The 57,671-nt window shown below is 53.0% G+C and carries 48 protein-coding genes and 1 tRNA gene; 20 read left to right on the top strand and 29 right to left on the bottom strand.

What is annotated here, in order from left to right:
• Window positions 1-646: 646 nt before the first annotated feature.
• From HW115_RS15815 to HW115_RS15805, 3 genes are read left to right on the top strand one after another with little or no spacing between them, the layout of a single operon-like run.
• The gene (locus HW115_RS15815) at window positions 647-2,725 is read left to right on the top strand and encodes a protein kinase domain-containing protein (protein WP_178933925.1); all 2,079 of its coding nucleotides are present in this window, start codon (window positions 647-649) and stop codon (window positions 2,723-2,725) included.
• 50 nt (window positions 2,726-2,775) lie between these two features.
• Window positions 2,776-3,579 carry a hypothetical protein gene (locus HW115_RS15810; RefSeq protein ID WP_178933924.1) on the top strand — a complete coding sequence of 268 codons (804 nt, stop codon included), beginning with the start codon at window positions 2,776-2,778 and terminating at the stop codon, window positions 3,577-3,579.
• A gap of 48 nt (window positions 3,580-3,627) precedes the next feature.
• On the top strand, window positions 3,628-5,955 hold the full coding sequence (locus tag HW115_RS15805; protein ID WP_178933923.1) for an ATP-binding cassette domain-containing protein: 2,328 nt from the start codon (window positions 3,628-3,630) through the stop codon (window positions 5,953-5,955).
• Between the two features lie 68 nt (window positions 5,956-6,023).
• On the opposite strand, the gene HW115_RS15800 is transcribed toward HW115_RS15805, so the two are convergent.
• On the bottom strand, window positions 6,024-6,806 hold the full coding sequence (locus tag HW115_RS15800) for a hypothetical protein (protein ID WP_178933922.1): 783 nt from the start codon (window positions 6,804-6,806) through the stop codon (window positions 6,024-6,026).
• Window positions 6,807-6,918: 112 nt separating this feature from the next.
• On the opposite strand from HW115_RS15800, the gene HW115_RS15795 reads away from it, so the two are divergent.
• Window positions 6,919-7,821, top strand: a complete 903-nt coding sequence (locus tag HW115_RS15795; RefSeq protein ID WP_178933921.1) for a phosphatidate cytidylyltransferase — start codon at window positions 6,919-6,921, stop codon at window positions 7,819-7,821.
• Window positions 7,822-7,848: 27 nt separating this feature from the next.
• Window positions 7,849-9,009 (top strand): 1-deoxy-D-xylulose-5-phosphate reductoisomerase, encoded by a 1,161-nt coding sequence (locus tag HW115_RS15790; RefSeq protein ID WP_178933920.1) that lies wholly within the window; start codon window positions 7,849-7,851, stop codon window positions 9,007-9,009.
• 242 nt (window positions 9,010-9,251) lie between these two features.
• Here the strand turns inward: HW115_RS15790 and efp are convergent, their stop codons facing one another.
• From efp to HW115_RS15775, 3 genes are read right to left on the bottom strand one after another with little or no spacing between them, the layout of a single operon-like run.
• Window positions 9,252-9,815 (bottom strand): elongation factor P, encoded by a 564-nt coding sequence (efp, locus tag HW115_RS15785; protein ID WP_178933919.1) that lies wholly within the window; start codon window positions 9,813-9,815, stop codon window positions 9,252-9,254.
• A 53-nt stretch (window positions 9,816-9,868) separates the two neighbouring features.
• On the bottom strand, window positions 9,869-10,498 hold the full coding sequence (locus tag HW115_RS15780) for a hypothetical protein (RefSeq protein ID WP_178933918.1): 630 nt from the start codon (window positions 10,496-10,498) through the stop codon (window positions 9,869-9,871).
• Between the two features lie 11 nt (window positions 10,499-10,509).
• The gene (locus tag HW115_RS15775; protein ID WP_319609384.1) at window positions 10,510-11,490 is read right to left on the bottom strand and encodes a KpsF/GutQ family sugar-phosphate isomerase; all 981 of its coding nucleotides are present in this window, start codon (window positions 11,488-11,490) and stop codon (window positions 10,510-10,512) included.
• Between the two features lie 186 nt (window positions 11,491-11,676).
• Between HW115_RS15775 and HW115_RS15770 the strand changes: the two genes are divergently transcribed.
• The 3 genes from HW115_RS15770 (at window position 11,677) to mnmM (ending at window position 13,904) form a co-directional block, all read left to right on the top strand.
• Window positions 11,677-11,751, top strand: a tRNA-Glu gene (locus HW115_RS15770).
• 512 nt (window positions 11,752-12,263) lie between these two features.
• Entirely contained in the window at window positions 12,264-13,292 is a 1,029-nt protein-coding gene (locus HW115_RS15765; protein ID WP_178933917.1) for an NAD(P)/FAD-dependent oxidoreductase, read from the top strand.
• Between the two features lie 24 nt (window positions 13,293-13,316).
• Entirely contained in the window at window positions 13,317-13,904 is a 588-nt protein-coding gene (gene mnmM / locus HW115_RS15760; RefSeq protein WP_178933916.1) for a tRNA 5-(aminomethyl)-2-thiouridylate-methyltransferase MnmM, read from the top strand.
• A 98-nt stretch (window positions 13,905-14,002) separates the two neighbouring features.
• Here mnmM and HW115_RS15755 read toward each other — a convergent pair whose 3' ends face one another.
• The 3 genes from HW115_RS15755 to HW115_RS15745 all read right to left on the bottom strand — a co-directional run bounded on the left by HW115_RS15755 (window position 14,003) and on the right by HW115_RS15745 (window position 14,602).
• Complete coding sequence (locus tag HW115_RS15755) at window positions 14,003-14,191, bottom strand: hypothetical protein (RefSeq protein ID WP_227021581.1); 189 nt, start codon at window positions 14,189-14,191, stop codon at window positions 14,003-14,005.
• A gap of 24 nt (window positions 14,192-14,215) precedes the next feature.
• Entirely contained in the window at window positions 14,216-14,356 is a 141-nt protein-coding gene (locus HW115_RS15750; RefSeq protein WP_178933914.1) for a hypothetical protein, read from the bottom strand.
• Window positions 14,357-14,443: 87 nt separating this feature from the next.
• Window positions 14,444-14,602: a hypothetical protein gene (locus HW115_RS15745; RefSeq protein ID WP_178933913.1), complete on the bottom strand. Its 159-nt coding sequence runs from the start codon at window positions 14,600-14,602 to the stop codon at window positions 14,444-14,446.
• A 191-nt stretch (window positions 14,603-14,793) separates the two neighbouring features.
• On the opposite strand from HW115_RS15745, the gene HW115_RS15740 reads away from it, so the two are divergent.
• Window positions 14,794-16,026, top strand: a complete 1,233-nt coding sequence (locus HW115_RS15740; RefSeq protein ID WP_227021598.1) for a type II toxin-antitoxin system HipA family toxin — start codon at window positions 14,794-14,796, stop codon at window positions 16,024-16,026.
• A gap of 26 nt (window positions 16,027-16,052) precedes the next feature.
• Here the strand turns inward: HW115_RS15740 and HW115_RS15735 are convergent, their stop codons facing one another.
• The 6 genes from HW115_RS15735 to HW115_RS15710 form a co-directional block, all read right to left on the bottom strand.
• Entirely contained in the window at window positions 16,053-17,057 is a 1,005-nt protein-coding gene (locus HW115_RS15735) for a glycosyltransferase family 2 protein (protein WP_319609411.1), read from the bottom strand.
• A gap of 41 nt (window positions 17,058-17,098) precedes the next feature.
• On the bottom strand, window positions 17,099-18,844 hold the full coding sequence (locus HW115_RS15730; RefSeq protein WP_178933910.1) for a sialidase family protein: 1,746 nt from the start codon (window positions 18,842-18,844) through the stop codon (window positions 17,099-17,101).
• 134 nt (window positions 18,845-18,978) lie between these two features.
• Complete coding sequence (gene sufT / locus HW115_RS15725; protein WP_178933909.1) at window positions 18,979-19,521, bottom strand: putative Fe-S cluster assembly protein SufT; 543 nt, start codon at window positions 19,519-19,521, stop codon at window positions 18,979-18,981.
• A gap of 205 nt (window positions 19,522-19,726) precedes the next feature.
• On the bottom strand, window positions 19,727-20,125 hold the full coding sequence (locus HW115_RS15720) for a hypothetical protein (protein WP_178933908.1): 399 nt from the start codon (window positions 20,123-20,125) through the stop codon (window positions 19,727-19,729).
• An 18-nt stretch (window positions 20,126-20,143) separates the two neighbouring features.
• Window positions 20,144-20,680 (bottom strand): NADPH-dependent FMN reductase, encoded by a 537-nt coding sequence (locus HW115_RS15715; protein WP_178933907.1) that lies wholly within the window; start codon window positions 20,678-20,680, stop codon window positions 20,144-20,146.
• 2 nt (window positions 20,681-20,682) lie between these two features.
• Window positions 20,683-21,492 (bottom strand): pirin family protein, encoded by an 810-nt coding sequence (locus tag HW115_RS15710; protein WP_227021580.1) that lies wholly within the window; start codon window positions 21,490-21,492, stop codon window positions 20,683-20,685.
• Window positions 21,493-21,558: 66 nt separating this feature from the next.
• Here HW115_RS15710 and HW115_RS15705 point away from each other — a divergent pair, with 66 nt between their 5' ends.
• A complete protein-coding gene (locus HW115_RS15705) occupies window positions 21,559-22,428 on the top strand; it encodes a LysR family transcriptional regulator (protein WP_319609382.1) in 870 nt (289 codons plus the stop codon).
• Between the two features lie 31 nt (window positions 22,429-22,459).
• Here HW115_RS15705 and pbpC read toward each other — a convergent pair whose 3' ends face one another.
• Both pbpC and HW115_RS15695 read right to left on the bottom strand, forming a co-directional pair.
• On the bottom strand, window positions 22,460-24,763 hold the full coding sequence (pbpC, locus tag HW115_RS15700; RefSeq protein WP_178933905.1) for a penicillin-binding protein 1C: 2,304 nt from the start codon (window positions 24,761-24,763) through the stop codon (window positions 22,460-22,462).
• 24 nt (window positions 24,764-24,787) lie between these two features.
• The gene (locus HW115_RS15695) at window positions 24,788-30,541 is read right to left on the bottom strand and encodes an alpha-2-macroglobulin family protein (protein WP_178933904.1); all 5,754 of its coding nucleotides are present in this window, start codon (window positions 30,539-30,541) and stop codon (window positions 24,788-24,790) included.
• 348 nt (window positions 30,542-30,889) lie between these two features.
• Here HW115_RS15695 and HW115_RS15690 point away from each other — a divergent pair, with 348 nt between their 5' ends.
• Together HW115_RS15690 and HW115_RS15685 are read left to right on the top strand one after the other, a co-directional pair.
• Entirely contained in the window at window positions 30,890-32,500 is a 1,611-nt protein-coding gene (locus HW115_RS15690) for a glycoside hydrolase family 71/99 protein (protein WP_178933903.1), read from the top strand.
• 69 nt (window positions 32,501-32,569) lie between these two features.
• Entirely contained in the window at window positions 32,570-33,352 is a 783-nt protein-coding gene (locus HW115_RS15685) for a thiazole synthase (RefSeq protein ID WP_178933902.1), read from the top strand.
• Here HW115_RS15685 and HW115_RS15680 read toward each other — a convergent pair whose 3' ends face one another.
• The 13 genes from HW115_RS15680 to gnd all read right to left on the bottom strand — a co-directional run bounded on the left by HW115_RS15680 (window position 33,353) and on the right by gnd (window position 48,802).
• Window positions 33,353-34,255: a Yip1 family protein gene (locus HW115_RS15680; protein WP_178933901.1), complete on the bottom strand. Its 903-nt coding sequence runs from the start codon at window positions 34,253-34,255 to the stop codon at window positions 33,353-33,355. It abuts the gene before it with no gap.
• 31 nt (window positions 34,256-34,286) lie between these two features.
• Complete coding sequence (locus HW115_RS15675; RefSeq protein WP_178933900.1) at window positions 34,287-34,991, bottom strand: hypothetical protein; 705 nt, start codon at window positions 34,989-34,991, stop codon at window positions 34,287-34,289.
• 228 nt (window positions 34,992-35,219) lie between these two features.
• Window positions 35,220-35,546, bottom strand: coding sequence for a hypothetical protein (locus HW115_RS15670; RefSeq protein ID WP_178933899.1), 327 nt, complete (start codon window positions 35,544-35,546; stop codon window positions 35,220-35,222).
• A gap of 273 nt (window positions 35,547-35,819) precedes the next feature.
• Complete coding sequence (locus HW115_RS15665; RefSeq protein ID WP_178933898.1) at window positions 35,820-36,743, bottom strand: NAD-dependent epimerase/dehydratase family protein; 924 nt, start codon at window positions 36,741-36,743, stop codon at window positions 35,820-35,822.
• Between the two features lie 133 nt (window positions 36,744-36,876).
• A complete protein-coding gene (gene ilvN, locus HW115_RS15660) occupies window positions 36,877-37,413 on the bottom strand; it encodes an acetolactate synthase small subunit (RefSeq protein ID WP_178933897.1) in 537 nt (178 codons plus the stop codon).
• An 81-nt stretch (window positions 37,414-37,494) separates the two neighbouring features.
• Window positions 37,495-39,222: a biosynthetic-type acetolactate synthase large subunit gene (ilvB, locus tag HW115_RS15655; protein ID WP_178933896.1), complete on the bottom strand. Its 1,728-nt coding sequence runs from the start codon at window positions 39,220-39,222 to the stop codon at window positions 37,495-37,497.
• Between the two features lie 434 nt (window positions 39,223-39,656).
• Window positions 39,657-41,651: an alpha amylase C-terminal domain-containing protein gene (locus HW115_RS15650; protein WP_178933895.1), complete on the bottom strand. Its 1,995-nt coding sequence runs from the start codon at window positions 41,649-41,651 to the stop codon at window positions 39,657-39,659.
• 74 nt (window positions 41,652-41,725) lie between these two features.
• Window positions 41,726-42,385 (bottom strand): phosphoribosylanthranilate isomerase, encoded by a 660-nt coding sequence (locus tag HW115_RS15645; RefSeq protein WP_178933894.1) that lies wholly within the window; start codon window positions 42,383-42,385, stop codon window positions 41,726-41,728.
• A 33-nt stretch (window positions 42,386-42,418) separates the two neighbouring features.
• Window positions 42,419-43,378 carry a YicC/YloC family endoribonuclease gene (locus HW115_RS15640; protein WP_227021578.1) on the bottom strand — a complete coding sequence of 320 codons (960 nt, stop codon included), beginning with the start codon at window positions 43,376-43,378 and terminating at the stop codon, window positions 42,419-42,421.
• Window positions 43,359-44,969 carry a twin-arginine translocase subunit TatC gene (tatC, locus tag HW115_RS15635; RefSeq protein ID WP_178933892.1) on the bottom strand — a complete coding sequence of 537 codons (1,611 nt, stop codon included), beginning with the start codon at window positions 44,967-44,969 and terminating at the stop codon, window positions 43,359-43,361. The genes HW115_RS15640 and tatC overlap by 20 nt, the downstream gene beginning before the upstream one ends.
• 185 nt (window positions 44,970-45,154) lie before the next feature.
• Window positions 45,155-46,444: a voltage-gated chloride channel family protein gene (locus HW115_RS15630; RefSeq protein ID WP_178933891.1), complete on the bottom strand. Its 1,290-nt coding sequence runs from the start codon at window positions 46,442-46,444 to the stop codon at window positions 45,155-45,157.
• Between the two features lie 373 nt (window positions 46,445-46,817).
• Window positions 46,818-47,111, bottom strand: coding sequence for a hypothetical protein (locus tag HW115_RS15625; protein ID WP_178933890.1), 294 nt, complete (start codon window positions 47,109-47,111; stop codon window positions 46,818-46,820).
• 257 nt (window positions 47,112-47,368) lie between these two features.
• Window positions 47,369-48,802, bottom strand: a complete 1,434-nt coding sequence (gene gnd / locus HW115_RS15620) for a decarboxylating NADP(+)-dependent phosphogluconate dehydrogenase (protein ID WP_178933889.1) — start codon at window positions 48,800-48,802, stop codon at window positions 47,369-47,371.
• A gap of 150 nt (window positions 48,803-48,952) precedes the next feature.
• On the opposite strand from gnd, the gene pgsA reads away from it, so the two are divergent.
• The 5 genes from pgsA (at window position 48,953) to HW115_RS15595 (ending at window position 53,383) form a co-directional block, all read left to right on the top strand.
• The gene (gene pgsA, locus HW115_RS15615; RefSeq protein ID WP_178933888.1) at window positions 48,953-49,543 is read left to right on the top strand and encodes a CDP-diacylglycerol--glycerol-3-phosphate 3-phosphatidyltransferase; all 591 of its coding nucleotides are present in this window, start codon (window positions 48,953-48,955) and stop codon (window positions 49,541-49,543) included.
• Between the two features lie 30 nt (window positions 49,544-49,573).
• Window positions 49,574-50,713 (top strand): N-acetylglucosamine-6-phosphate deacetylase, encoded by a 1,140-nt coding sequence (nagA, locus tag HW115_RS15610; RefSeq protein ID WP_178933887.1) that lies wholly within the window; start codon window positions 49,574-49,576, stop codon window positions 50,711-50,713.
• Between the two features lie 354 nt (window positions 50,714-51,067).
• On the top strand, window positions 51,068-51,772 hold the full coding sequence (locus HW115_RS15605) for a PEP-CTERM sorting domain-containing protein (RefSeq protein WP_178933886.1): 705 nt from the start codon (window positions 51,068-51,070) through the stop codon (window positions 51,770-51,772).
• A gap of 122 nt (window positions 51,773-51,894) precedes the next feature.
• Window positions 51,895-52,314, top strand: coding sequence for a hypothetical protein (locus HW115_RS15600; protein ID WP_178933885.1), 420 nt, complete (start codon window positions 51,895-51,897; stop codon window positions 52,312-52,314).
• Between the two features lie 145 nt (window positions 52,315-52,459).
• The gene (locus tag HW115_RS15595; RefSeq protein ID WP_227021577.1) at window positions 52,460-53,383 is read left to right on the top strand and encodes a metallophosphoesterase family protein; all 924 of its coding nucleotides are present in this window, start codon (window positions 52,460-52,462) and stop codon (window positions 53,381-53,383) included.
• An 85-nt stretch (window positions 53,384-53,468) separates the two neighbouring features.
• Here the strand turns inward: HW115_RS15595 and HW115_RS15590 are convergent, their stop codons facing one another.
• Entirely contained in the window at window positions 53,469-54,671 is a 1,203-nt protein-coding gene (locus tag HW115_RS15590; protein ID WP_178933883.1) for a phospholipase D-like domain-containing protein, read from the bottom strand.
• A 142-nt stretch (window positions 54,672-54,813) separates the two neighbouring features.
• Between HW115_RS15590 and HW115_RS15585 the strand changes: the two genes are divergently transcribed.
• The 3 genes from HW115_RS15585 to HW115_RS19835 all read left to right on the top strand — a co-directional run.
• Window positions 54,814-56,457, top strand: coding sequence for a putative Na+/H+ antiporter (locus HW115_RS15585; RefSeq protein ID WP_178933882.1), 1,644 nt, complete (start codon window positions 54,814-54,816; stop codon window positions 56,455-56,457).
• A gap of 20 nt (window positions 56,458-56,477) precedes the next feature.
• Window positions 56,478-57,071, top strand: a complete 594-nt coding sequence (locus HW115_RS15580) for a riboflavin synthase (protein WP_178933881.1) — start codon at window positions 56,478-56,480, stop codon at window positions 57,069-57,071.
• A 155-nt stretch (window positions 57,072-57,226) separates the two neighbouring features.
• Window positions 57,227-57,671 (top strand): hypothetical protein (locus HW115_RS19835; protein ID WP_227021576.1); only part of this gene is annotated, 445 nt, incomplete at its 3' end.

The following is a 57,671-nucleotide window of genomic DNA, read 5'->3' as shown; positions in this document are numbered from 1 at the left end:
GATGTGCGCAGAGGTGCACGGCTTTTGGCTTGCTGATGTGTGTAGGGTTGCTCTGTCGTGTGACGTGAGTCGAGGAAGAGAGTAGGACCGATTTCTAATCGGTCGGCTGGTAGGGGATGTGCGCTTGGGATGTGTTCTCCCAAAGCTTGCCGACAGGTTGGGAAACCTGTCCTACTGTGGGTGTGCGCAGAGGTGCACGGCTTTTGGCTTGCTGATGTGTGTAGGGGTGCTCTGTCGTGTGACGTGAGTAGAGGAAGAGAGTAGGACCGATTTCTAATCGGTCGGCTGGTAGGGGATGTGCGCTTGGGATGTGTTCTTCCAAAGCTTGCCGACAGGTTGGGAAACCTGTCCTACTGTGGGTGTGCGTAGAGGTGCACGGCTTTTGGCTTGCTGATGTGTGTAGGGTTGCTCTGTCGTGTGACGTGAGTCGAGGAAGAGAGTGGGACCGATTTCTAATCGGTCGGCTGGTAGGGGAGGCGCGCTTGGGATGTGTTCTTCCAACGCTTGCCGACAGGTTGGGAAACCTGTCCTACTGCAGGTGTGCGCAGAGGTGTGCGACTCGAGGGGCTGATGTTTGTTCTCCCTGATCCGAGGTGACGGGATTGCTTCTTGACACTGGCAAGGGGGCTCTGCCACGGTCTGTCTGATGGTGACTGAGCAAAATGCGCTGTGTCTTGAAGTAGGAGTCCAGCTTGAAGAATACCGGATCGACGGGGTGTTAGGTAAGGGCGGCTTCGCCATTACTTATTCCGGCGAAGACCAGCGTTTGCAAAAGCGTGTGGCCATTAAAGAGCTACTGCCCGATGGAATCGCTACACGTGTCGACGGCAACACGGTGATGGCTCAAACGGAGTCATTGCGGGATGATTATGAATGGGCCATTGATTCGTTTATCAAGGAGGCTCGGACGATTGCTGGATTTGAGCATCCAAATATTGTGCGGGTGCTCAGGTTTTTTCGTCAAAATGGAACGGCTTACATGGTGATGCCCTTTATTGAAGGAGAGGACCTTCGGCATGTGATGCGAAAAAGAGGATCGTATGCTTATCAGGATTTGGTTCCCATTTTACTCCCATTGCTGGATGGCTTGAGAGTGGTTCATCTGGCGGGAGTTTTGCACCGCGATATCAAACCTGAGAATATTTATATCACGCAACATGGAACACCGATCTTAATCGATTTTGGGGCTGCCCGACAGCAGGTCGGTGGAAAGAGTCTGGATGTTACGAGTATCATTACCCCCGGGTATGCACCGATCGAGCAATACTCAACGGATGCAAAGTATCAAGGGGCGTGGAGCGATATTTACAGTATGGCGGCATGTGTTTATCACATGATTACCGGTAAAAAACCGGCTCCCGCAAGTGAGCGGAATGATGCGTTTCGCAATCAGCAACCCGACCCGCTGGTTCCATTGTGCCAATTGCAACCAGCTGGGTTTCCTCCGGCATTTTTGAGTGGTATTGATCAGGCTTTGCAGATGGGTGAAGCCCAACGTCCGCAGTCGGTAGATGCCTGGTTGAGTATGTTAGCTTTATCTGATTCTCCGAGTCATATACACACTTCGCGGCCGACAGCAATTCCGCCGATGCCCCAGCCTGCATCCTCTGGGGGAAGTAAGAAGCTAGTGTTCTTGGCGGTTGCGATGTTGCTGCTTGCGATGACCGTTGCCGGAGGGACGTTCTGGTACTTGAACCGTGATGGGGGCCTCGCTCAAGGAGAGAAGGAAGCGGATAAAGGCTCCAAGGGGGAGACCGTTAAAAAAGAACAGCCGGTGTTTGATGATGGTCAGGATCAGCTAACGGATCTCGAGGTGGCGATCAAGCTCGGGGAGTATGATCAGGCGGAAAAAATGATCCGGGGATTGGACCGAAAGAATTTACCTCATCAACAGCGCTTGAAGTTGGCTGATCTTCGAGAGTTGCGTGAACGTGAGATGCGCTCGTGCCCCGCCATGGTGATGTTTCAATCTACTCCATCGTCGGTAACAGTGTATGTGGATGGTGAAAAGCTGAGCCCGAAAGGTGGACGGTATGCACTCAAGGGTGTCGGGAGGCATAGCCTTCGGATTACATCCCCGGGACGAGAAAGTGAAGAACGGGTGGTGACGGTCAAGAGCAAGGGGCAGGTAATTGATCTTGGCGTGATTCGCTTGTCAGAGGATGACGCAACACGGCAAGCTCGAATCAATAAGGACAAGGCAGATGCCGACCAAATGCGTAGGGATCAAGAGGCAAGAGACCGGCAGATTGCCAGACAGCGGGAAGCCGACGCGAAAAAGCAAGCTGAGTTGGAGGAAAACAACAGGGAAGCTAACCTGAAAAAGGAGCTGGTTTCCTTTGTGAATGATTATTACCGCCGTCTTTCCAGTAATGATGTCAATGTGGTGGTGGGACTATACGATAACTATGTCAACTTTGAATACATCAAAGGTCGAAAGGCCTCGAAGCGTGAGGTGATGCAAAGTTTTTCAGCTAACATGAAACGCTGGCCTAACCGGTCATATAAGTCTCACGGGAAGACCAGTTATGAATCCTTGAACCCATCCAATACCCGGGTGAAGCTATACTTTGGATACGATTATAGCTATTCGAACTACAGTGGTAAGCGGGCCAAAGGTAAAGCCTATGACACGGTGACGATTGAAAAAAAATCTGGCGATTGGAAGATTACGAGTTGGGAGCAGGGGGTGAAGCGGACCCGAAATGATTTGAAAGGATTGTAAGTATGGAAAAATGGAAAAAATATAGATCGTTGGCTTGTGTATGTTTCGTTGTGATCGCCAGTGCTGGAGTGCATGCTGATCCAGCAAAGGATATACCTCAACGTGAGCGAATGGGGGCCCAAATCGTTAAGCCGAATTTCAATCAGCTGGTGCTCCAAGGGATTCGTAAAATGCCCAAAGGAGGGGGGTACGAGACGAGTCGTCGTGCTGCGATGGGGATTCGGTATTCCATGGTTTACCGCGATAATCAGTTGGTGGTGAATGCACGGCATGCGGTTCCAAGCTATTGCTCGGGTGCGACATATCTGGCCTTTCTTTATGCCGTGAAAGAGGCCGAGCGGAAGGGGTATTTGAAATTGTCCCAGTCGGACGCCATTGCGTTGCTTGCTAGAGGTCAGCAAGATGGTGTCGGAGTCTGGGGGAGGTGGAATGCCAACGGACCGGGCACGGCGGTGTTTTTTCATGAAACCGGGATCGGCAAAAACTTTGAATCGTATCAGGGGGCAAAGCCGGGTGATTTTATGAAGATTTTTTGGACGGATGAAATTGGCAAAAAGGAATTTGGCCATTCGGTGATTTATCTCGGAAGCTTTCGTAAAGATGGAGCTCACTGGGTAAAATTCTGGTCGAGCAACCAGAAGCAAGGGTATGGAGAAAAATCGGTGCCTGCGAGTAAGATCAAGTGGGCGATCTTTAGCCGGATCACCGACATCAGGAAGGTTGGAAATGTGGATCGCATTAGTAAAAAGAATACCTTCCTCGCGGATATGCTTACCAAGTCGTATTCTCAAAAGGATGTCAGAAAAAAAGCCGGTATGAAATCTGGCACCCGGCGGACGTTTCTCGGTCTATGACCTGGATGCATTTGTTTCTTAGTTGTATCCCTTACCCCCTAAATCCTCGTGAACCGTTCCTTTGTTATTGGCAGGTCTCCTACTTGCGATCTGGTGATCAATAATTATTTTATTTCCCGGCGGCATGCGGAGTTATTGATGCTTCCCTCCGGAGGTTTGGGGATCCGTGACTTGGGTAGTTCGAATGGTACCGGGATCGGAAGCATGGAGCACGTTATTCATGAAGCGCCGCTGCATGAGATGGACTTGGTGTATTTCTCGGAGGACTTTCCGGTTCCCGGCGGGGTCCTGATCCGGCATTTCGAAGAGTGGCGGTCGAGTGGCTTTCAATTGCGGGCATCCTTGACCCTGGGGGGAGTGAAAGTGTTTGCCCCTGGTGCGATTCGGATCGGGAGTTCACCTATGGCGGATGTTTGTTTGCCTGTGCTGGGTATCGCTCCCGAGCATTTGCTGGTTGTTTATGAAAATGGCTGGGTCGTCAGGGACATGGTTGGAGGCGCTACCATCCGGGGGCAAGCGATTGGGGCTTCAGGGGTGTATCCATCATCGGGAGATGTCATTGAGCTGGAGTCGGAGTCGGTGTCACTGACGTTTTCACCCCAACAGATGATGATTGGCCGGCAGCGCAAGGGGTTTACCATCCAATCCGAATCCTTGTTTTTTACGGTCAAAGACCGGACAACAGGTGAACCCCGGCACTTGTTACAAGATATTTCGGTGTCGATGATGCCTGGTGAGTTGGTAGCCTTGATGGGGCCATCAGGGAGTGGAAAGACAACCTTTCTCAATGTCCTGGCCGGGATTACTTCAGCCAGCCGGGGGAGTGTAAAATATGACGGGGTGGAGATCCGTGCCGGAGATGTTGCTTCGGCCAGCCATTCGGGGTATGTGCCTCAGGATGACTTGCTATACGGCGAGTTGACGGTTGCGGAGTCGTTGTACTATTCGACCCGTTTCCGGGTGCCGAACTCTGTGTCGGACTCCCAGATTAGGCATAAAATTGTCGAGGTTTGCAATGTGTTGGGGTTGGATGCGCGGATACGGGACACCTTGATTGGATCACCAGCGAAAAAGACCTTGTCGGGTGGCCAGCGTAAACGGGTGAACCTCGCCATGGAGTTGGTGACGGATCCTCTGGTCTTGTTTCTTGATGAGCCGACGTCGGGTTTATCCAGTCGCGACACACGTGTGGTGGTGGATGCACTGAGAGATCTGGCATCGAGTATGTGTATCGCCGTGATTGTGACGATTCATCAACCATCGCTGCGGGTTTACCGGACCTTTGACAAAGTGATATACCTCAAGGATGGGCGTCTGGTGTATTACGGGAATGCCTTTCCCGAGGGAGTGAGCTATTTCATAACCAATGAGCCGCCTGAAGTTGCGGGGGCGGATGCGGTTATGGAGGCGTTAGAGGATCAGGATGCCGCGGCATCCTCGGATGCTTACTTGCGCTCGGATGCTTGCCAAAAATTTGTTCGCGAACGTTCCTCCTTGTTATCTGAAATTTTTGCTTATGCCGCAGGCTTGCCCGGGGCTCGTGCCGTGGAAGCATGGGTAAGTCAGGTGTTTCATGCTTCTACCCGTTATGCGAAGTGCCGGATTCGCGATTGGCAAGCCTTGTTGATTCAGGTGATGCAGGGGCCTTTGGTCGGTTTGTTGTTGGGGCTCGGCTTAGGTGGAGTCCGTTTGAATACTCCCTTGTTTTTGTTTGTCTTTGTGTCGATTTGGTTTGGGACCAATAACACGGCGCGGGAGTTGGTCGGGGAGAGGAATCTGTTTCGCAGGGAAAAGCGTAGCGGCGCGGCAGTGGGGGCCATGCTTTTGTCAAAGCTATCGATGAACAGTCTGGTGACCTTGCTTCAGTGTGTGCTCCTGATTGTGGTGAGTCGTCTATTTTTGGATTTGGACTTGAGTTATGGTGTCGCCATTCTCGTTTGTTGGCTGGCTTCGCTGGTTGGGATCTCGGTGGGCTTACTGATCAGCGCCTGTGCAAAAACCGATGTTGCGGCCATTGTGATCACGCCATTGGTTCTCATCCCCTTTATCCTGTTTGGTGGCTTGTTGGCTCCAATGGATAGTTTTGAAAAAACGCCGGATTCGGAAGAAAAAACAGGGGCCAAGCTGCTGACCCAAATCATGCCGTCCCGCTGGGCGTATGAGGCCATGGTACATGCTGAAAAGAAAGAGCAGACCGGTGAGCCGTCCGTTGTGATGGATCCGGCGATGGTCTTTCTTGAATTTAGGTCCGGTGACGCGGGGATGGAGGAAGATGATCGACAAAAGCGGATATTCCTTTGTTTGTCGGTGCTACTTGGACAGTTTGTTTTGTTTTTCTCCTGTGTCTGGGGGCGAGTGAAGATGAAGTCCTATTGAAACTTACATTTGGCGTTGCGGGTTCGAGGCATTGCAAGTGTTCAGGCGGAATCGAATTGGGGGGGGGCTTACCATGTGCCGATGATCGCCGAGAGGGTGAGCAGGGTTTCCTCTCCTGCTTTGACAAAGGATTTTCCCACTTCGGTTTTAGGTAGGGTGGCTCCCAGATAGGGGCAACGGCTAAAACTGCCAGTCTCGGTATGGATACGGCCCTCCCGGACGAATCCACCGTAGGGGTCGACGTAACGGATCCGAAACGAAGTGGCTCCTTGGGGAAGGCTTTTGGGAATCTCCGTGATCACGACAAAATGGGCTCGGATCGGCCACCAGGATTTTTGGCCGACCTCTTTGTTGTAGCGGTAGGCATAACGTCGGATGCTGACAATTGGAGGCAAGCCGCGGGTCATGGATTTGGCGATGGTGCTGTGGCAGCGCTTGATGAAGCGGGTCTTTGACTCCATCGGGTTTTGGTCGAGCACCTTGTATTTGATTTTGGGGACAAAATGGGAGGCCCGCATTTCGTTGGCCATGTCCGTGAGATCGAGCAGGTTGATCCCTTGTTTGGCATTCCAGCGATTGGTGCCCTTGATGTGTTTGGACGGTTTGTTTCCCCAAGCGGCAACGACGTAGCGAATTTTTGATTTGCTGTTATCTCCCGGGACGGCATGGAAGATTTTTTGCCATTTTTCGTTGCCGTATTGGAAGGCGTTGAGCAGGGAGGCTGGCCCGCAGGCATTGCCGTAGGCCCGACGTTGGTTGATGGGGGAGGCTTTGGCGTTGGGTGCCTTGAGGGTCTCCTGGGAGTAGCCCCATCCAGGTAGGAGCATGATGGCGATCAAAAGCATACGCATGGACCGACCCTAAGCAAAGATAGGTGTGTGATAAAGGGAAAAGCGGGAGGGTTGAATTTATCGCAAATCTCATTGCCAGTCTTCGATCAAACCGCTTGGATAGGCCCTGTTCATGACTGATTTCCCACCCGAGAAAAAATCCAAGGCCCAGGTGTTTGCCTCCAGATTGTTCAGCACCTTGTTATTATGGGCGATAGTGACGGTGGTCTTTGTCAGTGGTAATGTTTGGGCGTTTGTCGGGTTGATGATGCTGGCCTCATTGCTCGGGGTAAAAGAATTTTTTGGAATGACCCGCGATGGAGGGATGCCATCGCAGCCTAAATGGGGGCTGTTGCTGAGTGGGGTATATTTAGCCGTGATTGGTTGGATGCTCGGTCAGCATGGGAGAGACAGTCTCGACAGCTTGATGCAGGTGGATGCCGGCTTCGTGATTTTGGCGGTGATGGGCGGTTTTTTATGGCAGTTGCGTCGAGCCGTGGATGGCAAGAATACGGTGACCGAAGTGGCGATCACGGTTCTTGGTTTTGTCTATGTGGCCGTGATGTTCAGTTACATCGCCCGATTGTTATTTGTGCCAGATCTTGATCTGGCTGTTCCCGGCGCTTGGTTGGTGATCTGGCTGGTGGCCGTTACCAAGTTTACGGACATGGGGGCTTATGCGGTGGGATCGATGATCGGGAAGCACAAGATGATCCCACACATCAGCCCAGGCAAGACCTGGCAAGGACTGGCTGGAGGCATTGGCTTTGCTTTGTTAGCGGGATGTGGATTATTTGCTTTGTTGCCCGAGGCGCTTGCGGTTCTGGGAAGCTGGCCAATGGTGATTCTTTTGAGTTTGATCTTGGCGGCTTTGGCCGTGGTTGGCGATCTTGCTGAATCCGTGCTCAAGCGAAGCATCGGAGTGAAGGATTCAGGTTCCACCTTACCTGGTATCGGGGGGATTCTCGACCTGATCGATAGCCTTTGTTTTACCGCCCCCGCATTGTATTTTTTACTCAAACTTTTTCCTGCGTAAATGAGCGCTTGAATGAACTATCACGATATGGCCAAACGAAAAGTTGTTTTACTGGGCTCCACCGGATCGATTGGAACCAGCACCTTGAAGGTTGCTGAGGATCTTCCGGAGCAGCTTGAGATCGTGGCTTTGGCTGCGCATTCCAGTGTGGATCTACTGGCTCAGCAGGCAAAACAAACCGGGGTGAAGCACGTGGCGTTGTATGACTCCAGTAAGGAGTCCGACTTGAGGGCCGCACTGCCTGAGGATGTCAACATCCACTTGGGGTCGGAAGGTTTGCTCGAGGTCTCCACTTTGGCTGATGCCGATATGGTCTTGGTGGCCATTGTTGGGACTGCCGGGCTTGAGCCTGCACTGGCGGCCATCGATGCCGGTAAGGATCTTGCGGTTGCGAGTAAGGAGATTCTGGTCATGGCTGGTGAGTTGGTGATGCAGGCAGCCGCGGACAAGGGGGTGAACATTTTACCTGTGGATAGCGAACACAATGCGATATTCCAGTGTTTGCATGGCCACGGTGGCGGCGAGCGCGAGGTGTCTCGTCTGATTTTAACCGCATCCGGTGGGCCATTTCGTCAAACGCCGGCAGAGGCATTGAAATCGGTCACTGTCGAACAGGCGCTGAAACACCCGACATGGGAAATGGGGCGCAAAATCACCATCGATTCGTCCACCTTGTTCAACAAGGGGCTGGAAATGATCGAGGCTCGCTGGCTGTTTGGTATCGGTATGGAAAAAATCGATGTGATTGTACATCCTCAGAGCATTGTTCATTCCATGGTGGAGTTTGTCGATGGATCGGTTTTGGCTCAGATGAGTCATACGGACATGTGTTTTCCGATTCAGTATGCGGTGACATGGCCGGACAGGGTGAGGGGCGGTTTGAAACCGTTGGACTTTGCCGCATTAGCCAAGTTGGAATTTGAAGCGCCGCGCTATGATGATTTTCCGGCTTTGAACCTAGCTCGCCGGGCTGGAACGGTGGGCGGTTCCATGCCTGCCGTTTATAATGCAGCCAACGAAGTGGCTGTGGATGCTTTCTGTGATGGCAAAATCGCTTACCCGGAGATCTGGGGCGTTGTCGAAAAAACAATGGATGAACACCAAACCGTGGCTTCGACCGATCTTGCGGCCTTGATTCAGGCCGATGCCGAGGCTCGGGAAAAGGCTCGTGAACTCTGCCAGTCGTAAGTTGGCGAGAGGATGGGCCTTTCACTCTTCGATAGCTGGAACGGTAGGGAGGATTGGCCTCAATCCTCCGGGGGGAAGTCGAACGCAAGAATGACCAGCGGCTGATTGAGGCCAATCAGCCCTACCGAGCATGGTGGCCAGTGGCCGATTGAGGCCAATCAGTCCTACCGAGCATGGTGGCCAGCGCACAAAAAAAGCCGGACGGTCGATGTGACCATCCGGCTGATTGAAAAATGCATCAATTACGCACGTCCGGAGTAGCTTCCGTCGGTGGTGTTGATTTTGAGTTTGTCGCCAGGTTTGACGAACAGGGGCACTTGGATGATTTTTCCAGTCTCCATGGTGGCCGGTTTTGTCGGGTTGTTGGCGGTGTCTCCTTTGATTCCCTCCGATGACTCGGTGACGGTGAGCTCGACTACGGTCGGAACTTCAACGGTGACCGGGTTGCCTTCGATGAAAAGGATTTCTGTCATCATACCTTCGACGAGGTAGTCTTTGTTGTCAGCGATGAGGTCATCACCGATGGTGACGGTCTCATACGTGTTCATGTCCATGAAGTGGTAGCCGGTTGGATCCGAGTATGAGAACTCGAGCTTTTGACGGTCGGTTTCCACGATTTCCACCTTGTCACTGGAAGCGAACCGGATGGTTTTGGTTTTATTGGTCTGGAATGAGCGGATGGTGGCAGCGATCAGGGCGTTGCCTTTGCCCGGGGTCCGGTGTTCAAGATTGAGGACGATGCCGGTTTCTCCCTGGTACTTGATGCACTGGCCTTTTTTGACGTTGGTTGCGACGACGGATGGCATGATATATTGGTTGTATGATTGGTGAAATTGGGGCGATGGCTGCGGATCGTCAGCTATCGTTGAGGGAGTGGTGTAGCGTCCGGAGCCGGGGAGGTCAATGGATATTCCCCGGTATCTGGTGCTGCAGCTTCGTCGGGGGCCTCTATCGGCGGCCCCTGTGGCCATGGGATGGTGAGAGGCTGGGCTTCGACGGTGCTGCGCAGCTCATCGTAACGTGAGGGGGCGTGGAAACGGACCCGTAGGGTGATGGGGTCTCCCTTTTCTCTGAGTTCGGGCATAACGGGGACGGTGTAAACCCGGCTGAATTTGCCTTTCGGAATCTCCATGGTGCGCGGACTGGCCAGGGTCAGGCCTTCCAATGGACGTTTGCCCAAGAACAGGGGGTCTCCATTTTTATCGTTCAGATTAACTTGGATGAGTTCGTCTTTTCCCGAATAAATGGACTCAAATGCCAGCGTGGCACCCGCTTTGTTGATGAGCGTGTATTTAAAATCGAGTTGATAATGGTTGGGGTCGATCATCTTGAGCTTGGCCTTACTGATTTTCAGACTGACCTTGGATAAATCGATTTTTGCGTTGGGAGGGGTCGTGATGACCTGGGCTTGGCTGGATGGCCCATTGCAGGAACTCAAGCCAAAAGCCGTCAGGGAAAGAAGCAGGGCTGTGATGATGGGGGGATTCATAATCGTTGGGGTCAGATGAGTTTGAGGCGGGCGAAGTCCTGGGTGTCGACCAAGCCAACCGGCTTGCCCTCGGTGTCGAGTACAACGATGTCATCAATTCGGTGAGAGCTGATGGTATTGACCGCTTCGGCTGCCAGTGAATCGGAGTGCAAAGTGACGGGATTTGCCGTCATGAGATGTTTGACGGCCTGGGTTCCGATGTCCGGGTTTTCCTGGAAGGATCGTGCAAAGTCACCGTGGGTAAAAATTCCCGCGAGGGTCCCGTCGTCGGATTGAATCACACAAGCACCGCTGCGTGCTTGGCTCATCGCCGATAGGGCGTCGTGGACGGTGTCTTCCGGAGAGATGGTGGCCATTTGTTCTTCGCTGCGCATGATGTCCGAAACTTTGGTAAGCAGCGCTCGGCCCAAGGCTCCACCTGGGTGGAAGCGGGAAAAATCTTTTTCAGTGAACCCCCGGGCTTCAAGTAGAACCATGGCGAGTGCATCTCCCATTACCAGCATGGCCGTGGAAGAGGATGTGGGCGCCAAATTCAGCGGGCAGGCTTCCCGTTGGATTTCGGTGAGCAGGGTGGCATCGCTGTGGGTTTCCAGCGTCGATTGGGCTTTGCCGGTAATACCAATGATGCTGACATGGGATCGTTTGATGAATGGGAGCAGATCCAGGAGTTCCGTGGTTTCGCCAGAGTAAGAAAGGGCGATGACGGCATCTCCGTCTGAGAGGATACCCAGATCACCGTGCAGGGCGTTTTGGGAGTTAAGCACAACAGCCGTGGAGCCTGTTGAATTCAGGGTTGCGGCAATTTTATGGCCGATGTTTCCTGATTTTCCGATGCCCACGACCACGATTTTTCCTTTTGCTTCCAAGGTCTTCTTGAGCAGTTCAACGGCGTGGTGAAAGGAATCATTGAGACTGTCAGCTACGCGCTCAAGCTCTTTGATTTCCATATTGAAGATGCGGCGTCCCCGTTCGACATATTGCTGTGTGTTCACGCCGTGAGATCTAGACAATCAGGGGTGGAGTATAAAGGGGAAAAACGTGAAAATCACGCTTCTTCAATGACTTGAAGCAGCTTGTAAACCTGAGTCAGAAAAAAAATCGTTTTTTTGTTCAAAAGTTCTTGCCAAAATGAAAAAAATAAGTAGTTTGTCGCCGCGCCCAGCGCACCACAAGAAAGCGACCTGTTCGTCTAGTGGTTAGGACTCCGCCCTTTCACGGCGGCAACACGGGTTCGAGTCCCGTACAGGTTGCCATTTCACCCCAGCTCTCCATCCTGAGAGTTGGGGTGAATTGCTTTATAGGGGGAGCTCAAAGTAGGGACGAGAACCCGTAGGGGCGAACGCCAGCCGCACTAGCCCGAAGGGAGTATGCGGCGAATTGATCTACTCCATCTGCGGAGGAGCAGATGGGATACCGCATGGACGGAGCGGAGCGCAGTCAATCCCGTACAGGTTGCCATTTCACCCCAGCTCTCCATCCTGAGAGTTGGGGTGAATTGCTTTATAGGGGGAGCTCAAAGTAGGGACGAGAACCCGTAGGGGGCGAACGCCAGCCGCACTAACCCGAAGGGAGTATGCGGCGAATTGATCTACTCCATCTGCGGAAGAGCAGATGGGATACCGCATGGACGGAGCGGAGCGTCGTTAATCCCCTACAGGTTGCCATTTCACCTCAATTTTCATCATCGAGAGTTGAGGCGAAATGCTTTCTGGGCTGAGGAGTAATTGAAGCGTGTTCAACTTCCTGTTTTATGATAGTCGTAGGTATGGCGCAGGTTGATTATTTGGTGATGGGACAAGGTCTCGCTGGAAGTTGCTTGGCGATGCATCTGCTCGACCGAGGGAAGTCGGTCATGGTTGTAGACCGGAAGGACAAGGGAGCCTCATCCAGAGTCGCTGCCGGATTGGTCACTCCCTTGACAGGTAAAGGCTTGAATCCTGCTTGGCGGCAGGACGCTTGTTTGCATTATGCCGAAGAGTTTTATCATCGGCTGGAAATCAGATCCGGGCGGAAATTTTATCATTCCCAGCCCGTGGTTCGGATTTTAGGTGATGAAAAACAACGGGGGAAGTGGTTGGCGAAGGATGACGAGGTTCGACGGTGGGGGGAGATGACGGATCGTGCGACGGTGGAAGCTCCGTGGGGAGCTCTTCGCATGGAATCCGGAGCGTGGTTGGATACCAAGGTCTTTTTGCGGGTGGCCATGGAGCGCTTGATTCGGCACGAGGCGTGGATGGAGGGGGAGTTTTCACAGGAGGACGTAAGTTTTGAGAGTGGATGGGTGCAGTGGCAGGGGGTGGAAGCCCGACGATTGATTTTGTGTCTTGGCGCGTATGGCCTTGGTGGGGATGGTTGGTTTGGCGATCTTCCTCACCGGAGTGCGAAAGGGGAGGTGTTGACACTTTGGCTTGATGGTATGGATGAATCTTCACGGTATCACGCCGACGGCTGGATTGCCCCTCGTGGCGGGGGTGTTTGGAAGGGCGGAGCAAATTATAACTGGGACCAGCTTGATTCCATTCCGAGTGAAGAGGGGAAGGAGGAAGTCCTGACGAAGTTGAAGCGTTGGGTTCCGGTGCCTTTTGAGGTCATTGACCATGAGGCGGGGGTTCGCCCGATTATTCGCAACAGTCAGCCGGTGGTGGGGATGCACCCGGATTTGGAATCCGTTGGATTTTTCAACGGGTTGGGGTCGAAGGGGTCGTTGATGGCTCCCTATGTGGCTCGCCATTTTGCCGAATATTTATGTGGAGAGCATCAGCTTGATCCTGATCTGGATCTGGCAGCATTGTAATTGGCTTAACATCATTGACTGCACATGAAGGAGCTGACGGTTGAGGGGAGTCTGATCCATTGGGGGCATGCTTTTTTGCAAGAGCGTGTGACCCCGGGGAGTTCTGTGGTGGATGCAACTCTGGGTAATGGTCACGACGCCTTGTTTTTAGCTGGTCTGGTGGGGGCAGGTGGCCGCCTTTTTGGTTTTGATATTCAAACGGCCGCCATTGGGAAAAGTCGGCAGCGACTTGAAGATGGCGGCATTTCTGCGGCATCGTATCAATTGTTTTGTTGCGGGCATGAACGGATGTTGGATCAGATCGGAGAACGCTTTTTGGGAAAGATTCAAGCTGTGATGTTCAATCTTGGCTACTTACCGGGTGCAGACAAGCAGGTGATTACCCATGGGGATTCAAGCTTGATGGCCATGGATCAAGCGTTGCGTTTGCTTGGGTCGGGTGGGGTGCTTTCCGTGATGTGTTATCCTGGGCATTCCGGTGGGGATACCGAAGCGGCACAGGTGTTATCCTGGGTGCTGGAGAGGGAGGCGTCCTTTGTCGAATGCTGTTGTATCCGACGGGCCAAAGCGAGTAAACGTTCTCCCTTTTTGTTGTTGATTGTGATGCCATAAGCTTTCGTGTGGCTCGAAGCTCTTGGTTCGGGGGCATAAAAAACGGTCGTTGTCTATGGGACAACGACCGCTCGGATGGTTACCAACGGGGGTGTTTGTTAGCTTGTTGCCGGGCTGGCTTCGAAGGGGGAACCTTCGAGCTGTTTGGCTTCTTTGATTTTGAGTTTGAAGGGTTTGAGCGCGGCGGCGATCTTTTTTTGATCGTAGCCGTCTTTGGTTTCGAGATGCAAGCTGATGCCGTTATTGACGTAGGCAGCTTGAATACCATCAATTTTTTCCAAGGCCACACGGACCTTTTCGTTTGTTTCCGCTCATCCGGTGCCGGCCACCATCAATTGGTAGGTTGCGGCGGGGACGGGGGTTTCGGTTTTCTCGAATGATTTGACCGGGAGCCCTTTGGCTTTGAATGCCTTGGTTGTTTTCTCCTTATCGAGTTCTTTGCCTTCGTCCATGACCACGGTGGCACGGAGTCCGGAAAGGAGGATGGTTTGGATGCCTTCCTGTGTTTTCAGAGCCAGACCGGCTCTGCGGGCGACGCCTCATCCTCCGCCACTGTATTGGATGACGTAGGTGGAGATGGTTTCGGCAGCTTGGGCTTCGGCGGTCGTTTCGGGACTGGCTTCTCCATCCGTCGCATAGAGCGGGGAAAGAGCAAGACCGAGAGCCGCCATGGCTGTAGTCAGTAGGGTTGTTTTCATAAATAATATGATATGGTGTCAGATGATAACCGATAGCATCCTACGCGATGAACAAAAGAGTGCAAGTGACGGATTTGACATCCCTGTGACATGCTTCTGTTGACCTCGTCTGTAGGCCTAGTCTGTAGGCCTCGCCTGATCGGGAGTTGCCAAGAGGTGGTGTGCGGGTATGATCACTGGCAATGGATGTGATGAAGGTAGAAGTGCGATATATGGGGGGATCCGAGCGCAGTGTTATCGGATATTTGACAGAGTCTGAAGCCGGTGGGATTCACTTTGAATACTTCCCCGGGTGGACGGCCCGCGGAATTGAGCTTTCGCCAATCTATTTGCCTACTCATCTGGAAGGGCCGGTTCAAACGCCTTCACCTTCGTATGGTCCTTTGTTCGGTTTGTTTGCCGATAGTTTACCAGATTGGTGGGGGGAGCAGATGATGATGTGTTATTTCGAGGATAAAGGGATTCCCTGGGAAAAGGTGACACCATTGCAAAAATTGGCTTGTACCGGTGAGCATGCCATGGGTGCGATGGCTTATAGTCCATCGGTGAGTGCGGGGAGTTTTCGTGAGGAACTGACGGTTGAGGTTGCAGACCTGGTAAAAAATGCGCATGCCCTGCTTCAGGGGGATACCGAGTCGATGTTGCCGGGCTTGATGCGCTCCGGTTTGTCATCCGGTGGTGCCCAGCCGAAGGTCTTGCTCGGGTTTAATCATGATTTTTCCAAAGCCTGTGCCGGTGGTGGCCGCTTACCCTCGGGCTTCGACCGTTGGTTGTTGAAGTTCGACCTGGATCCGGAATATGAGCAAGGAAAGGAAGAATACGCTTATTCCTTGATGGCTAAAGCGGCGGGGATTCTTATGGCCGAGACCGGCTTGTTGTGTGGTAGTCACGGTGCTTGTCATTTTATTTCCAAGCGCTTTGACCGGCCTGGGGAGTCCAAGCGGCATGTGCACACTTACTCAGGTTTGACCCATACCTTGATTAGGGAGGGCATGGATTATGAAGATCTATTGGAACAGACCCGACGACTCACTCGGAATGAAGCCGAGGTTCAGAAGGTGTTCAGGCGAGCTTGCTTCAATGTCCTTGCGGGAAATGATGATGATCACGCAAAGAACCATGCTTTTTTGATGACTCCCGACGGCGAGTGGCAGTTGTCCCCGGCGTATGATTTGACGAGATCGTCCAACCCCTTGGTTTCGGATGTTCGGGCCGCGAGGGTGAATGGAAAACATGCGCACGTGAGTGTGGCTGATCTTTTGCAGATGGGAAAAAACATGAGGGTCGATGGCTGCCATCAGCTATTGGAGGAGGTATTGACCGCGATCAACCACTGGCCTGATTGGGCCGCTGAGGCCGGCATGGGTGAATTCCGGATGGATCAAGTTCGTGATGAGATGCCTGGCACAGGCCTGCAGCTTTGATGTCGCTCTGGGGCGATGGTCCGGCATTAAGCCGCGATCCAAAAATCGATACCTTCCCTTCGCCCCGCTGACAGCAGGCATTCCCGGATATTTTGGTGCGCACCTCTGGTCCCAACGTAACTGACGATAACCGCCTGTTCCGGAGGCGGGAGGTCGTTTGGTGAGACCACGGGGCGACCGTGAAGTTGGCGGCCGATTTTTGCAGGGTCGATATCGATGAAGCCGGAGGCTTGCTTCCAGACATGCTCAAGTGGGCGTGCCGATTTTCGCGATGGACGGCCAGCGCCCCAGATCCAGAGATCCCGGGTGTCGGTACCGTTCTTTTGGAGGGCTTTGAGGAGGTAGGGGGCTTTACACTGGTGGAAGGCGCTCATGTGGTAGCGGGTGTCATTGCGTGACAGGCGGCTTGGCGGGTCATACCAATCGAAGAGGATGTCCTCGGTTTTGCCGATGCTGACACCTTGTGAAATCCAGCGCAGAATGAGTTCGTAGTCTTCCGGAAAATCGCCGTGGCGGTAGTGGCCGTGTTGCTCAATGATCTCCCTGCGGTAGAGCAGGGTGGGATGAGGGACGGGAAGGTCGATGAAGCGGTTTCGTTCGATGCTCGCGGCGTCCCGGCAGCTATTGGTCCAGTGAACGTGGTGGGCGTAGCCACCGGCCAGAGACGAATCTCCGGCGAAGTGAACCTGGCATGACACAGCTCCCAGGTCACGATGTGCATGCAGGTATTCAAGTTGGCATTCCAAGCGGCGGGGACGCGAAACGTCATCGGCATCCATGCGGGCGATCGTGGCGCCCCTCGCGTGTTCGAAGCCATGGTTGGATGCCGCAACGACTCCCTGGTGCGGTTGCCGGATCAGGCAGACACGCTGATCTTGTCTGACGTGGTTGAGAATTTCGTCGATGCTGTGGTCACTGCTGCCATCATCGACGACGATGAGTTCCCAGTCCTTGAATGTTTGTGTGCGGATGCTGTTGATAGCCCGGCCCACGCTGTTACCTGCCTGGTAACAGGGCATAATGACGGAAATCGTTGGAGGTCGCCGGTTGATGCCTCAGATCATGGACGGGATCATTGCTTTTTCAAGAACTCAAAATATTCTACGCTCAGGGTAAAGGCGGTGGTGCTGTAGCGTTCGTTTTTTCCTTTGCCGCTTGGTTTGAGAGGGATGAATTGATAGGTTTTTGTGTGGATGGGCTCGCTTTCTCCGAGGATAAAAATGGCATCTTTTCCCATGGACTGGTGGGCCGGATGGGCCGCATTCAGATAGGTGATGTCACAGTATCCCCAACCGATGTCTTTCATGACGGTCACCTCATCGAACAGCTTGGATGGGATGCTGCTGTTTTTGTTCAGAGGCATCCTGGAGAGCCCGAGTCGAATATGGTTCCTCGACCCTGACCCTTGCGTGGCGAGTAGAATTTTTCCTTTGTGCTGCCCCTCCGCAATTTTACGGATGCCAAAGTGGCAGCGTCTGGCCTGGATATTTTTGAGCTCCTGATTGTAGATTTTTTTGACCTTCATTCCGAGCTTTCCGGAGCGGAAGTGTCTGGATACGAGGTACTCGTTTTTGTATCCTTTGAAAGATTGTCTGCGCCAGACCATGTAGATGTCACCTTCAGGATTGTCCAGAGTGCACCATGCGAGTTCGTTTTCAATTTGGACCGGGTGTTGATAACCATTGTTTTTGGCGTCGGCATAGCTGCGGTGATCGGCGACCATCCTCCATGACTTGCCTCCGTCGATCGATGCCCAGATGTAGCCGTGGGCGTAGGTTGAGAAGAGCAATCCATGCCCCTCAGGTGCTTTGTTGCCATCAAGTGTCATCCTGGGAACAACAAGGATATTGCAGTTAGGTGAAGCGCCCGAGGGAATGGGTTTGGACGGTTCAATCCCGATGAGGGCGGAAAGTTGGTCGTGACGTTTTCTTTGGCTCCATGTTTTTCCTTCATCTTGGCTGGTATAATAGTAAATCCCCCGGATTTTACGGTTGGCATCCTGGTGCCCCGGATGACCGGCTACCGCGTAGCAGTAAAGGGTGCTGTCGACTTCGACGAGGGCTGAGTACCCCCAGACGTCGTTGGCGTCTTGATCAAGCAGGAGTTCATGAGTCCAGCTGGAACCTTGGTCGGTGCTCCGCTTGACGACGATGCCCTGTCCCGCAGGTGCATCATTTTTGCCAATGCGCCTCGCTTGGATCGCAGCGATCAAGGTGCCTTTTTTCGTTTGGAAGATCCTTGGCTCGGTGGTTTCGAAGAATCCTTTGGTTAGCTGCTCGGAAGAGGAGTCTCCCCGGGAAATATCTTTCGGTAGATAGGCCATGCCCTTTTCTGGTTTGCGGATGTCATGGATGTCTCCTCGACGAATGTTGCTGCACGCCTCTTTTGATAGTAGGTCTGCATTGCCACCCAGGACCTGGCGCGAAGCAAAGTGGCAAAAGGGCTTGTCGGTTAAATGTGTAACTTCACCAGTGCGTTTGTTGGTGATGGTGACCTTGACAACATTCTGACCATACCAATCGGCCTTGAAGAAGTTGGTGTTGCTTCCTTGAGGTTTCTGGAAGGCTTGCATTCCCCTCATGTGATCGAATCCAAAGTGGCAGGTGAAATCACTGATTGCTTGGCTGCTGTTGGTGCTGGTGACCTTGTAGTGCACTTCGGACCCTTGAACAATCAGACCTTTGGGGATCTCGATTTTTGGCGAAGACGTAAGTACAGTTCCCGGTTTGTTAATGATGGCCCGGGAAAGTTTGAATGGTGCAGTGAGTGCTGCCTGGTTCGCCAGCAGCAAGAGGGTGATCGACGCGAGGAGCTTCATAAGATACCCATACTATGATCGTATGGGAGCTCATCCTGCAAGGTGATCAAAGTGGCTTGGTTTTCAGGCCACTTTAGTCGGCAGTGGAGTGGTGCCGATTGTTCCTCCTGTCTGGAGGGTGGAGTGGAGCCGGGTTAGATCATTCCCAGTTTCATTTTTCCTTCTTCGGAAATCATGTCCTGATTCCAAGCTGGATCCCAGACGAGGTCGACGTGGGCATCGACGATGCCATCGAGTGACATGACCCGGGCCTGGGCGTCTGCAGCGATGACGGGACCCATGCCGCAACCGGGAGCTGTCAGGGTCATTTTGATGTGAACCGTGGTTTTTCCGTCTTCTTCATCAAGCACGCAGTCATAGACGAGGCCGAGGTTGACGATGTCGACTGGAATTTCAGGGTCGAAAACTTGTTTGAGTTGGTTCCAGACTCTGTCTTCCAAGGAGGCATCTTCCGGAAGGTCATCGTTGCCGCTTGGTTTGGTTTCATTGGGGTCGATTCCGAGCGCGTCAGCGTCTTCAGAAGAAATGCGGGCCAAGCCGGATTGCGTGGCAACGGTGAAAGAGCCACCCAAGGTTTGAGTAATAATCACAGCCGTTCCAGCTGGCAGGTTGAACGGGTCCCCGCTGGGGATTTGTACGGCCTTTACTTCGCGGTTGGTGATGATCTCAGTCTGCATGACGGATTGATCCCACGGGGATGGGGATTTGTCAATGCAAGCTCATGGAGAAATACGACATCCAAAGCCTTGCCCTCTTTCCCTGCCGAGTGCAGGGGATGTCTCGTGGAGGCAAGGGCTCGGGGCAAGGGCTTGGGATGTGGTGGCGCAATCAGGGGGCAGGGGCAGAGGGGCGACAGATCGCTAGTCTACTTCCTAGGGTGGATTACTTGCTCGAGGCATTGACTAAGCCGCCAAAGGCCTCGCGACCATGCCACAGCAGGTAGGCTGAGAGCAGGGAGACCGCGATCACGGGTGCTTGGAATACGGCTGAGCCTCCGGCAATGAGGATGTTGAATGCCAGAATGTTGACAACAATCGGACCGAGAACCAGGAGTCCAAGATTTCGTGTTTTGGGAATGCTGACGAGAATGCCACCCAGAATTTCACAGATTTTGACAAAGGTGAGGAATCCTGTGGGGACGATGGCCGCAAAGAACAGGGCCGGAGGTGACCCCTCTGGTGGTCCTCCCCCCATGGGGATGAAATGCAGAAAGTGATTTAAACCAAAGGTGATGAAGGCGAGTCCGAGCAGAGCTCCGGCGATGGTGGGTATGTTTTTCATAATGAATGGAGTTGTTGGTTACGATGTGGTGACAGATTGAATAAGCTCGTTGACGGCTTGGTTGAGTTGGGATGCGAGGTCGTTGTTCGTAATGCCATCCTCGCCGAAATTTTCATAAAAACTGGGTAAGCTCATCGTTGCGACGATGTTGGCTCCCAGGTGGGGGAAGCTTGCTGTTGCCGCCGCCAAAACCGACGACCCTCCGCGTGCTCCGGGAGAGGTGCTTAGCAGGAGCATGGGTTTTTCCGACCATAAGGTTTGGTTGATACGTGAGGTCCAATCGAGCAGGTTTTTGAATGCGGCTGTGTACGATCCATTGTGCTCTGCTAGTGAGAGAATGACGGCGTCATGGGCGTGGATGGTATCGAGAAATTGTTGCGCTTCTTGCGGAATGCCATGTTGTGATTCCTCATCTTCACTGTAGATGGGCATCTGAATTCCCCGGAGAGGATAGCTGCTACGCTTGGCATGTTCTATTGTGGATGCTGCGTAGTCTGCGAATTGTTGGTTGATGGATTTGGAGCTGCTTGAAGCTCCGATGGATAGGATGTTCATGCTTATTTTTGTGGTTGGTTTGTTGATGAGAGATTGAAATAAAGGAACTCGGCATCTTCGTTGGCGACGATACCAGGGGTAGCTCCATGGATCATGGCTGCATCCCCCTGATGAAGCGTGTGTCCGGCGAGGTCGAGTTGGCCTTTGATCAGGTGAAGGTAGTGTTGGTCAAATGGTGATTGCGGTGGGACGAACGGTTTTGCTCCACTCTCGAGATGGCCAAAAAAGATTTCGGCATTCTGTCGCATGGTTTGGGATCCGTTTCTGCCATCTCGAGAGGCAAAGAGACTCAGGCTGTTTTTCTTTTTCAGGGCGTTGGTATCCATGTCGGCATAGAGAGGGGGCCCACCAGATTGGTTTGGTGTGATCCAGATTTGAAGCAAGTGAACGCTTTGTTCTGTCGAGGGATTGGATTCGGAGTGCATGACTCCATCGCCTGCGGACATATATTGGAACTCGCCGGCTTTGATGATTCGGCCATTTCCCATGGAGTCCCGGTGTTCCAGTTCTCCTGAAATGATGTAAGTAAATATTTCCATGGCCGAATGGGGATGCATATCAAAGCCTTTGCCCGGAGCAATACGGTCGTCATTGATGACCCGCAGACTTCCAAAGCCCATGTGGTCCGGGTCGTAGTAATTGCCGAAGGAAAAGCTATGGCGGGCATCGAGCCAGCCGTGGTTGATATGTCCGCGATCATCGGAACGCCGAATCCTGATGGAGTCAGGCAATGGAATCTTTTCTGGGGTTCGCTGTGTGCTTGAAGTCATACTTGGAATATGTCCCGAATGGCTGGTTTTGGCTAATTCCATGATGTTATGCTTAGTATAACTAAATCTGATGCTTGAATATCAGATTATTTGATTCTAGGATCAGGCATGAACATGGAGCATCTCAGGCATTTTGTGGAGGTTTGTCATGATATGAATATTTCAGCGGCAGCAAAGCGGCTCAGACTGACCCAACCAGCCTTGAGCCGACAAATGGCGGTGTTTGAAAACGACACCGGGTGGAGTTTATTTGATCGCGGGCCGAAATCGATTCAACTGACTCGCGCGGGTGAGGTGGTTAAGCGTTTGGGTGAGGAGATGTTGGCTCAGGTGGATCGGATTGAGTTGCAAATGCAACGCGAGGTGGATGGTGAGGAAATACGAGTGGGCTATGCTCCTTCATTGGGAGGAGCGTTGTTACAGCAGGCGATGGGGCGTTTTGCCCAGATGCATGCGCGTGTCCGAATCACGATTGCGGACAGCACCAGTGAGGAAATGATTTCGGGATTGCGTGACGGCCGGTTTGATTTGGTTATCGGGGTATCAAGCGGCGAGGTGGATATCGATTGGACAACCTTGAGACGGGAGTCGTTTGCTCTTGCGGTTCCCCGTGAACATGCATTGTCACGCAAGCGAGTGGTCAAGGCCAGTGAGCTGGATCAGACGCGTCTGCTATTGTTGTCGCGTGTGGATTATCCGGGATATTGGCAGGAGGTTTCCACCTATTTCAAGCAGCAGGGAATCAATGCCAAGGTGGCAGGTGAGTTCGATGGGGTTGCGAGTTTGAGGTTGGGGGTGGAAGCCGGGTTGGGAGTCGCATTAGTCGCTGAGAGCGCCCGTATGGGAAAGGAGGTTCGGATTAAAAAGGTGGAGCCCAAACCGGATCCGATTTGTGTGGGTGTTGGGTGTTTGTTAGGCCGGGCGCTGGAGCCCTGGGTGGAAGCCTTTGTCGAAGAACTGAAATGGGCGGCTCGATGATCGAACGCCCGGATTCGATCGATGATACTGGTTAGAGCTCTTCGACTTCGATTGAGCGTGAGGTCTGGCGGCCGGAGTGATCTCTGAGGTGAATGAGATGGACCCCTGGAGTTAGAATAGCGGTGCTTTCGCCGTTCTTGGTAGAAATTTCCAGCGTGGGGGAACTCCAGATGGCCCTGCCGGGGAAATCAGTGCGCAGCGCTAGTTTCTTGCCATTTCCGGGGAGATCGGGGTCGAGGAGATACTTTGCCTCGCGTGAAGGAGAGAGGATTCGCAGCGGGTGATGGTGGAAGGCGGGTGGGTTGAGGTCCGAGGATAAGGTATAACGTGCGCGATCACCTTCGGAGGTGAGCCACGCGGAATAACGTTGATCGAGGATGACTTTTCCATGTGTATCGAAGTCTCCTCGTTGGCTCATCAGTGGGAGGGTGTCTGCCGGCAGCAGCATTTCGATGGTGTGCTCGTTGGCTTCCGGAAACTGTTTACCTGTCGAGGTGTGGATATGGCAACGGATCATGCCCGATGGTTGGTCGAACCATGCCGGTGGGTGGTTGTTGTGGAGCCGGAGCATCGTTGCATGAAAAATCGGTCCGGCACCAGTGACTCCGGAAATGCCTCGCATCGGGGTGTTGTCCAGATTGCCAACCCAGACACCGACAGTGAAGTCGGCGGTAAACCCGAGGCACCAGTTGTCCCGGAAGTCGGTCGAGGTTCCGGTTTTTACAGCGCATGGAAAGGGGAGTCGGAGTTGGGAGTTCGGTCCGAAAGCCGCTGTTCGTGCGGCGTTGTTGCTCAGGGTGTTGGCCAGCATCCAGTAGGATGGTTTGCTGGCGATGCTGAGGGGTTGGCTTTGACTGGAGGAGAAAAAGCGCATCGGAATATGTTTCCCCATGCGGGCGAGGCAGGCGTAGGCGTTGGTGAGTTCCATCAGGGTGATCTCACCGCTGCCGAGGGTGAGTCCCAACCCATAGTGTCTGGGGTCTTCCTTGAGGCTGGTGACTCCGAATTGTTGCAGTTGTTTGATCATCGGCGCTGGCCCGCCTGCGGCATTGAGCGCTCTGACTGCGGGAATATTCAGGGAGCTGGCCAGTGCGTGGTGGATGGTGACGGGCCCACGGTAGAGTCGGTTGTAATTGACGAATGATTTCTCTCCGCGGACGTCGGCAAAGCTGGTGGGGATGTCCGGGATGATGGTGGCGGGGGTCATCCCCGCTTGTTCAAAGGCGAGGAGGTAAGTGAAGGGTTTGAGGGCAGATCCCGGCGAGCGCGCAATCCGGGTGGCATCGATTTGACCAGCATTCGAGAGATGGAAATTCGGCGTTCCTACATGGGCGAGAACGTTTCCGGTCTGATTGTGTAAGACGACGATCGCAGCATGTTGGATGTGCTTGTCACGTAGGACCTGAATTTGTTGTCGGGCGATGGCGGTGAGATCCCGCTGCAGTTCGGCGGACAGGGTGGTGTGCAAATCCTGGCGTTTGCTGTTGCGGCGTAAAAGGCCTGCTAGATGCGGAGCTCGATTGGTCGGGCCTCGTTGTTGGAGTTGCAGGGGCTCGGCTTTGGCTCGTTCGATACGGTCTTCGGGTAGCTTATAGACGATGCGCATACGATCGAGGATCCAGTTGCGGCGTTTGACTGCAGCTTCCGGGTTGCGCCGTGGGTTGAGTCGGCTCGGAGCTTGCGGGAGGCCGGCGAGCAAGGCGCACTCGGCGAGGGAAAGCTGGCTCAGCGGTTTGCCGAAGTAATGCCGGGCCGCTTGTAACGGCCCTTGGGAGCGGTTGCCGTAATCGAGGTGGTTGAAATATGCGGAAAGGATTTCTCCCTTGCCATGGGTCATTTCGACATGTCTGGCCGTTAGGCATTCCCGGATTTTTGTTGGGATGGTTCGGCTCGCTCGTTGCGAGCAAATTTTGACCGTCTGCTGTGTAATGGTGGAAGCTCCGGAAACAAAACGTTTTTGGTCAATGGAGTCGCGGATCGCTCGGGCCGTGGCCCGGAAATCCATCCCGCCGTGTTGGTAGAAACGCTTATCTTCGGCGGCAAGGGTGGCTTGGATCAAATCCTCAGGGACGAGATCCAGGTCGATGGTTCGATGTCGGTAGTAATCGGGCCGAACCCAATGCGCAAGTTCCTTGCCATTGTGGTCTAACAGCAAGACGGAGTCTCCAGGGCCAGAGGCTATTTTTTCAGGGATGGGGAAGGCAAAGGGCAGGAGGTAGTAGCTTGAAAAAGCCAGGGAGAGTGCGATCCCTCCAGCCCAAAGGCACTTGCGGCGCAAGTGCTTGGGTTTGGTTCGCAGCCATTGGGGGAGGCGTATGGCGGAGGGGCGTTGCATGAAACCTCGGAATGGGAGGATGGCTTATTGGTCGGCCATGCTTCCTTTTTTCAGGGTGGTGAGGGTTTGGCTTTTGCTGAGTGCCAGCTGTTCGGGATCATACATGGCTTCCACCTTGGCGCTCGGGGCTACCGCGGTTCCGGCGGAAGTCACCCGGGCCAGGTAGGAGAGCGTGCGTTTGCTTCCTCCCCATGAACGGTCAAAGAAGAAGACGGCACGATCCGAGCGAAGTTCCTTGTGGGTGATTTTCCACGAATGGTCGGTATTGGTGCTGAAACGCGAACGTTGGCTTTCGAACTGATTGTTGACGGCCTCAAAGAGCGCAGGGATACGGTCTTCGATGACGACGTAGTCGAGGGCAGATGAGAAGGTGATGTCGAGGTTGACTTGAATCAAATCACCGACCCGGGGTTGGGTCATTGGCTCGAGGGTTCCATCGGGAAGCAGGCGATTATAGCGGCGGGTGATCGACAAACCATCATGTGCCCATGGACCGGAGGGGGCGATTTCCGGTTTGGAGCTAAGCCGGATCCTGGCGTAACTTCTGTTATTTGAGGACGCGATGATTTGCAGCCCTTCCTGGAGTGGCACCGAGATGAATTCCGTGGGGGACTTTTGGTCCAGTGTGATGTGTTTGGTTTCTTTCCCGACGATCAACTGCAAGGTGCTTGGAGCTTGGTTTTTTTCCACATTTCTGGCGTAGCTTGCCATCGCCTGCAGTGCCCAGGAGTTGCACCAAGTGGTGCGCCAGTGCCCTCGAGGGTTGCGTTGGTCGATGAGCTTACGCATCGCTTGGTGGGTGTTCTCATTCGTAGGGTCGATTTCCGACCATGCGAGTACCGCCATGGCGTCGTCGGAGTGGTAGCGCATCCAGTGGCGTGTCACCTTGCGGGGGGGGAGGTTTTGGATTAATGCCAATGCTTGGTCGCGGGCACCGCCGGAGTGATGGATGGCGAGAGCGAGGAAGCATCGGGCACTCGGGTTGAGATGCTCTGCTTGATCGATCATTTTATTTTGGAGTGCGGCTTCTGTCTTGCCGGCGAGTGCCAGAACGTAGAGGGCGCGAGCCCGGGTTTCCATGTCCCAGGTTTTTCTCCACCGGTGGTCGGCTTTTTTGTCCGGGCCTTCTTTGAGCGAAGCACTGATCCAATCGGTGAGTTGTTCAATGGCGCTTGGCGGAACCATGGCGCCATGCTCACGAGCGAGCAACAAGGCCATGCCTCCGTAGGCGCTGGCCCATTTGGTGGGTTCGTCACCACCCGGCCAGTAGGCGAGGCCTCCATTCGGGGTCTGCATGGTGAGGAGTCGGTCGGCTCCCGCTTGAATGGCTTGGGCAATGTCGGTTTCATTTTTATCCTTAAATCCGGGGACGATGCCTTTGAGGTCCCGAACCGCAAACCAAGGCATCAAGGATGATGATGTTTGCTCGACACATCCGTAAGGGTAGTGGAGTAAGAAATCGACGGCTCCTCCGGCTTCGAGAAGAAGTGAGTTTGAGAGCTCGAGTTCGATTTTTCCACGCCCCTTGAGGAGTTCTTGATCCAGATCCTTGAGGAGGTCGTTTTGGTTTCCGTTGTTCAAGCTGACAAAGCGCATTTGACGCATCAGAGGAACGGGATAGGTGATTTCAAAGCGAGTCTCCGCGCGGTCGGATAGGTCGGTGGCCAGAGCTGGCTCGAGGGTGTCTTTACCTGCGATTTGGACGGGGGATGCCGTCCATGTCCAGCGGGCTTTACCGGTTTCAACAAAGTGCACGTCAAAATAGACGGTGCCGGCACCACCAGGTTGCAGGGTGATGGTTTTGCTTAGCGGCGCATTGCCATGGCTTTGTGTGAGGCTGGATGTTTCCAGGGAAACTTTCCAGGTTCCCTCGAACTTGGAGTTATTTTGAACCAGCACCTTGGGTTGAAGCCTGTCACCTTCACTTGCGTAGCGGGGTGCGGCGGGTTCGAGCATGAGAGGCTTGTCGACTGTGTAATCACTGGATGCCGAACCAAATTTATTATCACCATGCAGGGCTACGGCAATGACGCGGTAGCGGGTCAGGGTGTCCGGGTTGGTGTAGGTTGCGGAGAATTTGCCCTGGCCGTCGGTCCGGAGTGAAGGTTGCCAAACGGCACAAGGATTGAAGTCGGTCCGGGTTTTTAGTTTGACTCCGCCTCCGGCGCCAAAGGCGTCGCCACCACCACCGATGGTAAAGCCCTTGTTTCCGAAATAGCGGTCGTCCGGGTTCTCGGCGATGAAGGTCGAGAAGGAGGAGCCACACTGGACCAGAAGTGGACGAGGTGCATGGAAATTGCTCATGGGGTCGGGGTTGCGGTACCCCATCACCGCGAGTGTGCCTTCATCTTCTGCGTAGAGGGTGACTTCGGCATTGGCTGCGGGGGATCCGTCGGCAAAGGTCACGGAACCTTGAAGCGTGGTGGACTCACCGGGTCGATGCTGGCTGCCTGCGACCTCAAGGTTCACCGCCAGACGATCTTTGACATTTTTGACATTCAGTGTGCAGTAACCAAGTTTGAGAACCGGTTCTTTGTGTTTTCTCGGGCTGGCGTCCGCTCCGCGAATGACCATAACCGAGACATAGGCGTTGGGGGCATCCATGTCGCTGAGTGGGATTTCAATGACCGGGGCATCCGCTTTCAGCTCACGACGGTATTCGCGGATCACATTAGATCGTTCCACGGTGACCAGAGCGGTTCCTTCGATCGGGGTCATGACCAAAATACGAGCTGTGTCATTTGGTTGGTATTGTTGTTTTTCCGGGACCAGTTTGATTTTCATTCCGTCCTCGGATGCCCATGGATACTCTTTGGCTCCGTAGACGTAGAGTTTGCTTGCCGTGGCATAGGCATGTCCTTCGTTATCGGTGCCCTTCAGGGTAATGATATGGCGACCGGCTTTTTCCGGAGTAAAGGGGAGAATGAGCGCTTGGTTGGCGGGGATCGTCAGTTGCTGCTCACTTACTTGTTCGGTGTGTTTGGTGTTTTTAACACTAGCCCGGCCATCTGCCGAACGCACTTTGACGGGTTCGTAGTATTCTCTTTCGATGATCGCCGTGATGCTAATATCCTCGGTGCGTTGTTCTCCCTGGGTATCCACGGCAATGAGCTCCAGGTTTGGGTTTTGCCCCACCCGAACCAAGCGGTCGACCCGGGAGATACCAACGTAAGTGTTAGCGGGGTGCACGGTGGTGCGGCTGGATTTGCTGAGTGTCTGATCGCGTGCATCCGTGACTTCAGCGTGGATGTCGACAGCGAGCGCGGTAGGGAAAGTGAGTTCGGGTAGTTCAAAACTGAGCTTTGACTTACCGTGGGTGTCGAGTTTGGCTTCGCCGTTGTGGTTGGTTCTTTGGCGTCGTCCGTAGCCGTTGCCATATCCGAAGTAGTGGCTCCAGTAGTAGGGGTCGTAGCTGCGGTGGTCCCCAAAGTAAAAGTCACGGAACTTGTTTGGATAGAATCCGCTTTGGGTTGCGCTGAGCGACCATTCCACGAGGCCTTCTTTCACTGGTTGCCCTTGGTAGTAATGGGCTTCCAGATTCATTTCGATATTGCGGGCTCCGGGGGCTGCAGGCGGGATGTTGGATGTGACTTCGAAGGCATTGCGCCGAAATTCCTGCACCTGGAAGTTGTGGTTGAATATCCGGTATTGGTTGACGATCCAGCTGTCTTCATCCGCCTGGGATGGGTCTTCGGGGAAGGTGAGCGTGGCTCGGAATCTGCCGACTGTTTCGGCGGGCAGTTTGAGTGTGAAGTCGAAGCTCCCCTGGTCTGAGAAGGTGATTTCTTGGTCCATGAGCACCCGGCGCTTGCTGTCGGTGATCACCAGTTGGGCCGTCTTGTCTGCCGACTTTTTGATTTGGTTATCGAGGAACTGTCGAACGATTCCCTTGAGCTGAACGGTTTCACCGGGGCGGTAGAGGTTTCGGTCGGTGAACATCATCACGTTTCGTTTCCAGCCGGAGAGGTGGTTCCATTCGATATCAACCGGGAACCGCCAGAGGGACACCGTGTCGAGGGTGTTGTCAAAGGGGACGATGTAACTGTCGTTTCCGAGACTTGCCCGGAGGTGGCGGGCGGCATCCTGGCGAGGTAGACGCGCAATCCCGTGTTTGTCCGTTTTTGTAGAGCCTGCGGCTTCGGCGTCTTCGTTGAAGACCTGGAGTTGGACGTTGGGCAATGGTTTGCCTGTCTTGCAGGAAAAGGCATACATCATCGCTTGTTGCTCATTGATTTTCCAACAAAGTCCGATGTCTGTTAGCTGAATGAACGATTGGGCGATACGATTGCCACCTCGGGAGTGTTCTTTGGCCGTTCCTTCGACGGAAATGAAAAAGGTGCTGGTCAGGGTGTTTTGTGGCAGGATGGCGTTCCAGTCCAGAGTGACATCTTTGGAAGTGTCCAGAGGGTTGTCGAGATGGATGGTTCGGTCATAGACCGTTTTTCCGTCGACAAGGGAGTAGGGCATCGGGTGGGTAGGTGAAATATCGTGGTTGTTATGGCCGCTGCCTTTGTAGTGGCGGTATCCTTGCATGGTGCGCACTGCTTTGTCTGCTTCGAGCAGCTTTACCCGGACCCGGAGGGATTCCAGATTGACGGTTTCGATTCCGTAGAGGCGGCTACCGTGTGCATATTGGGCGGAATCGAATGCCGGTAGAGCAAGCCCGGTTGCGACGGGCAGGAATTTGAGTTTATGACTGGTGGCTTTGTTGATCATCAAGCCATTCATGGCCAGCATGGCCGGGTTGACGCTGACGTTCCAATTGTTGGATTTTCTGAGTTTTCCTTCAACGATGACCATGTCGCCCTTAACCGTGTACTTAGCTTCCTCGAGTTTGGGTTTGACCGAGATCAAGCTGGCGAGTTGCTCCTGGGTAAGATTTTTATTTGGTGGGGTGTTGAAGCTGAGGTGGATTTGGCGTGATTTGTTGGCTTCGACGAATGCCTTTGCGTTTTCCAGTTCAAAAGGTTCGATGTCACCAATCCAGACATTGTGGCCTCCAAGATGAACGGCGTTGTTGGCTTCGTTGGTGAGTTGTTCGGACAGGTTCAGCCTCCAGTCATCTCCGGGAGGGAGAGGTTTGACAGGTGAAATCATCAGAGCGTTGGGAATAGGGGCGTCCGCTTCTTCGGAATAGACGGTTTTGAGGCCGGAGACGGCCTCACGGAAGCGGTTGTTCCAGGTGGACCCACGCCGGTAGCTGGATTCGATATCGCCCCAGGTGGCACGCCTCACTTTCGATCCGATGGTCACGCCTTCCTTGTTGATAAATTTGATCAAGGCCGGAGATTTTGCCGGGTCAATGGCATCATTGAAATAGACATAGTAAGAGAGCTCACGAGTGAGTGATTTTGATTCCGATCGAAGGGACGATCCGGAAACTTTGAATGGCTCGGACTTTACGGTCTGGATTTTTCCAGAGGGAAGTTTTTTACCATCGAGGAACTGTTGGCCTTTCAGCACGCTGAAGGTGTATTCCGTGCCCATGAGGGGGGCTTGGCTAGGGACGAACCTGGCAATGTTAGCCGCTTTCCATACGATGTTTCCTGGCAGCTTTGGCTTGATTCCGATGAGTGCGTTGTTGCTCGATTGTTGGAGTTGAGGTTCGCCAACGACGGCACGGTCGAAAATGATTTCAATTTCGGATTCCGGATTGAGTTGGGTGGTTGACAGCCGGAGGCTGGTGGCCGCTTTGGCGACTGGCAGGCAAGCAAAGCTTGTAGCGAGTGCGGCGAGAAGGACGCCCAAGCGTCGGGGTGGTGTGGTGTGGGATTTCATGGTGATGGTCGTGGTTGGGGGCTGGGAAGTTTGTAGGACAGTAGGATCTGAATCGGGGGGCGAATTGACGTGAGGCTTTTGAATAGAGATGAAGGCAGAGCGCTTATTTCGGAACTATATTCGTATTCATTAATCAATACGACGTATAAATTAAAAAATGTTTCAATGAAAAGTCAATTTTGTTGCAGAAGAATCACTTGGCGCCGGAAGATGTCTGAAAGTCTTTGAGCTGATGGGGCGTATACGAGAATTGCGATGTGTCGGATCAAATCTTGGACGATTGTTTTTTTTGCGTGGTTTTGTTTGATTCCAGCATTGTTTGGAGAGGGTGTTTTGGATGTTCGGCCTTTGCTTGAAGAGACGGAGCTTGAAAAAGAACGCAGGTTGTCAGCGCCCCTTGCCGATCAGAAGCGTGTGATCGCCCATTACATGACTGGTATGCTGTATCATCGAGGGATGCCGAGGAAATCTGCAAACTTGCGCAGTGAGATGTATGACCCTTGCGGGCCTTCTGCCAAGGTGGGGGGATTGGTGCAGTATCGATCGATGTTGGCCGCTTACGGGGAAGGCCTGAGTATCGATGAGAGTGCGGCGATGGAAATCCGGGCTGCAAAAAAGTTGGGCTTGGACGGTTTTCAATTTTTTTACCCATTGGGGGATAGCGAGGACATGATGGCATATTACAATCAGGTGGTTTCTGCATTTTTCCGAGTTGTCATCAAGGAGGAAATCGATTTCAAACTGACGCTTTGTTTGTGCAACCCACGGCAGCATGAGAAGTCAGAACGTGATAAAATTGCCCATTGGAAAAAGTGGATTCAGCCGTTGATCTCAGAATTTGGTTCGAGCGATGCCTGGCTCAAAACACCCGGCGAAAGATTTGTTTTTTTTACATGGTGCCCTGACGCTCTATCAGACGCGGTGGATCAGCATTGGATGATTGGACGCCAGCCCGAATTGATCCGTCACTCGGCTGGGGCCTATCAGCGGTTGGCTCAGAATTTGGGCGTTGATATAGCTTATGTGTATCACCTTCGATTTCAGGACAGGCCGGAAGTGGTGGAAGCCGCGTTGGATCATTTTCCTGCGATTTGGGGGTGGACGGATTCTTATGCTGAAGATGACCCTTGGGAAGGGATAGCGAAGCGTTGCCGGGTAAGGAATCGATCCTACACTCAAACGGTGTACCCGGATCATTATGGATCAAAAGTCTACCCTAGGAAAAAGGGCTCGAGGATGTTGTTTTATCTCAAGGATGTCTTGGCCTTGGGTGTGGATGGGGTGGAAAGGAAAATTCAGGTCTGTGGGTTGTCCGAGGTGTACAGAAAATTATTGGAGAGGGCGGTCAAGGTGGATGCCTGCATGATCAACTATGCGACCTGGAATGACTATCCGGAAGGTCATCATTTGGCCCCCGAGGTGAATCATAACTATGCTTTTGCCTTGTTGTTGAAGCATTATAAACGTCTATGGTTAGGGGAGTCGCCAGAGCCTGGGGAGTTTGCTTGTGTGTTTTTTAAGAAATACGCACACGATGTCAAAGCCTCCCATTTTCATTATCAAATCAAAGTGACTAAAGCACTCGCTTCGGCGGATGTAGAAGATGGCATCGAGGTGGTGTGCTATTTAAAAAATCCGGCGGAGTTGTTGGTCAACGGGGTCAGCAGGGGGCAAGTAGCTGGTGGTTTGCAGCGCAGGAAATTTGCGATGGAACGAGGACAGGTGCGCGTGCAATTGAGGCGGGCTGGTGTGGATGTGATTGATTTTACGACTCCCGAGGGGATGACAGACCAACCTTACCGGACGGATCGGCTGACGTATGCGTATTCCAGTGAGTTTGACCGGCTGCATCAGGAGGTTTTTCAGGGGCGTTTTCGGCCCTTGGTTTCGGATGAATACGCCTTGGATTCAGATGGGCAGGCCAATTGGCGTAGTCGATATAAACTGCAAGAGCCGTAGGTGAATTTCTCGGGCTGCGGTCGATCACTGGGCTTGCATGGAAGAGGCATCGGGTTAAGGTCTGTGCCTGTGAAAAATTTACCTTTGAAGATCGCCGACCGCTCCTTTGATTCTCGCTTGATGACAGGAACCGGAAAATTTGCTTCCAATGAGTTGATGCGGGATAGTTTGGTTTCATCTGGAACTGAGATTGTTACGGTTGCCTTGAGACGCGCGGATCTCAGTGGCGGGGATGATCCGCAGGCTGATATTCTTAAGTTTATCGATCCTGCGAAATACCTATTACTGCCAAACACCAGTGGGGCAATGAATGCCGAAGAAGCGATTCGTCTGGCCCGCCTGGCGGAAGCTGCCGGATTACCAAAGTGGATCAAACTGGAGATCCACCCCGACCCGACGTATTTGTTGCCGGATCCGATCGAAACCTTGAAGGCTGCGGAGGTACTGGTGGCTGAAGGGTTCACTGTGCTGCCTTATATTAATGCGGATCCCGTGCTTGCGAAACGGCTGCAGGAGGTGGGAACGGCTGCGGTGATGCCCTTGGGCGCTCCGATTGGTTCGAACCAAGGCGTGGTTACCCGTGATCAGATAAGGATTATCATTGATCAGGCCATTGTGCCTGTGGTCGTGGATGCGGGCCTTGGAGCTCCAAGTCATGCTGCTGAGGCGATGGAGTTGGGCGCGGACGCGGTTCTGGTGAATACGGCGATGGCAATTGCTTCTGACCCGGTGCGCATGGGCGAGGCATTTAAACTTGCGGTGCAGGCTGGTAGGGCTGCCTACGAGATGGGGCTGCCCGAACGTGATCTGCAGGCGTCCGCTACCAGCCCCCTGACGGCCTTTCTTGATTGATCATTGGGAGCTACGACCGCGAGTTGGCTTCTCGGAGTCTGTCTTTCTTTCATCGTTCGATGACTCGTATGGATCGACGTATTTGTCGCTCTCGCTGCTTTCGTCGTTCATGACCTCAAACCAGTAGCGCAGGAAGAAGCGTTTTTCTTCGAAGTTCAGGAAATGTTCGGAGGTTCCGATGATCGGGCGTAGGGTGGTGGTCATTTGTAGGGTGACCATGATGAAAATGATGGCCCAGATATTCAGGTGGCCTCCTTTTCCTCCTCCCATGCTCCGGCTGGATCGACTGATTACCCGCAGACCAAAAATAAGGCAGACCAGCCAGATGCCGAGGCTGAGAAATCCGAAGAAGACCAGAGAGTTACTCGAAGTGGAAAATAGCCAGACGACGGGCGCAAAGCCAACCAACAGGAGGGACGTGATTGCCAGAAAGGTGAGCATCACACCGACAACGTGTTGGATTTTTGCGTCCATGCCTCCGAGTGCTCCGAAAATATAGAGACTGGGCAGGCAGATCAGGGCACTGAAAAAGATCCCTCCGATGACTTTGAGCGGGGCTGCCCAGAGTTGGTCTCCCGAACTAAACATACCGAGAACCAGACCAAAGATGGTGAGCGAGGCCAGACTGATGATGATCAATGCCTTCAGTGGTTTGTTGTTTCCCTGATTCACTTCATAAATCACGCTCAGAGGTTTTTTGAGTAGGTGGTTCAGGATATTGGAAAAACCTTCCTGCTCCATCGGTGTGTAGTCCGGATCCGGGCCAAGTGAGGCTTTTTGAACCGAACCGTAGTTTCCGGCTTGCGAAGGTGAGCGCAATGTCTCGGGTTGTCCCGGGATGACCGGTGGAGGGCTGGATGGCGAGGGTGTATTTGTCTGGGGTGGTGTGGGTTCTTCAGTCATGGTTGTGGTTATTTGGTTTGTTTGATCGTTTTTAGCTGCCGAGTAGGGACATTGCCGTGCGCCAGACGGTTTCGTAGAAGTTGCCGTTCATCGGGTTGTCTCGGAAGAATTGGACTTCGAGTCCCGGGGATCCGAAGAAGGGGCGCATGACCCAGGATATTTGAGCGCCGGCGAACAGATTGCCTGCGAGCCACGCGAAAAACGTGCGCGTCCCATGGGACGGAGTGGTAGCGTGTCTCCGAACATGGCTCAATAGTGAGCGGTGGGAAATCACTCCCGCATAAGCAATGAGTAGGGTGTGGCTGAGAAGTGTGACGCTATGCCATTGCTTGGCTCCGATATCCTCAGGGGCCGGAGCATGTAGCGCCATCATAAAGGTGATTGGGCTGAGCGAGCCAAGGATGATCGCCATCAGGGCAAATCCTGCGAGCAGGAACTGGATACTTTGGCGGAAGCCAATGCCGCTACTCAGGGCCATGGCCAGCATGCCATTGAGCATGCCGTTGAGCATCAGGGTGGCAAAAATCAAGAGGGGCAGTTTGATCCCGACGTAGCTTGCCATTTCCCAGCCTTGCCAGAGCCCCATGGTGAACCCATAGCAACTGCAACCGATGAGGATCGCCGGAATACAGAAGCGCAGGGATGTGAGCGGTGGGGCTTCGATCCATGATTGCAACAAATGAGCATCTCCTCGGCACAGGGCCGGGATGTTGTTTCCGATGGAAGGATTACTCATAAAGTCAGGATGAATGGAGGGGGGATCGTGAAACTTGCCCGAAGAATGATGACGGCTCAATGTCTATCGGGGTTTCATGAAGTGATGATGAAGCGTGTGTGAAGATTTAAAGAAAAAATGCCGGGGGCTGGTTTTTTTGTCTCTTTAGCCTCCCCGGATGCGGGCACAAAAAAACCGTGCCCTTCGTAGAAAAGGCACGGTGCGTAAAGATTGATTACGATGGAAGGGTTAGTCCTGACCCAGTGATTCCTCGGCTGCCAGCCAGTCGCCGGTTTCATCGCCGTGAATGCCTTGCTCAACACGACTCTTGTAGTTGAGGTAGGCAGCTTGGCTGATTTCCTCTTCCGTAGGAGCTGGAGTCGGTGGAGTGACTTTTTTGGCACTCGCTTTTTTAGGGCTTTTCTTCGCTGCTTTTTTCACCACTTTTTTAGCTGGTGCCTTTTTAGCTGCTTTTTTTGCCGGTGCTTTTTTAGCGGCTTTCTTGGCTACCTTTTTGGTTGGAGCTTTTTTTGCTGCCTTTTTAGCTGTCTTCTTGCTTGTTTTTTTTGCTGCCATGGTAATGGGATGGTTTGTTTGTGATTGTGGGGGTCTTGTCCCCGATGTTAGCGGGGGAGGTTTCGTTCTTTTTTAGGTTGATGTTGGTGGGGGCTTGTCTTGTTGCTGTGCTGGATTTTGTAGCACGGCTTGTGCCAGATGCACCCAAAATGCTCATCTGTCAATCCTGTATCAAGGGGAAATGATTGACGTTTCCGCCATGAGTCGGGAAAAAGCAAAACCCCTGCCGGAATACATCCGGTCAGGGGCTAACAAATGGAGTTGATAGACTTATCAGCTATGCTTGTTTTTGAAGAACTCGAAGGTGGCTTCGAGACCCTCCTCAAGCGTGTGCTGAGGTTTCCATCCTGCGGCCCGTAGTTTGTCGGATGAAGCACGGGAGTGTTTGACATCTCCAGCTCGTTCCGGGCCATGCAGCAACTGCGAGGACGTTCCGGCACTTTCGAGGATGTTGTTGGCGAGGTCGTTGATGGTGATCTGACCACCGTATCCGGCGTTGAAGGTTCCGTGCACGCCATCGGTGGTGACGGCAAAGACGAGCGCTCCGACGATGTCTTTGACGTAGATAAAGTCGCGGGTCTGTTCGCCGTCTCCAAAGACGGTGATGTCCTCACTCTTGACGGCTTTTTCAATGAAGATCGGCACGGCTGCGGCATAGGCTCCTTTGGGGTCCTGACGAGGTCCGAAGACATTGAAGAAACGGATGGATGCGGTTTCGAGTTTGCCTTCCGAGCGGAACATTTCGAGGTAGTATTCGCCGTCGAGTTTGGTGATGGCATACGGGCTCTTGGGCTCCGGATACATGGTTTCGACCTTGGGGACTGTCGGGTTGTCTCCGTAGTTCGCAGCAGAGGAGGCGAAGACGAGTTTTTTCACTCCGGCTTCCGAAGCTTCTTCGAGCACATTGATCAGGCCATTGACGTTGATGTCAACACATTCTGAAATCTTGGACATCGACTCAGGCACGGAGACCATGGCTGCGAGGTGGAAGACATAATCGATGCCCTGCATGGCTTGTTTGACCAAGGCACGGTCGGTGATGGAGCCTTCGATAAACTCGCAATCGAAGCCATCGAGGTTATGCCGATAGCCGGTGCGGAGGTTGTCGAGCACCCGGATGGTGTCGGCTTTTCCTTGGAAGTGTTCGACGATGTGGGAACCGATGAATCCGGCTCCGCCAGTAATAAGGATATTCATATTGTGTGTGGATTAGAGGTGGTGGTGAATAGGTAGTGGGAATGGATGAATGGGAGCTGTTTGGGGCGCTTAGGGTGGGGGTGGGCAACGGTTTGGAGGGGGCTTGTTTGCCGTCACCCAAGCTCTTCCATGTTTAGGTGGCTTGCTCTCCCCGGGCCATTACGATCTTACCGGTCCGGATGGTTTCGATGATTTCAAACTGGGAGAACATCGAGAGGGCGGCATCGATCTTGGTCGACTCTCCGTTGATCATGGCGATCATGGAGGTCGGTGTGAGGTCGATGGTTTTGCCGCCGTAGTGGTCGATGATCTGCAGGGCCTCGGTGCGTTCCTGTTTGCTGGCCAGGAATTTGACCAGAAGCAGTTCTTTGACGACGGAGTTCGATTTGGTGTGCTCGATGCAGTGAAGGACATCGATCAGTTTGGAAACCTGGAGGATGATTTGCTCAAGACCTGCCGGGTCACCGCTGATGCCAATCGTCATTCGTGAAAAATGGCGGTCACGGCCGCGGGAAACGACGAGGGAGTCGATATTATAGCCGCGTCGGGCAAAGACCTGGGAGATCCGCATCAGGACCCCCGCCTTGTTATTGACCAAAACGGAGATGGTGTGGATAGGCGGGCGCTGGATGGGGGCCGGTGTTTCGTTGCTTGTGGTTACAAGGGACATTGAATTATGAATGTTGAATGTTAAAGGTTGAGCTGGAGGAATGACAGGATCACTCAATGACTCATGGGCTGAATGGTGGGCCTAGGTTGAACCGGTGGGTTTTTCCATTTTGGTTTTCGGTGGCTCGGTGAGCATGTCTTCGAGTGCGGCACCCGCTGGGATCATCGGGAATACGTTGTCGGTTTTCAGACACTCGGCGTGGATCAGCACGGGGCCGTCCTTGACCTCGAAGGCTTTTTTCAAAACCCGACGGACATCGGCCGGACGTTTGATGTTAAAGCCGGGAATGCCGTAGGAGGCTGCCAGTTTGACGAAATCCGGGTTGCCTTCCAGATCCACACCGGACTTCCGGTCTTCATAGAACAGCTCCTGCCATTGACGAACCATACCGAGGTAGTTGTTATTCAATACCACGATTTTGATTGGAAGCTTGTGAAGAGCCGCTGTAGCCAACTCAAACAAGGTCATTTGGAATCCTCCGTCACCAGAGATCGAGATAATGGTCTGGTCGGGGCAGGCAAAGGCCGCGCCAATAGCCGCTGGGAATCCGAAGCCCATGGTTCCGGCTCCTCCTGAGGAAAGCCATTTGTAGGGAGAGTTGGTTTTATAGAATTGGGCGGCCCACATCTGGTGCTGGCCGACGTCGGTTGCCACGATCGCATCACCGCCGGCGATTTGATAGAGTTCATCGATGACCTGTTGCATTCTCAGGCCGCCTTGCTTGCGGTAGCTGAGTGGGTATTTCTTTTTCCAGCCTTCGATTTCTTCGAGCCATGGTGCGGTATCGAGTCCGGAGATCCGCTTATTGATTTCGACCAAGGCCGTCTTGGCATCTCCCACGATACTGATGTCCGGACGGATCATTTTTCCAATTTCGGATGGATCGATATCGATGTGGATAATCTTGGCGTCTTTGCAGAACTTGTCGGCTTGACCGATGATGCGGTCGTCAAAGCGTGAGCCCACATTGATCAACAAATCGCAGCCGACAATCGCCTTGTTGGCGTAGGCTGTGCCGTGCATGCCGAGCATGCCGAGTGAGAGCGGGTGCTCTTCCGGTAGAATTCCTTTGCCGAGCAGGGTCGTGGTTACCGGGCAGCGTAGGGTTTCAGCCAGTTGTTTGATCTGGTTTTCAGCATGGGAAATCATGGCTCCCTGACCTGCGAGAATAACCGGGCGTTGAGCCTTGTGGATGAGTTGCAGTGCCTGATCGATATCGGAGGATTCGATTTCAAACCCTGATTGAGGTTGGTATCCCGGGAGGTCGAGCTCCGGGTCCATGTCTCCGGCGAAGGGCGCCTGAGTGACGTTTTTTGGCAGGTCAATCAGGACCGGGCCAGGGCGACCCGTCGTAGAAATATGATAAGCCTCACGCATGACACGCGGGATGTCATCGGTCTTTTTGACCAGGTAGTTGTGTTTGACCACAGGCATCGTGATGCCAAAGATATCGGCCTCCTGAAAGGCGTCTTTACCGAGCATCCACGTCACTTGTTGACCACAAAGAATGATCATTGGGACGGAGTCCATCTGTGCCGTCATGATACCGGTGATGGTATTGCCTGCACCAGGGCCTGAGGTAACCAGAACAACTGCAGGTTTTCCGGTGGCGCGCGCATAGCCATCTGCCATGTGGCAGCAGCCTTGCTCGTGGCGGGCAAGAACAAACTTGAGGTTGCTCTTAACGGTGACCAGGGCGTCAAAAATCGGGATCGCAGCTCCTCCGGAATAGCCGAAGATATACTCAATTCCCAGATCGTCCAAAGTTTTGATCAGAGCTTGTGCTCCGTCGAGTGACTGTGTGCTCATAATAAAATTGTCGGTTCGCGAGGGCAATTACCCGCGAATTGGCAATTTGTAAAATGAAAACTCGCTAAAAATCGACAAATTGGAAAAAATTTATCGGTTTCTATGGTGAAAATACGCATATTGTGCGTCGTTTGCTTAAATTGTTGCAGTTTTTAGGTGCTATTTCTAAGTTTAGGTTTCATTTTGCCCTCTTGTTTTCTAACCGAATATGTGGACTTGCTTGTTCTTGGCTGGCTTGAGTTGATTTTGGCTTTGTTTATTGCAACTCGAGCAGGTGATTATCAGAGTAAAAACAACAACGGTAGAGAATGGGGCCGGTTTCATTGAAGATCATATTTATTGATGACGGATCGGAATGCTTTTGTTGCACGCCATACATCCGTCGGAGGATTGAGGCCAATCCTCCCTACCGTATACAGTCTCTATGGATGGTTCTACTCCCATTTTTTGAGAACCAGACAGCATCGGCTTGGGATATACAGCGGGAGTTGGGTCTCGGCGTTGGTTTGGGGAATGATCGACGGGTCAATTCTGCGGTGGCCACCGTGGGCGGCGGAGTCGGAGTTGAGGACGATTTTGTAAGGCCCTTCGTCATCCACCGGGATCAGGTAATCGGGAAACGATTGGTGCGGGTTGAAATTGAACACGAAGATCAGGCCTGCCCGTTCGGCTGCGAGAATCTGGTCGTCATTGTGAACGTAGAGAAGCTTGGCAGGAGGGCTTTGCAGGAGTTGATATTTCTCCGTCAGATTCATCATCGATCCATCGAAGGCGTTGAGGTATTGGTAGCGGAGTTCCGGGTTGTCGACCAGTGACCATTGGCGGCGGCAGTAGTGGTAGGACCAATCGTTGCCTTCACGGGGGAAATCCAACCACTCGGGATGGCCGAATTCATTGCCCATGAAGTTGAGCCAACCTTCGCCCCCGGAGACCAGCGTGAAGAGTCGGATCAATTTATGCAGGGCGATTCCACGTTCGATGCCACCGTGCTGGTCATCGATGCTCATGTGCCAGTACATGTCCTGATCCATCAGGCGGAAGGCGATGGTTTTATCCCCGACGAGTGCCTGGTCGTGACTTTCGGCGTAGGCGATATTGGCTTCGCCGTATCGGCGGTTGGTCATCACGCCCCACATCTCCTCAGGTTTCCAGTCTTCGTCCTGTTTGTGTTTGAGCAGCTTGATCCAGTAATCGGGGATGCCCATGGCGAGTCGATGGGTGAAGCCGACGCCACCTTCCTTGGCTGGTCGGCAGAGGCCCGGCATGCCGGACATGTCCTCGGCGATGAGCAGGGCTCCGGGTTGGATCTGTTTGGCGAGAGTGGTGGCGAGCCCGAGGTAAAGGATGGCGTCCTCGTCCGGGCCATCCAGGAAATATTTGTCGTAGTGGTCGAAGGCGACGGTGCCGTGGTGATGGTAAAGCATCGAAGTGATGCCATCGAAGCGGAATCCGTCGAAATGGAATTCTTCGAGCCAGTATCTGACATTGGAGAGCAGGAATTGTTGGACTTCAGATTTGCCGTAATCGAAGCATTTGGAATCCCATTGGGGTTGGTTTCCCCGGTCGCCGGCGTGGAAATACTGGTTGCCGGACCCATCGAAATCATTGAGTCCTTCGGCGATGTTTTTGACGGCGTGGGAGTGGACAATGTCGAGCAGCACGGCGATGCCGAGGCCGTGGGCGGTATCGATCAGGTATTTTAATTCATCCGGGGTGCCGAAGCGGGAGCAGGGGGCAAAGAATGAGGAGACGTGGTAGCCGAAGGATCCGTAATACGGGTGCTCCTGAACAGCCATGAGTTGGATGGTGTTATACCCAAGTTCGGCGATGCGGGGGAGAACCTGCTCCGCAAATTCGCGGTAGCTATGGAGGCGGGGAGCTTCTCCAGCCATACCGACGTGGGCTTCATAGATGGTAGGGGCTTTGATCGTTGCCGGGTCAAAGCTGTGTTTCCACGTGTAGGCCGTCTCGGGGCTCCAAACCTGTCCTGAATAATCGTGGGTTTTGGAGTCTTGAACACAGCGCAGGATGGTGGCCGGGATACGATCGCGCACGCTGCCATCAGCTCCGACGATGTGGAGTTTGATAAGCTCTTTGTGTTTGATGAGTTTCTTGGGAAGTTCGGTCTGCCAGCCCCCTTGCTGGTCGCGGCTCAGCGGGGTGGCTTCCGGGTTCCACTGGTTGAAGTCTCCCACTAGGGATACCGAGTGGGCAGCGGGAGCCCACTCACGGATGATCCAGGCCGATTGGTCCCCATTCAGGTGGATCCCGTGGTTCAGGTGCCGTGAGGCATAGTTTTCCAGAGATCCAGCTTGTTGTTGAATCGATTGCAGTCGCTCGTCGAGTTGTTGCATTCGCCACCGGATATGGTCGGTGTAGGGTTCTAACCATGGGTCGTTGGCCACCAGAGTGGGGATGCTTTTACTCATAGCTGAACACTAACTGAAGAACGTGCTGATGGCACGCTCAATTTTTGTCAGTCTCAGTCAGGGGCGGGGGGCGTTTATGCCGACAAGGCCTTTTGGAGGCGGCTTACTTTATCGAGGTCTTTGATACCCGGTGCGCTTTCTGCACCTGAGGCAACATCGATGACGGCAGGGTGGAGCGTGCGCACTGCTTCGGATGCATTCTCCGGCGTGATCCCTCCGGCGAGAATGACTGGCAGCCCGGGGTGTTCCAGCATAAAGGATTTGGCATGATTCCAATCGAAGGCCTCACCAGTACCTCCGTAAACCCCCGGTGCCGGAGTGTCGAGCAGGACGGCGTCCGACTGGTAAGCCAGAATGTGATCCAGAGATGCCGCATTTTTTACCCCGATGGCTTTGATGAATGGCAAGCCTTGGTCGAGGAAAGGCTGAACGTATTCGGGAGTCTCATCACCGTGGAATTGAGCCAGATCGATGGCCCCTTGTTCGAGCAGTTGGAGCGGCAGTGCAGGATCGGCATTGACGAAGACGCCCACGCGGACAGTTCTTCCGCTAAGATCCGGTAAAAAGGTGCGGGCCGCATCGGGTGCGAGGTAGCGCTTAGAATGCGGCCAGAAGTTGATGCCAATGGCGTCGACTCCCATGTCGGCAAGTTGCTTTGCCTGCTCCGGCTGGGTGATCCCGCAAATTTTCAGTGAGGTGCTGCTCTGGTCGAGAAAGGATTCGATGCTGGCCATGAGAGATTGGGGGGGCTGAAATTGTGTGGGCGCTTACTCGATGTTCTGGACTTGCTCCCGGATTTTTTCGAGTTCGGTTTTGGCGTTGACGACGAGTTGGGCCAGGGTGGCATCGTTGGCCTTGGAACCGATGGTGTTGAACTCACGGTTGAGTTCCTGGCAGAGGAAATCGAGTGGGCGACCAACGGGCTCGTTGGAATTCAGATATTGGCGAAATTTTTCAAAATGCGATTGGAGTCGCGTGATTTCTTCACTGATGTCGCAGCGGTCGGCAAAGAGTCCGATCTCTTTGAGGATGCGCTCGTCATTGAGGTCGAATTCGAGTTCCGTTTCGGCAAGCCGGCGGTGGAGGTTTTCTTTGTATTTTTTTATGACCGCTGGCGCGTGAATGGTGATCTCGGAGCTGAGATTTTCCAGAATGCAGATCCGCTGTTCGATATCGGTCATCAGGTGGCGACCTTCGTCAGCCCGCATCGCAATGAGTTGATCAAGCGCTTCTTCGACGGCGGGTGAGATGGCGGCCCATGCCTCTTCAGGGTCGATGGGTTGATCGTCAAAATCGAAAATATCCGGGGCTTTGATGAAATCACTGGCGTCTGGTTGAATGGGACGATCCAAGATGTCGGAGAGTTCGGTGAAGGCTGCTTCCAGAGCCTTGGCGCGGGAGCTGTTGATTTGGATGGCTCCGCTGGCCGTTTCAGGGGCTTCGACCTGAATATTGAGTGTGACCCGCCCACGCGAAAGTTTGTTGAGCGCCAGTTTGCGGATTGAGGCTTCGAGCTCGGCATAGATCCGGGGCATTTGCACGACGATTTCGCCTTGCTTACGGTTGACGGATGCGGCTTCGACGCGGGCGGCTAGTTTGGTGGTGGCGTATTCGGCTCTGCCGAATCCTGTCATGGAGTGCATGGAGGTGGATGGGTTGAGGGTGTTGCGGGGGGGGCGGGAATGTGGAGTGAATGAAGAGCTGGCCTTATTGGGGCTCTTTGTCATCACTGGGCGTATCCCCGTTTGATTTTTCTTTGTCGGGGTGAGCCTCATCCGTTTCTTTGTCGGACTCTTCCTCGGGTTCATGATTGTCTTCCTGGTCGGTGAAGTCGATGTCTGAGAGATCCTTGGTTCCGGCTTCATCCAAGTTGTCGTAATAGGGATGATACTCGTCGGTCAGCTCGTGGTGATCGAGTGGCGGGTCTTCGTGGGAGACGTCTTCATTCTCTTCCGGGAAATCGTAGGTGCCGGTGTCTTCTTCATTACCTTCGTCATCGCCGTGGATTTCGTATGGATCCTCGTCACTGTAGTGGTAGTGGTCATCGGAGAATTCATCGTCGTAGCTGTTGTATGCGTCGGAACCTTCCGAGCCATCGGGATCATCCTCAGGGTCCTCAGGATCATCGTCGCCATCGCGGCTTGTTGCGAGGGCAGGGGCACTGGCTAGCTTACGCTTGAGTTCTTCTTGTTCGGCTCGTTCTTTTTCCCGTTCTTTTTTGCCGTGGAAGAAGGCGAGCCAGATACATATTTCGTAGAGGACGATCATCGGTCCAGCTAAAAGCAGTAGGGTGAAGGCATCCGGGGTGGGGGTAATCAGGGCGGCAATGATGACGATGGCCAGAATCGCGTAGGACCGCGTATTGCGCATCATGTCATAGTTGAGGATCCCCAACTTGACCAGGGTCATCACGACGACCGGAAGTTCAAAGCTGAGGCCAAAGATCAGGGTGAACTGGGTAGCGAAGGAGATGTAGTATCCGATCCTCCATTCGTTGGTGACGCCCATTTCCTGACTCCAGTTGTAGAAGAAATCGAGGACTTTCGGCAGGACAAAGAAGTAGGAGAAGAGCACTCCACCGGTGAACAGCCCGAAGCCGATCAGCAGGGCTGGCCAGAGGGCCTTCTTTTCATTTTGCTTCAGGCCGGGAAGAATGAACTGCAAAATGAAGTAGAGCAGCAGAGGGAAGGAAACGATGATGCCGGCAAACAGTGCGAGCTTCATGGAAAGCATAAACCCTTCGGTTGGGTTGAGAGCCTGCATCAGGACGAGTTTGCCTCGGGAGTCGACCGCGGCGTCCGGACGTTTTTCTTCATCAAGCAGGGCGGTGACCTGCTTGCGGGTGTCTTCATCGATATCGGGTAGGTCTTTAATGAATCCGACCCCATTCTGGGTCGTGTTCTCCATATCGATCGCCGCTTGGTAATAAATGACGCAGCCGGAGTGGAACTCGAGCTTCAGGGAGCCATCCGGGTCCTGGTATTTGAAGTAATGGTTTTTTTGGGGTTCGGAAAAGCGGGCGGTATCTCGGGCTGCGCGTTTGGCTTTTTCCCAAGTCTCGAGCTCGAGGGCAACCGGGGCATCCTCCGGCCCGGGCATTTTGCTTTTCTGGCTGGTATGCCAGGTTTGTTCGACCGGTTTACGAATGATCTCCATGAGCTCATTGCGGAAAATAAAGCAAACGAGCATCGAGAGGGTGAGGGTGAGCACCACACGGGTGATGACGATTCGCAGATCCTCAAGGTGGTCGAGGAAAGGTTTTTCGTCGCTTTCGTGGGTTTTATCCCTCAGTTCGAATAGTTTTTTGAGAACAAACATGCTGTGGCGGCCCCGTCTTTAGCTTACCCGGATCGTATTCAAAAGGCTGAAAATGGGAAAGTGGTTGAGCTTGCTGGGAGCTTACGGGATGAGGGACCGGGATTATTCAAGCAAGCCGTAAAAAATCGAGATCTGTCCACAGATGGGATCTCGCTTTGGGGTATTCCTCCCTCAAAGCAAGCTCGCTAATGTTTTGCATCTTTGAGGTGCAGCCCTTTGAATTTCTTATAGAAGCGATGTTTGGGGGCTCCGATGATTTGGGAGGAGTAAATGCCGGTGTGGCCCGAGAAAAGATAGGCGACAACGCAGGCGATCGCGACGTAGACACCGCAATCGGCGCCGAAGAGCTCGATCCCCATCAGGGTGCAGGCAATCGGGGTGTTGGTGGCTCCCGCAAACACGGCAACAAACCCCATGCCTGCCAGCAGCGGCATCGGCAGGGGGATCAGCCAAACCATGGCATTTCCCAGGGTCGCTCCGATGAAAAAAAGCGGGGTGACCTCACCTCCCTTGAACCCGGCTCCAATCGTGAAGGCGGTGAAGGCAATTTTGATCAGGAAATCGTAGGAGTTCATGGAATCGACAAAGCTGGCTTCAATGGTGGGGATGCCGAGGCCGATGTATTTGGTGGTGCCGATGAAATAGATAATGATGGCGAGAACCGCTCCTCCAATCAGGGGGCGGGCCGGAGCGTAGCCAATGTGCTTTTTAAACAGAGACCCAAAACCATGGGTGGACTTGGAGAAGAGCATGGCGGCAAGCCCAAAGAGGATGCCCGCCGCTGCCGTCCAGGCCAGTCGGGTGGGGGTGAGCTCGGGAACAAAGGGAATGTGATAGTGAGAGTGGTCAATCGGCCAGAGGTTGCAGACGTAGTTGCCGATGACGGCCGCGATGAAACTAGGGAGGATGGCTTCGTAGCGGATTTTTCCGAGAACCAGCACCTCCAAGGCAAAGATGGCTCCGGCTAGCGGGGTTCCGAAGACCGAGGCAAAGCCGGCGCTGATGCCCATCACGATAATGATTTTACGGTCGTGGGCATTGAGCTTGAACCATTTCCCGAATTGATCCGACAAAGCACCACCCATTTGCACTGCGGTTCCTTCGCGGCCTGCGGAGCCCCCAAACAAATGAGTGATGATGGTTCCGATCAGGACCAGCGGAGCCATGCGAAGCGGAATGGTTTGCTCTGCGTGATGGTATTCTTCCAGCAGTAGGTTATTTCCTTTTTCGGACCGTTGCCCAAAATGATAGTAAAGGAGCCCGGAAATCAGCCCACCTATTGGTAACAGGGCAATGATCCAGAGGTTGTTTTCTCGGAAATCCGTCGCTTGATCCAGAGAGATTAACAAGATGGCGGATGCCGAGCCCGCCAAAGCTCCAACAATGGAACCAAGAAACAACCATTTGCAGAGGAAGAGGAGGTTGATGCATTGCTCAATCTCAAACAGTCGGGTTCTGCGTAGTTTTCTAATCATCGGCTACAGGGTGGAGCGCGAGGATTTGCTATTCAAGCAAACCTCCGTCTGCCATCCAGAGTTCACGTGCGGATGGAATTGTCAATGCCCGTCTTGCTGGCAGTGAGCCAGGGCGAATACACTAGGGGCTAACAGCCTGCGGCGCTGACAGGATTCACATGATTGAAGAGGGTTTACAGGGATTTTTAAGAAGTAATCGATAGATTTTGGGCAAATCTTGATCTTTGAAAATGAAAGGGCACCTCTAAGCATCCTGTAAAAACTTGAAAAAATCCTGACAATCCTGTCAGCGCAGCAGGCATCACCAAGATAATCTCCCTAATGTAGGAGCCCTGGGCCGTGAGCTGCGACTACTGTGGCTGTGAACCTACCCTTAGGTGGGCGTTTTTTCTGATAGCCAGGATTTGAATGCTTCCTGACGTTCCGGCAGTGGCCATTGGCTTGCTTCGGTCACTTCGTTGAGGAAGCGATGGTAGAGCTGACGTTGTTTGGCGTCACTGTCGGGTTTGCTGTTGTTTTGTTGTTTTTGATAGTGCATGAGTAGCGTGGCGTTCTCTGCTATTTTTTCATGGGCCCGCATGGCTCTCCAGCCGATAACTAACCAGAGAATGGTGACGATGAGGCTGAAGGTGCCCGCAATGAATGTAAGGATGCTGAATGTGGTCATGGGGTGGTTGATGTTTGTTTGGATGTTTGCGTTAGGGTGTGACGCTTTGAGGTTAGATTAATACGCCGACGATGCGATGGGAAAATGGGTATTCCTTTGTAAGGGACGCCAGGAGCGGGTGAGCGTCAAGGGTGCGGAAGTTCATGGATCGGAGTGGGGATGCTTGCGGGCAAGATAAAAAGAAACAAAACGGGGCGCCACCATGCAAATCGGTAGCGCCCCGTGAAAGGGAGTCGGAATGTGGCCTGCGGCGACGTTTAATCGATCAGTTCAGGCCAGTCCTCGGTATGGAAAAACTCACCCTCGGGCTTGTCCAGTCGCTCGTAGGTGTGGGCACCAAAAAAGTCGCGTTGTGCCTGGAGCAGGTTGGCTGGCAGGCGCTCTGCCCGGTAGGAGTCGTAGTAGCTCAGTGAACCGCTGAAAGAAGGAACCGGGATCCCGTTGACAGCAGCCAAGGCGACTACCTCGCGCCAGTCTTGTTGACCGCTGTTGAGAATCTCTGTGAAGAAAGGAGCCAGCATCAGGTTGTTAAGCGTGGGGTTGGCTTCGTAGGCTTCTGTGATGCGGTTGAGGAATTTTGCACGGATGATGCAGCCGCCGCGCCAGATCCGGGCGATGGCTCCGAGGTCGAGATCCCAGCCGTTGTCTTTGCCTGCCTTGACGATGAGGTCGAGCCCTTGAGCATAGGAGACAATCTTGGAGGCATACAGGGCGTTGCGGACTTTTTCCACCAGTTCCTCTTTGCTCATGCCTGCGAGTTCAAACGATTGGTTGGACGGGCCCTCGAGAATCGATGACGCGGTTTTTCGTTGGTCGCGCAGGGACGACAGAATCCGTGCTTCAACAGACGCCCCGATGCAGGACAGAGGCACGGCCTGTTCGACAGCACTCATCATGGTCCAGCGACCGGTTCCTTTTTGGCCGGCCTTGTCTACGATGAGGTCGATGATGGCGGTGCCGGTTTCGGGGTCTTTCTGGTTGAAGATATTGGCGGTGATTTCGATTAAGAAGCTTTCCAGATCTCCGTCGTTCCAGTTGGCAAAGATGTCGGCTTGTTCTTCGTTGCTGAACCCAGCGGCTTTAAAGATGTTGTAGGCTTCACAAATGAGCTGCATGTCACCGTATTCGATGCCGTTGTGTACCATTTTAACGAAGTGTCCGGCGCCTCCTTCTCCGATGTGGGTAACGCATGGCACGCCATCGACCTTGGCGGCGATGGCTTCGAAGATCGGTTGCATTACTTCCCAAGTGCTGGAGGGGCCTCCTGGCATGATGGAAGGGCCTTTCAGGGCTCCTTCTTCTCCACCCGATACACCGGCGCCGATAAAGCGGAAGCCTTTTTCCGATAAGTCTTTTTCACGCCGCACGGTATCGGTGTAGAGCGTGTTGCCGCCGTCGATAATGATGTCGTCTTTGTCCAGTAGCGGGAGAAGCGATTCGATGACGGCATCCACCGGTTTGCCTGCCTGAACCATGATCTGGATCTTGCGCGGGCTGGCAAGGCTGTCGACAAAGTCTTCCAGCGTGGGGCATCCAACCAGGTTTTTATCCGGGTGCTGGTTGACGAAGTCCTCCATTGTAGAGGTGGTTCGGTTATAAACGGACACTTGGAAGCCTCGGCTTTCCACGTTGAGAACTAGGTTTTGTCCCATGACTGCCAAGCCAATGAGACCGAAATCAGATTTTTCCATATCAAGAATTGTGGTTGAAGCGGTATTATCCACGGCTGCGGCGGGGAAGCAATACGAACTTGCGTCAGACTGGAGGTTCTGCTCATGCTTTCCCCGGCGGAGGATCGAGGCTTGTCGGATGGCTAAAACCCGTTACAAATTGAGTTGTTCATGAATTTACCGAATCTTATCACCCTTTTTCGTCTGATTCTGACGGCTGTGTTTTGTGCTGCGGCATCGGCTGAAGGGACGCTCGGGTATTCCATTGCCTTGGTGGCCTTTGTGCTAGGGGCGATCTCCGACTGGTTGGACGGTTATCTGGCGAGGAAGATGAATCTGGTGACTTCACTCGGTAAGTTGCTCGACCCTTTGGCGGATAAGATTCTGGTCTGTTCTGGTTACGTGTATCTATCTGCGAAGGGCCTCTGCCCGGTGTGGGTGACGGCTTTGATCATTTGCCGGGAGTTTATGGTGACCGGGATTCGACAGATTGCGGTGGAAAAGGGCACGGTGCTCGCTGCGGATAAATTGGGGAAATGGAAAACCACTTTTCAGCTGACCTTTATCATTACGGCCTTGACCCACCTGACCTTTTTAGATGTGGGAAGTGATGCTCCCCTCGTCGCTTTGTTGCAGTATTTATCAAAGCCTGAGCATTGGCTGCTTCCTGTTTCCCTCTGGGCCTCGGTTGTTTTAACTGTCGTGTCAGGATATTCGTATTTTTGGCAATCCCGGGACATGATTCTGGATCGGGATGAATAAAAACCTAGGAAATCATAATTATCACATACTATGAAAACGTTGATTACAAATGCGCATGTTGTTTCCCCGGATGTAGAAATCCAGGGAGGAGCCGTGGAGTTTGAAGCCGGTAAAATTACCGCCATTTATGACGATGGAGCAGAGCTTCCCGCTGCCGATGAGGTCATTGATGCCGGTGGGCGTTATGTGATGCCCGGCTTTATTGATATTCACTCGCATGGTGCGGATCGTGCCGATGTCTGTGATAACGATTTGGATGCGGTGCGCCACATGGCGATGAAAAAGCTTCAAGAGGGTGTCACCACCTTGTTGCCTACCACACTCACCCAACCTCAGGATCTGCTCGAGGAAATTGCAGGCACATGCGCCCAGTACATGGAAAACCAGGAGTTTGCCAAGGTTCCCGGCTTACACGTCGAGGGGCCGTTTATTAACAAGGCGAATGCTGGAGCGCAGAACCCACAGTTTGTGCGTAAACCTAACTTCGAGGAGCTGAAGCGCATTCACGATATCTGTCCGGTCACGGTCTTCTCTATCGCTCCCGATGTGGAAGGTGCTTGCGATTGTATTCGCCAGGCGAAGGAAATCGGTATCAGTTCATCTGCTGCGCACACCTCTTCAACCAGCGCTGAGATCATGGCGGCCAAGGAAGCCGGCCTGACCCACCTGACCCATTTTGGCAATGCCATGACGGGTCTGCACCACCGGGAAATCGGGGTGGTGGGAACCGGTTTGCTCGATCAAGATCTGAAGATTGAGCTGATCTGCGACGGCATTCACCTCTGCCCGGATTTTCTGAAATTGGTCTTTACGGTTAAACCGATCGAGCAATTGGTCATGATCACAGACTCCATGCGAGGATCATGGATAGATGAAGGTATCGTCGATCTGGGAGGTCTCGATGTGGTGGTTAAAGACAAACAAGCCCGACTCAAGGACGGAGGTGCTTTGGCCGGCAGTATTTTGCTCTACAACGAAGGCCTTGCCAACATTGTCGAGTTGACCGATATCCCATTGCACCAGTTGGTGAAAGCCACATCCTGGAATCAGGCCCAGTCGCTTGGCATCGACGGTGTGGGCAAACTTGAACCTGGGTTCTGCGCCGATATCGTTATCCTCGATAAGGATTTTGGCGTCTGGAAGACACTCGTTGACGGCGAGGTTAAGTAGAGCCAATCTTTCATTTTCTGCAAACGCCATGTCCGGGATTCGGGCATGGCGTTTTTTTCGGTATTCAATCAGATCACGCAGTGCATTTGCGAATACCCCATCCAAGCATCCAACCGCTTCGTCTGTTTTGCCAAGTCGTATAGAGTAGCGTTGCTGCGGTCAGATACAGATTGATCAGTTCTCGAGAAAGGTAAAGTTGTTCGTATATGGAACGGCGACTTGTTTTCTATGGATCTTGTTTGATTTATCATGGGGTTTTGGGATCAATAACCAATGAATTTTTATCATGCGCATTAAATCTGAGATGTGCGTGGATTGAGTTCTCTTTTGCCCACCCCAATGATCATCTATACAATGAAACGATTATCTCTTATAGGCCTCGCGACAGCAGGTATGCTGCACACCATTTCTGCAGCTTCGATTTATACGTATGATATGGAAGCCAACGTTGGAAGTGCAGGGACTTTACTTTCTTCCGATGGATGGATAGGGGGTGATTTGGCTGGATGGCAAACAGGTTCGTTCAGTGGTGACCTCTACTCTCGCAATACGAATGATGGAGACAATACCATCACTCGCCCTAACGATGCTCAATTTTCGTTCCATATTCCAGCAGGATCTACCTTTGTTCGTTTTGAAGTGACTGGGCGTATGGGGGCTGGATTTTTCCAGTTGGGCTTGAGCCAGGGCTCAAGCACGCCAGTGGGATTTGGGGCGGATTTTAATAATAATGATAAGTATTTCATCCTGGATGGATCGACCCGCCACTATGAATCTGGTAACTCGTATTCCTCCGATAGTATCAAAACGGTACGTTTGGACCTTGATTTGGTTGCGGGGACCGCGGATCTCATCCTAGATCCGAATGGAGGAAATACCATCGTGATTGATGATCGCAGTGTGTCCAATTCGGTCACTTCGGCAGATAGTCTCTATATTCGGAATAATACGAGATATAACGGGCCTTCAACAATCACGATTACCGTTATTCCTGAACCAAGTTCGACGGCCTTGTTGGGGGTGGGCGCTTTCGCTGTGTTGATGCTCCGTCGGCGTTAGGCTTTTTCGGGGGCTATTTATCCTGACACAAGCTGTGGTTGAACGTGTTGGAATTCGTTTTGTTGTGTGTTTTTTCTAAAAATGCAGTCGTGCTTTTTTCAGTGATGCGATAGAAGTAGTGCATGGCTGAAGATCAATCATTGCGTCGCCCGTATTTGACCTTGCCCGGGGCGAGCGGGCTTCCGAATGTGCATGAAATTCTTTCGATTATGCCGGAGGAGCATAAGCATCGTTTTGAGTCGTCAGGTGAATTCATCCGACGTTTGGCGCACCGGGTGGCAAAATGGAGGGAGGGGCTACCAGAGGATGAGGAGCCCGTGATCTTCGCCCTGATGTCTAACGGTGATGCTGTGCTGGTGCATACTCTGGGAGAGGATGGCCATTCAAGCGTGGTGGTGGAGGGGAGTCTGAACGGGACTCCTTGTATGTTGATCAGTCATCAGTCGAGTTTTCAGATCCTTTGTTATACCCGAAAGATTGAAGAGGAAAAGCCAGCACGTAAAATCGGATTCCATGTCGGAGGCGAAGAGATACAGGCGTGATGGATGAACCTTCTGTCGGTATGTCGAGTTGTTTACTAACAAAATAGGAAGGTGCTCCTCTGTTCTCCGGGGTGCGTTTTGCGGGAATACGCGGTGTCTGAAAACTTCCAAGTAAGGAACTTGGTGTTGTCAGCGTATGTCACGCATGATGACCCGGAGGAAATCACTTCACACCATGGCCGGTGCGGCGCTGGCATGGAGCGTATCACCCACGATGGCCGCCAAGCTTCGTGTGCCGACGAAGCCCTTATGTTTTGGTTTGATTGCCGATGTGCATATCGGTTTCATTGAAGGAGCGGAACAACGCTTGGCTTCTTTTTTGGCTGCGATGAAACAGGTGAACCCCGATGCCTTGGTTCAATTGGGTGATTTTGCTTATCCCAATGCCAAACACCAAGCTAGCGCTGATACCTTGAATGCAGCACATGAAAAGGTGATTCATGTTATTGGAAACCATGATCTCGACCATGGATTGAAACGCCAGGATGCCGTCAAGGCCTGGGGGATGCCTGGTCGCTATTATGCCATGGAGGTGCAGGGGGTGAAAGTGATTGTGCTGGATGGCAATGACAGGGGGTCTCCGACTTATTCCAGTCATGGTGGATACCATTGTTACATTGGGCCTGATCAACAGAAATGGCTCGAACACGAACTGAAGGTAGCGGACGTTCCCGTGGTGGTGTTCAGTCATCAAGCGCTTGCAGGACACGGCAGTATTGATAATGCGGAAGATTTGCAGACCATACTATCAGAGCATCAGGAAAAAGTCTTGCTGGCAGTGAACGGTCACTCACACCTTGATGCTCACCTCGAAATTCGTGGGGTGCACTATGTTCACTTAAATTCGGCTTCTTATTATTGGGTCGGGGGAAAACGTCGACTTCTAACTTACCGTGACCCCTTGTTTGCAACGCTGACGATTGATTTTTCCAAGATGGCCGTGAAGATCGAAGGGCGGGAATCTCGCTGGCTTGACGACTCTCCTGAGGAGATCGGGTATTTCAAGGATAAGAAGCGGGCGGGGATGAAGAACCTTGTGCAGCCGAAAATCAGTTCGAGATCATGGTGAAGACGAGGTAGCCAACGACTGGGTGGGAGAAGAGCCGTCACCCTGTCGGTAGACCGGATATTTGTTCTGCGTTTGTTTGATGATGTTAGAGTCGGCGAATCAGGAAACATCCGATTTTGGAGATTGCCAGGCGCCACCACGGCCGCAGGCCTTGCCAGTTGCTTTGAACCGTGGCTGATTGTTTGAGATCGAGTTTCCACTGATGGTTGATCGCTTCCGCGATGGTTTCATCAAATACGACCACGGCGGTTTCCCGGTTCATGTGGACTGAAAAAATATCGAAATTCGAGGATCCGATGATGGCCGTGTGGTCATCCAAGACCATGGTTTTTGCATGCAGGGTGGGGCCCAGATATTCCCTGACGCTTATGCCCCGGTTGAGAAGGCGGGGGTAAAGGCCCTCCCGCAACCAGTCAACCACCCGGATATCTGAATCTCTGGGGACGAGGAGTGAGATGCTGACGCCACGCTGGCATGCCCGATACATGGCGTGTCGGAGTCGGCGTGGGGGCACAAAGTAGGGGACCGTCATGCTGACCGAGCGTTTGGCTTGGTCGAGGTGGACAGAGTAGAGTTTTCGAATGTGTTTGCGGTTACCCAGTCCGCGACTACCGATCACCATGCAGCGGCTGCCGTTTGTCTCCTGCTTGTTGTTTGTGTGTGCTTTGTTTGGGGTGCTTGTAAGATCTTGAGGACGGGGTGGGGTGATTTGCGTTTCGGAGCAGTGGTTCCAGCTGTCGATGAACAGGGCGTTGATATCATGCGCCGCCGGACCTTTGATTTTGATTTGGGTGTCGCGCCAGGCTTTGTTTCCGGAGGCTTTGACCGACCATGCATCACCGATGTTCATACCTCCGGTGAAGGCGATACGACTGTCGATAATCAGGTTTTTCCGGTGGTTTCGTCCAAGGATGCCTGCCCCTTTTTTCCAGAACCAGACCGGTCTGTACTCGATGAGTTCGACTCCTGCCTCTCGCATTGCCGACCATAGGGCCTCGCTGGCAGCGGAGGACCCGATGGCATCGTAGATGACCCTGACCGGGACTCCTTGTCTGGCTTTGTCCGCCAGCGCATGGGCGAATCGGGAACCCGTCGTATCCGAGAGAAACATATAGATTTCCAGATGGATCGAGTATTTGGCTGTGGCGATGGTGCGCAGCATCGCTTCGTAGGCTTCATCTCCGTCGAAATACAGGGAGATTTGGTTGTTTGGGCTGATTCCACTGACGCTTTCTCCTGTAAGTTCCCTGGCAACGCGCTGTCGCCAGAGCCGGATCTGGCGTTTCATGGCGTTGGGGATGGCCCTCATGCTTCCAGTCTAAGAGTTTTCCTCTTCAAAATAAAGCAGGATGCAAACTGATTTTTGACTGTGACAGCGTCGAACTTCGTCGTTGCCATTATGGGGGGCTGTGCTAGACATCTGGAAACCTATGAGCAAACCATTTTTATCGATTTTGTTGATGATGTTCGCACTCTGCGGTCCGGCAGTTTATGCCGCTGGTGGAGGTCACGAAGTAGAACAGCCTGCGTTTAAGACCAGCATGGATAACTTCGCAGCCGAAGAAAAGGCCAAGGGCTTGACTGAAATCGGGGAACGGTTGAGTTACAGGGTCGAGCAGGAGCCGTTCCTTTTGGTGGCCAGTATCATTTTCGTCTGTGCGATCATTCACACCTTTTTTGCTGTTCCTCTGACGAAGTATGCGCATCAGGTGCAGCACGACCACGATGCCCGGGTCCGCAGAAAGCGGGAAGCTGAAGGGAAGAAGACGACCGCCCGTGATTTGGTAAGTTTTAAGGCTACGTTTCTTCATTTCTTTGGCGAAATTGAGGCGATTTTCGGGATCTGGGTGATTGCCTTGATTGCTGCGATTGCTTCTTTCTATGATGTTTCTTCGGCTGAGAATTATATCAAGACGGTGAATTTTACCGAACCGATGTTTGTGGTGGTGATCATGGCTCTGGCTTCGACCCGCCCGGTATTACGCTTTGCTGAGGCTTGTCTCGGTTTTTTTGCGCGTTGGGGAAAAGAGACCCCGGCCGCCTGGTGGTTGTCGATTATGATTGTGGCTCCGATATTGGGCTCCTTCATCACCGAGCCTGGTGCCATGACCATTGCCGCGATGCTGCTCGCTAAAAAGTTCTACAGTTTGAAGCCAACCGCCAAGTTTGCCTATGCTACGATTGGTTTGTTATTCGTGAATGTTTCGGTTGGTGGTGTGTTGACGAATTTTGCGGCTCCACCGGTCTTGATGGTGGCTTCCAAGTGGGACCTGAGCTCAATGGACATGATGATGCATTATGGCGATAAGGCTATAATTGGTATCATTACCTCAACCTTGCTGTATTATTTCTTTTTCCGCAAAGAACTCAACAGCATGAGCGGGAAGCTTGAAGACCACAACGAGGATGGTAAGGGCGACTTGCAGGAAAATAACCATCCGGTTCCGCTTTGGGTCACGATTTCCCACCTTGGGTTTATGGCTTGGACCGTGTATTTCTCACACACTCCGGCAATGTTTATCGGAGGCTTTTTGTTTTTCCTCGCCTTCCGTCAGGCAACGGAACATCACCAGACTGAGGTGATGCTGCGTGGTCCTATTCTGGTTGGCTTTTTCCTTGCCGGTCTTGTGATCCACGGTGGCCTACAGGGGTGGTGGCTCGCTCCACTGTTGACGAGCGGTTTAGGTGAGTGGCCGCTATTTGTCGGTTCGGTGGTTTTGACGTCCTTTAACGATAACGCCGCGATTACCTTCCTCGCCAGCCAGGTGGATGGTTTGGGGCCTACTTTGAAGTATGCGGTCCTTGCCGGTGCTGTTTCGGGTGGAGGCCTGACCGTGATTGCCAACGCTCCGAACCCGGCTGGTCAGGCCTTGCTTGGCCGGTTCTTCGGTGACGGGGTTTCACCAGGCAAGCTGTTGATGGGGGCTCTTATCCCGACTGTGATTGTCTCAATTTACATGATGTGTATCCCGGATCCGGGTATCAAAGATATCTTTGGTGAAGATAAAAAGGCACTTAAACAAATGAAAGAGGAGTTGAATCAGCCTTTGCCCGATGCCTCTGAATCTCACTGAGTTGTAACTATAATCTGACCATGTTCACTGGACTTGTAGAGGCTACCGGCAAGGTTCTGTCAATCGAACCGCGCGATGAACAGGCGCGAATCACCTTGCAGATTCCGTTTGCTTCTGAATTGCAAGATGGGGAGTCTGTCGCGGTCAACGGCTGCTGCCTGACGGTGACTTGGCACGACCAACATGCTGCCAGTTTTGATGTCTTGCAGCAGACACTGAATGTGACCTCGCTGGGAGAACTAACGGAGGGGCGTTTGGTGAACCTGGAGCGGGCGATGCTGGCAGGTGACCGATTTGGTGGCCACTTTGTCCAAGGGCACGTGGATGATACCGGTGAGATTATCGATTTGTCGCCGCACGGTGGAGATTACCGTCTCGAGATCGCATTGCCGGCGGCAATGATGCCGTTGTGTATCGACAAAGGCTCTCTGGCGATCGATGGCATTTCACTGACGATTGCGGAACTGACCGAGGATAGCGCGGTGTTCTGGATCATTCCGCATACCATGGAAAAAACCAGATTGAACGACGCCGAAATGGGCCAGCGGGTCAACCTCGAGGCTGATGTGATTGCCAAGCATGTCGCGAAGCTTCTGGAATGCCGGAACCTTTGAAACCTTGAAACTCTGGAATTCGCCGGCGGGAATTCCAGCTTATACCAAGTAGTCATTGGCGTCAAAATAAGGGCTTAACCCGCTGAATATAAGTCAATTAGCTTAAAATAAATCATAAAAACTCTTGACTCCTCAGGTGTGGCGGCACGCTTGGTATGCCTATTCAAAACTACCGAGGTCACTCGACCCAGCCTGCCGCCACATTGAATCTCACTCGGGATGAGATCGAAAGTTTAGCGAAGCAGGTAGGATTTATCAAGCGTCGCACTCAGGGGTTTTCAGCCTCGGGATTTCTTCTTTCTCTTCTTAAAGCAGTGACTGGAGGCAAGGGGTCATTAAGCCAACTAGCCACTTCATTGGGAGCAACCGAAGTGAGGACTCTGACCAGGCAGGGGCTAGCCTATCGCTTTAGCTCACAAGGGTTGAAATTCATGCAAGAGTGCCTTGCTTTGGTCGGAACAGATCTCCACAAGCCAAAGCATAAGGGGCTCATTCCTGTGAAGTTCTCCCGGGTCATTCTTCAGGATGCAACGCAAGTGCGCTTGCATCCCAAAAATGCAAAGCACTACAAAGGAATTGGAAACAAGTCAGGTGCAGTCT

The organism is Oceaniferula marina (assembly GCF_013391475.1).
Lineage (GTDB): Bacteria > Verrucomicrobiota > Verrucomicrobiia > Verrucomicrobiales > Akkermansiaceae > Oceaniferula > Oceaniferula marina.
Note: the sequence above shows the minus strand (reverse complement) of the source record. Positions and strands in the feature narration are given on the sequence as shown.

Bases quoted from the DNA above. Each gene is read 5' to 3' on its own strand.
- HW115_RS15720 (WP_178933908.1), bottom strand. From the start codon at position 20,125: ATGAAAAACATACCCACCATCGCCGGAGCTCTGCTCGGACTCGCCTTC.
- HW115_RS15790 (WP_178933920.1), top strand. From the start codon at position 7,849: ATGGCCAAACGAAAAGTTGTTTTACTGGGCTCCACCGGATCGATTGGA.
- HW115_RS15590 (WP_178933883.1), bottom strand. From the start codon at position 54,671: ATGAAACGCCAGATCCGGCTCTGGCGACAGCGCGTTGCCAGGGAACTT.
- HW115_RS15745 (WP_178933913.1), bottom strand. From the start codon at position 14,602: ATGAAAACAACCCTACTGACTACAGCCATGGCGGCTCTCGGTCTTGCT.
- HW115_RS15765 (WP_178933917.1), top strand. From the start codon at position 12,264: ATGGCGCAGGTTGATTATTTGGTGATGGGACAAGGTCTCGCTGGAAGT.
- ilvN (WP_178933897.1), bottom strand. From the start codon at position 37,413: ATGTCCCTTGTAACCACAAGCAACGAAACACCGGCCCCCATCCAGCGC.
- HW115_RS15585 (WP_178933882.1), top strand. From the start codon at position 54,814: ATGAGCAAACCATTTTTATCGATTTTGTTGATGATGTTCGCACTCTGC.
- HW115_RS15595 (WP_227021577.1), top strand. From the start codon at position 52,460: ATGATGACCCGGAGGAAATCACTTCACACCATGGCCGGTGCGGCGCTG.
- HW115_RS15580 (WP_178933881.1), top strand. From the start codon at position 56,478: ATGTTCACTGGACTTGTAGAGGCTACCGGCAAGGTTCTGTCAATCGAA.
- HW115_RS15730 (WP_178933910.1), bottom strand. From the start codon at position 18,844: ATGAAGCTCCTCGCGTCGATCACCCTCTTGCTGCTGGCGAACCAGGCA.
- HW115_RS15645 (WP_178933894.1), bottom strand. From the start codon at position 42,385: ATGGCCAGCATCGAATCCTTTCTCGACCAGAGCAGCACCTCACTGAAA.
- tatC (WP_178933892.1), bottom strand. From the start codon at position 44,969: ATGTTTGTTCTCAAAAAACTATTCGAACTGAGGGATAAAACCCACGAA.
- HW115_RS15815 (WP_178933925.1), top strand. From the start codon at position 647: ATGGTGACTGAGCAAAATGCGCTGTGTCTTGAAGTAGGAGTCCAGCTT.
- pgsA (WP_178933888.1), top strand. From the start codon at position 48,953: ATGAATTTACCGAATCTTATCACCCTTTTTCGTCTGATTCTGACGGCT.
- HW115_RS15605 (WP_178933886.1), top strand. From the start codon at position 51,068: ATGAAACGATTATCTCTTATAGGCCTCGCGACAGCAGGTATGCTGCAC.
- HW115_RS15665 (WP_178933898.1), bottom strand. From the start codon at position 36,743: ATGAATATCCTTATTACTGGCGGAGCCGGATTCATCGGTTCCCACATC.
- mnmM (WP_178933916.1), top strand. From the start codon at position 13,317: ATGAAGGAGCTGACGGTTGAGGGGAGTCTGATCCATTGGGGGCATGCT.
- HW115_RS15705 (WP_319609382.1), top strand. From the start codon at position 21,559: ATGAACATGGAGCATCTCAGGCATTTTGTGGAGGTTTGTCATGATATG.
- HW115_RS15740 (WP_227021598.1), top strand. From the start codon at position 14,794: ATGAAGGTAGAAGTGCGATATATGGGGGGATCCGAGCGCAGTGTTATC.
- HW115_RS15780 (WP_178933918.1), bottom strand. From the start codon at position 10,498: ATGAATCCCCCCATCATCACAGCCCTGCTTCTTTCCCTGACGGCTTTT.
- HW115_RS15795 (WP_178933921.1), top strand. From the start codon at position 6,919: ATGACTGATTTCCCACCCGAGAAAAAATCCAAGGCCCAGGTGTTTGCC.
- pbpC (WP_178933905.1), bottom strand. From the start codon at position 24,763: ATGCAACGCCCCTCCGCCATACGCCTCCCCCAATGGCTGCGAACCAAA.
- HW115_RS15680 (WP_178933901.1), bottom strand. From the start codon at position 34,255: ATGACTGAAGAACCCACACCACCCCAGACAAATACACCCTCGCCATCC.
- ilvB (WP_178933896.1), bottom strand. From the start codon at position 39,222: ATGAGCACACAGTCACTCGACGGAGCACAAGCTCTGATCAAAACTTTG.
- efp (WP_178933919.1), bottom strand. From the start codon at position 9,815: ATGCCATCCGTCGTCGCAACCAACGTCAAAAAAGGCCAGTGCATCAAG.
- HW115_RS15640 (WP_227021578.1), bottom strand. From the start codon at position 43,378: ATGACAAAGAGCCCCAATAAGGCCAGCTCTTCATTCACTCCACATTCC.
- HW115_RS15675 (WP_178933900.1), bottom strand. From the start codon at position 34,991: ATGAGTAATCCTTCCATCGGAAACAACATCCCGGCCCTGTGCCGAGGA.
- gnd (WP_178933889.1), bottom strand. From the start codon at position 48,802: ATGGAAAAATCTGATTTCGGTCTCATTGGCTTGGCAGTCATGGGACAA.
- HW115_RS15625 (WP_178933890.1), bottom strand. From the start codon at position 47,111: ATGACCACATTCAGCATCCTTACATTCATTGCGGGCACCTTCAGCCTC.
- HW115_RS15670 (WP_178933899.1), bottom strand. From the start codon at position 35,546: ATGGCAGCAAAAAAAACAAGCAAGAAGACAGCTAAAAAGGCAGCAAAA.
- HW115_RS15695 (WP_178933904.1), bottom strand. From the start codon at position 30,541: ATGAAATCCCACACCACACCACCCCGACGCTTGGGCGTCCTTCTCGCC.
- HW115_RS15715 (WP_178933907.1), bottom strand. From the start codon at position 20,680: ATGAACATCCTATCCATCGGAGCTTCAAGCAGCTCCAAATCCATCAAC.
- nagA (WP_178933887.1), top strand. From the start codon at position 49,574: ATGAAAACGTTGATTACAAATGCGCATGTTGTTTCCCCGGATGTAGAA.
- sufT (WP_178933909.1), bottom strand. From the start codon at position 19,521: ATGCAGACTGAGATCATCACCAACCGCGAAGTAAAGGCCGTACAAATC.
- HW115_RS15630 (WP_178933891.1), bottom strand. From the start codon at position 46,444: ATGATTAGAAAACTACGCAGAACCCGACTGTTTGAGATTGAGCAATGC.
- HW115_RS15750 (WP_178933914.1), bottom strand. From the start codon at position 14,356: ATGGACGAAGGCAAAGAACTCGATAAGGAGAAAACAACCAAGGCATTC.
- HW115_RS15710 (WP_227021580.1), bottom strand. From the start codon at position 21,492: ATGGAATTAGCCAAAACCAGCCATTCGGGACATATTCCAAGTATGACT.
- HW115_RS15800 (WP_178933922.1), bottom strand. From the start codon at position 6,806: ATGCGTATGCTTTTGATCGCCATCATGCTCCTACCTGGATGGGGCTAC.
- HW115_RS15650 (WP_178933895.1), bottom strand. From the start codon at position 41,651: ATGAGTAAAAGCATCCCCACTCTGGTGGCCAACGACCCATGGTTAGAA.
- HW115_RS15600 (WP_178933885.1), top strand. From the start codon at position 51,895: ATGGCTGAAGATCAATCATTGCGTCGCCCGTATTTGACCTTGCCCGGG.